The sequence below is a fragment of the Paenibacillus sp. FSL R5-0914 genome, from assembly GCF_038004525.1.
Lineage (GTDB): Bacteria > Bacillota > Bacilli > Paenibacillales > Paenibacillaceae > Paenibacillus_AQ.
On the sequence record NZ_JBBORH010000001.1, the window covers coordinates 1,268,772 to 1,326,442 of the forward strand.

General features: G+C 44.9%; 44 protein-coding genes (2 of these 44 cut by a window edge). 35 read left to right on the plus strand and 9 right to left on the minus strand.

What is annotated here, in order from left to right:
* Both MKX60_RS05500 and MKX60_RS05505 read left to right on the plus strand, forming a co-directional pair.
* On the plus strand, nt 1-696 hold the end of the coding sequence (locus MKX60_RS05500; RefSeq protein ID WP_076297944.1) for a hypothetical protein. 963 nt of this gene lie to the left of the window's left edge; the window shows 696 of its 1,659 coding nt (coding positions 964-1,659); the start codon falls outside the window, past its left edge; the stop codon is at nt 694-696.
* Between the two features lie 228 nt (nt 697-924).
* On the plus strand, nt 925-2,940 hold the full coding sequence (locus MKX60_RS05505; RefSeq protein WP_081382666.1) for a bifunctional diguanylate cyclase/phosphodiesterase: 2,016 nt from the start codon (nt 925-927) through the stop codon (nt 2,938-2,940).
* Nucleotides 2,941-3,035: 95 nt separating this feature from the next.
* On the opposite strand, the gene MKX60_RS05510 is transcribed toward MKX60_RS05505, so the two are convergent.
* Nucleotides 3,036-4,730 (minus strand): methyl-accepting chemotaxis protein, encoded by a 1,695-nt coding sequence (locus MKX60_RS05510; protein ID WP_076285607.1) that lies wholly within the window; start codon nt 4,728-4,730, stop codon nt 3,036-3,038.
* Nucleotides 4,731-4,978: 248 nt separating this feature from the next.
* On the opposite strand from MKX60_RS05510, the gene MKX60_RS05515 reads away from it, so the two are divergent.
* On the plus strand, nt 4,979-5,410 hold the full coding sequence (locus MKX60_RS05515) for a MarR family winged helix-turn-helix transcriptional regulator (RefSeq protein WP_081382665.1): 432 nt from the start codon (nt 4,979-4,981) through the stop codon (nt 5,408-5,410).
* An 88-nt stretch (nt 5,411-5,498) separates the two neighbouring features.
* Here the strand turns inward: MKX60_RS05515 and MKX60_RS05520 are convergent, their stop codons facing one another.
* Nucleotides 5,499-7,358: an LTA synthase family protein gene (locus MKX60_RS05520; protein ID WP_076285608.1), complete on the minus strand. Its 1,860-nt coding sequence runs from the start codon at nt 7,356-7,358 to the stop codon at nt 5,499-5,501.
* A gap of 283 nt (nt 7,359-7,641) precedes the next feature.
* On the opposite strand from MKX60_RS05520, the gene MKX60_RS05525 reads away from it, so the two are divergent.
* Nucleotides 7,642-9,948: a helicase C-terminal domain-containing protein gene (locus MKX60_RS05525; RefSeq protein WP_076297943.1), complete on the plus strand. Its 2,307-nt coding sequence runs from the start codon at nt 7,642-7,644 to the stop codon at nt 9,946-9,948.
* A gap of 53 nt (nt 9,949-10,001) precedes the next feature.
* Nucleotides 10,002-10,970: a Gfo/Idh/MocA family protein gene (locus MKX60_RS05530; protein ID WP_076285610.1), complete on the plus strand. Its 969-nt coding sequence runs from the start codon at nt 10,002-10,004 to the stop codon at nt 10,968-10,970.
* Between the two features lie 76 nt (nt 10,971-11,046).
* On the opposite strand, the gene MKX60_RS05535 is transcribed toward MKX60_RS05530, so the two are convergent.
* The gene (locus MKX60_RS05535) at nt 11,047-11,730 is read right to left on the minus strand and encodes a CidB/LrgB family autolysis modulator (RefSeq protein ID WP_076285611.1); all 684 of its coding nucleotides are present in this window, start codon (nt 11,728-11,730) and stop codon (nt 11,047-11,049) included.
* Nucleotides 11,724-12,098 carry a CidA/LrgA family protein gene (locus tag MKX60_RS05540; RefSeq protein ID WP_076285612.1) on the minus strand — a complete coding sequence of 125 codons (375 nt, stop codon included), beginning with the start codon at nt 12,096-12,098 and terminating at the stop codon, nt 11,724-11,726. The genes MKX60_RS05535 and MKX60_RS05540 overlap by 7 nt, the downstream gene beginning before the upstream one ends.
* A 112-nt stretch (nt 12,099-12,210) precedes the next feature.
* On the opposite strand from MKX60_RS05540, the gene cidR reads away from it, so the two are divergent.
* The 7 genes from cidR (at nt 12,211) to MKX60_RS05575 (ending at nt 21,972) form a co-directional block, all read left to right on the plus strand.
* Nucleotides 12,211-13,143: a cidABC operon transcriptional activator CidR gene (gene cidR / locus MKX60_RS05545; RefSeq protein ID WP_076285613.1), complete on the plus strand. Its 933-nt coding sequence runs from the start codon at nt 12,211-12,213 to the stop codon at nt 13,141-13,143.
* A gap of 112 nt (nt 13,144-13,255) precedes the next feature.
* Entirely contained in the window at nt 13,256-13,495 is a 240-nt protein-coding gene (locus tag MKX60_RS05550) for an aspartyl-phosphate phosphatase Spo0E family protein (protein WP_076285614.1), read from the plus strand.
* A gap of 195 nt (nt 13,496-13,690) precedes the next feature.
* Nucleotides 13,691-15,091, plus strand: coding sequence for a DNA-binding protein (locus MKX60_RS05555; RefSeq protein WP_081393162.1), 1,401 nt, complete (start codon nt 13,691-13,693; stop codon nt 15,089-15,091).
* Between the two features lie 355 nt (nt 15,092-15,446).
* Entirely contained in the window at nt 15,447-15,893 is a 447-nt protein-coding gene (locus MKX60_RS05560) for a MarR family winged helix-turn-helix transcriptional regulator (RefSeq protein ID WP_042192575.1), read from the plus strand.
* Nucleotides 15,886-17,646, plus strand: a complete 1,761-nt coding sequence (locus MKX60_RS05565) for an ABC transporter ATP-binding protein (RefSeq protein WP_042192573.1) — start codon at nt 15,886-15,888, stop codon at nt 17,644-17,646. Before MKX60_RS05560 ends, MKX60_RS05565 begins: the two co-directional genes overlap by 8 nt.
* A complete protein-coding gene (locus tag MKX60_RS05570; RefSeq protein WP_042192571.1) occupies nt 17,643-19,532 on the plus strand; it encodes an ABC transporter ATP-binding protein in 1,890 nt (629 codons plus the stop codon). The genes MKX60_RS05565 and MKX60_RS05570 overlap by 4 nt, the downstream gene beginning before the upstream one ends.
* 211 nt (nt 19,533-19,743) lie before the next feature.
* Nucleotides 19,744-21,972, plus strand: coding sequence for an MMPL family transporter (locus MKX60_RS05575; protein WP_076285618.1), 2,229 nt, complete (start codon nt 19,744-19,746; stop codon nt 21,970-21,972).
* A gap of 169 nt (nt 21,973-22,141) precedes the next feature.
* Here MKX60_RS05575 and MKX60_RS05580 read toward each other — a convergent pair whose 3' ends face one another.
* The 3 genes from MKX60_RS05580 to MKX60_RS05590 form a co-directional block, all read right to left on the minus strand.
* The gene (locus MKX60_RS05580) at nt 22,142-22,459 is read right to left on the minus strand and encodes an antibiotic biosynthesis monooxygenase (RefSeq protein ID WP_341059255.1); all 318 of its coding nucleotides are present in this window, start codon (nt 22,457-22,459) and stop codon (nt 22,142-22,144) included.
* A 640-nt stretch (nt 22,460-23,099) separates the two neighbouring features.
* The gene (locus MKX60_RS05585; protein ID WP_341059256.1) at nt 23,100-23,819 is read right to left on the minus strand and encodes a 3-ketoacyl-ACP reductase; all 720 of its coding nucleotides are present in this window, start codon (nt 23,817-23,819) and stop codon (nt 23,100-23,102) included.
* Between the two features lie 193 nt (nt 23,820-24,012).
* Nucleotides 24,013-25,560, minus strand: a complete 1,548-nt coding sequence (locus MKX60_RS05590) for an FAD-dependent oxidoreductase (RefSeq protein WP_341059257.1) — start codon at nt 25,558-25,560, stop codon at nt 24,013-24,015.
* Nucleotides 25,561-25,717: 157 nt separating this feature from the next.
* Here MKX60_RS05590 and MKX60_RS05595 point away from each other — a divergent pair, with 157 nt between their 5' ends.
* The 18 genes from MKX60_RS05595 to MKX60_RS05680 all read left to right on the plus strand — a co-directional run bounded on the left by MKX60_RS05595 (nt 25,718) and on the right by MKX60_RS05680 (nt 47,334).
* A complete protein-coding gene (locus MKX60_RS05595) occupies nt 25,718-27,076 on the plus strand; it encodes a spore germination protein (protein ID WP_339799238.1) in 1,359 nt (452 codons plus the stop codon).
* Entirely contained in the window at nt 27,076-28,176 is a 1,101-nt protein-coding gene (locus MKX60_RS05600; RefSeq protein ID WP_341059259.1) for a GerAB/ArcD/ProY family transporter, read from the plus strand. Before MKX60_RS05595 ends, MKX60_RS05600 begins: the two co-directional genes overlap by 1 nt.
* Nucleotides 28,173-29,270: a Ger(x)C family spore germination protein gene (locus MKX60_RS05605; RefSeq protein WP_076285622.1), complete on the plus strand. Its 1,098-nt coding sequence runs from the start codon at nt 28,173-28,175 to the stop codon at nt 29,268-29,270. The genes MKX60_RS05600 and MKX60_RS05605 overlap by 4 nt, the downstream gene beginning before the upstream one ends.
* 91 nt (nt 29,271-29,361) lie before the next feature.
* Nucleotides 29,362-29,757, plus strand: a complete 396-nt coding sequence (locus MKX60_RS05610) for a Fur family transcriptional regulator (protein WP_042131422.1) — start codon at nt 29,362-29,364, stop codon at nt 29,755-29,757.
* Between the two features lie 227 nt (nt 29,758-29,984).
* Nucleotides 29,985-31,979 (plus strand): methyl-accepting chemotaxis protein, encoded by a 1,995-nt coding sequence (locus tag MKX60_RS05615; RefSeq protein WP_076285623.1) that lies wholly within the window; start codon nt 29,985-29,987, stop codon nt 31,977-31,979.
* 121 nt (nt 31,980-32,100) lie between these two features.
* On the plus strand, nt 32,101-32,913 hold the full coding sequence (locus MKX60_RS05620; protein ID WP_341059261.1) for a uroporphyrinogen-III synthase: 813 nt from the start codon (nt 32,101-32,103) through the stop codon (nt 32,911-32,913).
* A 206-nt stretch (nt 32,914-33,119) separates the two neighbouring features.
* Nucleotides 33,120-33,758, plus strand: coding sequence for a ThuA domain-containing protein (locus MKX60_RS05625; protein WP_042192549.1), 639 nt, complete (start codon nt 33,120-33,122; stop codon nt 33,756-33,758).
* A 95-nt stretch (nt 33,759-33,853) separates the two neighbouring features.
* The gene (locus tag MKX60_RS05630; RefSeq protein ID WP_042131416.1) at nt 33,854-34,201 is read left to right on the plus strand and encodes a phasin family protein; all 348 of its coding nucleotides are present in this window, start codon (nt 33,854-33,856) and stop codon (nt 34,199-34,201) included.
* Complete coding sequence (locus tag MKX60_RS05635) at nt 34,202-35,869, plus strand: ABC1 kinase family protein (protein WP_341059262.1); 1,668 nt, start codon at nt 34,202-34,204, stop codon at nt 35,867-35,869.
* Nucleotides 35,870-36,262: 393 nt separating this feature from the next.
* Nucleotides 36,263-38,068, plus strand: coding sequence for a DEAD/DEAH box helicase (locus MKX60_RS05640; protein ID WP_339799224.1), 1,806 nt, complete (start codon nt 36,263-36,265; stop codon nt 38,066-38,068).
* Between the two features lie 201 nt (nt 38,069-38,269).
* Nucleotides 38,270-39,133 carry a M15 family metallopeptidase gene (locus MKX60_RS05645; protein WP_341059263.1) on the plus strand — a complete coding sequence of 288 codons (864 nt, stop codon included), beginning with the start codon at nt 38,270-38,272 and terminating at the stop codon, nt 39,131-39,133.
* Between the two features lie 148 nt (nt 39,134-39,281).
* The gene (locus MKX60_RS05650) at nt 39,282-39,758 is read left to right on the plus strand and encodes a glutathione peroxidase (protein ID WP_341059264.1); all 477 of its coding nucleotides are present in this window, start codon (nt 39,282-39,284) and stop codon (nt 39,756-39,758) included.
* A 250-nt stretch (nt 39,759-40,008) separates the two neighbouring features.
* Nucleotides 40,009-41,643, plus strand: a complete 1,635-nt coding sequence (locus MKX60_RS05655; RefSeq protein ID WP_339267650.1) for a formate--tetrahydrofolate ligase — start codon at nt 40,009-40,011, stop codon at nt 41,641-41,643.
* Between the two features lie 336 nt (nt 41,644-41,979).
* Complete coding sequence (locus MKX60_RS05660) at nt 41,980-43,344, plus strand: FAD-dependent oxidoreductase (protein ID WP_341059265.1); 1,365 nt, start codon at nt 41,980-41,982, stop codon at nt 43,342-43,344.
* 275 nt (nt 43,345-43,619) lie between these two features.
* Complete coding sequence (locus MKX60_RS05665) at nt 43,620-44,447, plus strand: formate/nitrite transporter family protein (protein ID WP_042192534.1); 828 nt, start codon at nt 43,620-43,622, stop codon at nt 44,445-44,447.
* 433 nt (nt 44,448-44,880) lie between these two features.
* A complete protein-coding gene (locus MKX60_RS05670; protein WP_076118992.1) occupies nt 44,881-46,101 on the plus strand; it encodes an MFS transporter in 1,221 nt (406 codons plus the stop codon).
* A 77-nt stretch (nt 46,102-46,178) separates the two neighbouring features.
* A complete protein-coding gene (locus tag MKX60_RS05675; RefSeq protein WP_076285631.1) occupies nt 46,179-46,709 on the plus strand; it encodes a GNAT family N-acetyltransferase in 531 nt (176 codons plus the stop codon).
* A complete protein-coding gene (locus MKX60_RS05680) occupies nt 46,690-47,334 on the plus strand; it encodes an MOSC domain-containing protein (RefSeq protein WP_341059266.1) in 645 nt (214 codons plus the stop codon). Before MKX60_RS05675 ends, MKX60_RS05680 begins: the two co-directional genes overlap by 20 nt.
* Nucleotides 47,335-47,421: 87 nt before the next feature.
* On the opposite strand, the gene MKX60_RS05685 is transcribed toward MKX60_RS05680, so the two are convergent.
* Nucleotides 47,422-47,970, minus strand: coding sequence for a GNAT family N-acetyltransferase (locus MKX60_RS05685; RefSeq protein ID WP_076285633.1), 549 nt, complete (start codon nt 47,968-47,970; stop codon nt 47,422-47,424).
* A 230-nt stretch (nt 47,971-48,200) separates the two neighbouring features.
* On the opposite strand from MKX60_RS05685, the gene MKX60_RS05690 reads away from it, so the two are divergent.
* The gene (locus MKX60_RS05690; protein WP_341059267.1) at nt 48,201-49,907 is read left to right on the plus strand and encodes a glutamine--tRNA ligase/YqeY domain fusion protein; all 1,707 of its coding nucleotides are present in this window, start codon (nt 48,201-48,203) and stop codon (nt 49,905-49,907) included.
* Between the two features lie 80 nt (nt 49,908-49,987).
* Here MKX60_RS05690 and MKX60_RS05695 read toward each other — a convergent pair whose 3' ends face one another.
* A complete protein-coding gene (locus MKX60_RS05695; RefSeq protein ID WP_405175197.1) occupies nt 49,988-51,220 on the minus strand; it encodes an MFS transporter in 1,233 nt (410 codons plus the stop codon).
* 369 nt (nt 51,221-51,589) lie between these two features.
* On the opposite strand from MKX60_RS05695, the gene MKX60_RS05700 reads away from it, so the two are divergent.
* The 4 genes from MKX60_RS05700 to MKX60_RS05715 form a co-directional block, all read left to right on the plus strand.
* Entirely contained in the window at nt 51,590-53,446 is a 1,857-nt protein-coding gene (locus tag MKX60_RS05700; RefSeq protein WP_341059268.1) for an ABC transporter ATP-binding protein, read from the plus strand.
* Complete coding sequence (locus MKX60_RS05705) at nt 53,376-54,053, plus strand: response regulator transcription factor (protein ID WP_341059269.1); 678 nt, start codon at nt 53,376-53,378, stop codon at nt 54,051-54,053. Before MKX60_RS05700 ends, MKX60_RS05705 begins: the two co-directional genes overlap by 71 nt.
* Nucleotides 54,050-55,102: a sensor histidine kinase gene (locus MKX60_RS05710; RefSeq protein ID WP_341059270.1), complete on the plus strand. Its 1,053-nt coding sequence runs from the start codon at nt 54,050-54,052 to the stop codon at nt 55,100-55,102. Before MKX60_RS05705 ends, MKX60_RS05710 begins: the two co-directional genes overlap by 4 nt.
* Before the next feature lie 130 nt (nt 55,103-55,232).
* Nucleotides 55,233-57,671, plus strand: partial view of an S-layer homology domain-containing protein gene (locus MKX60_RS05715; protein WP_341059272.1) — the 5' portion only. 984 nt of this gene lie beyond the right edge of the window; only the first 2,439 of its 3,423 coding nucleotides appear in the window; it begins with the start codon at nt 55,233-55,235; its stop codon lies off the right edge, out of view.

Genomic DNA, 57,671 nt, shown 5'->3' on the forward strand with positions numbered 1-57,671 from the left:
CCGGTAGAGGGCATGTTTTTTCGTTTTAGCTGGTCAATGATGAAGAATGAGCGTGACTTCAAGTTAAAGGTATATCCGGCAATCGGTTATTCCATTGTCTTCCCGTTCATTTTTATATTTGGGATATTTTGGGATGGAAATGCATCGTCTATCAAGGATTCGAACACATACCTGATGATTTATTTCGGTGCGACGTTACTTCAGACGGTTGTTCTAATGCTAAGGTACTCTGCGGGTTATAAAGGCTCTTGGATTTATAAGCTGATTCCTCTGCCAAACACCGCACCCATCTATCGTGGAATGCTTAAGGCAGCGATAGTTCGCCTGCTATTACCTTTATTCGCTATAGAAGCGATAATGTATCTTTGGTTGTTTGGGCTGCGGATTGTGCCAGACTTGGTAGTCGTGCTGTTTGCAATGCTGATCTATGCGGTCATTTGCTTCCGTTCTTATCCTCCGGTACTACCTTTCTCAGAACGTTATGAGGCAGCTAAACAGAAGGATTACACCGCAAACTCCTTTGGGTTGCTATTTTTGCTGATGGGGATGGCAGGTATTCATTACGTCTTCACTTTGTTTATGGGTGGAGTTTATATCTACCTGTTGGTTCTGGTAGTTTTGAATCTATGGATATGGCGAATTACCTTTCCAAAAAATGTATCATCAACAGGTCATGGTTCAAGTTTTCCGGGTTGAGTGATTGTGTCAAATATGGACATTTTTCGCGTAATAAAAAAGGGTATAAATTCCAGTATTTACTTAGACAATCTTCTGAATACAGAGTAGAATACATCTAAAGTTTCTTTTTATGGATAACCTATAATCTTTACGCACTCTTCCATATCTGATATTCGTGTACTGATTTTTTACTTGAGAAATACGCTGAGCGATTACGGGATTCAAAACCGGTGAAGAGGTTAACTAATGGATAAAATGGGAATCCACTTTAATGTTTGGATTGTTTTACTATCATTTGTGCTAGCGGCGACAGTTACTTATTCTGCACTAAATCTGATTTCGCAAGTTTCGCGTTCTACTGGCAAAATCCGACGTCTGTGGTTGATCTCGGGAGCTTGTGTGTTAGGCTGCGGTATATGGGCAATACATTATGTTGGGATAATGGCGAATCGCTTTCCGGCGGAGGTCAATTATTATCCAGGCAGATCTATAATATCACTATTAGTTGGTGTGTTATTCTGCTATTTGGCATTCCGGATCACATCTGTTCCTCAGTTAAAGATATGGAATTTAGTAGTAGGTGGTATTCTCTTGGGAAGCGGCTTTTCGGCTATGCATTATATCGGAATGTCTTCTATGAAGATTGCGACGAGGATTCATTATGATATATGGATTCAAGCCGTTGCTGTAATTCTGGTTTTGGTTTCGTCTTATATCGGATTATTGATGTTTCAAAAGTTTAAAGAATGCGCAGGGTTTCAGCGATGGAAGCTATACTCGGCGTTGTTTATCGGATTTTCAGTTACCGGATTGCATTACACAAGTGTAAAGGCTTGTCATTTTGAATATAACAACTTACCTGGAAGCAAACCTTTTTTTGTAGAGACTGATGTTATACTGTTAATGGCATTTTCGCTGGCAGCGCTACTTATGCTCGCAGTTTCTGCTGGCGCCGTATTTCTGGATCGCCATGTGCTTGAACGAATGGCTTATCAAGATCCGCTAACAGAGCTGCCGAATCGACATGGACTAGAACGCTATTTTAAAGATGAATTTTTTGAAAGTAGATCTGGTGCTGTTTTTATTGTAGATCTAGATCGCTTTAAGTCGATTAATGATACGCTTGGACATGATATAGGTGATATGCTACTACAGGAGGTCGCTGTTAGATTAATTCGTTCTGTAGGGGATAAAGGAAAAATATTCCGTTTAGGCGGTGACGAATTCCTGATTGCTCTTCCAGATTGCACGCTGGAGGGTGCGCAGGAAGAAGCAGGGCATATTATGCATGAACTTAAGGAATTCTATCGTATTCAGGGCAATGAGCTATATGTTACTGCAAGTGTTGGAATCAGTATGACTCCTATGCATGGGACTGATCGCTCAGCGCTAATGAAGGCTGCGGATACGGCTCTTTATACCTCTAAGGATTCAGGTAAGAATAAATGCAGTGTGTTCGACCAGGAAGTAAATCGCCATCAGTTACGGCGGATGTCGCTAGAGAAGGATCTTCGAAAAGCTTTGGCTCGTTCTGAGTTTATGGTTGTGTATCAGCCGAAATGGGATTCATATATGAATGTTACGGTGGGTCTTGAAGCGCTGCTGCGCTGGAGACACCCAGAGCATGGGATCATTTCGCCAGCGGAATTCATTCCTATTGCAGAGGAGACCGGACTGATCGTTCCGATTACCTATTGGATGCTACATGATGTGTGTAGCCAGAACAGGTTCTGGCATAAGGAAGAGATAGCTAACGTACCGGTCTCAATTAATATGTCCGCACGGATGTTTGAGGATGGGAGTCTATACGATGTTGTAGCGGAAGCACTCACATGTGCAGAATTAGAGCCACGCTTTCTCGAACTGGAGATTACAGAGTCCATTGCGATGCATAACATGAAAGAGACGGTTGCACAGCTGTCTAGACTTCGATTGCTTGGGGTAAGAGTATCGCTGGATGACTTTGGGACAGGCTTCTCCTCCCTTGGTAATTTGGATGAAATCCCAGTGAACACACTCAAGATTGACCAAGTATTTATTCGTAACAGCAAGATGCACTCCAAGAAAGCTATTATCAGCAATATTATTGCGATTGCGACTCATCTTAATATGGAAGTCGTGGCGGAAGGTGTGGAGACACCAGAGCAAATTGAATTGCTGAAATCACTGGGTTGTAGAGTCATGCAGGGTTATTATTACGGTCGGCCGATGCCTGTACATGAGCTGGGTGAGTGGTTTATAGCGAATACGGCAGCGTCGTGATCTCAATACATAGAAGAGGGGCTAGCGACCAAGCAGAATTTCTCTGCTTGGTCGCTAGCCCCTTTAAGTTTAAGAACTTACATGAATAAGAAGAATTATACTTTGAAACGTTCAATTAGAATCTGTAGCTTCTCAGCTAGCGAGGACAGGAAACCTGCGGCTGACTCCACTTCTTCCATGGCTGCAAGCTGCTCTTGTGAGGAGGCGGATAATGTTTCCGCACCGCTTGCTGTCTGATTAGCGACGTCTACAATATTCTGTAGAGTAGTAACGAGACCATCGGAGATGGAGGCTAGCTCGCGGACTGTTCCGGAAATTTGCTGACTTTGTGAAGCCATCCCAGAGACAGACATCTCAATCTCGGAGAAGGATTGACCTGCTGTTACGATTAATTCCCGGCCTTGATCCATCTCTTCTGTAGAGCGCTTCATGGTTTCTCCTGCTTGGTCCATCTGACTTACGATGATGCTTACGAGTTGTCCGATTTGAGCAGCAGATTGGGCGGATCGCTCGGCAAGCTTGCGTACGGATTGTGCAACTACCGCAAAGCCTCTTCCCTCTTCTCCGGCTCTTGCAGCTTCAATGGCTGCATTCAGCGACAGCAGATTGGTTTCTTCTGCGATGCTCGCAATCGTGCCCACAATATTCTCAATTTCCTTGGAGTAGCCGCCCAAGGTCTCAATAATGACAGCTAAATCAGTGATGCTGTCACTGACGATGCTCATCTGTTGTGTAGTAGAGTCCATTGCTTCTCGACCTGTACGAGCCTTTTCGGCGTTACTGGTAGCATTATTCATTGCGTTATCAGCATTTCCTGCAATCTCTGTAATGAAGTGTGACAAGTCTTGTACAGACTTATATCCACCCTCCAAATTTTGCAATTGTGTATTAGCTCCATCGGCAAGTTCAATCGAAACGTTGACACTGTACTCACCAGCACGGTTAGTTTCCTGTGCACTGGCAGAGAGCTCTTCGGATGAAGACGCCACCTGCATGGAGGTTTCATTAACTTCGGTAATGAGCATGCGCAAGCTCTGCGTCATGCCGTTGAAATTTCGAGCTAGTGTACCAATCTCATCCTTGCTGTTGAATGAAATAGGATCATGAGTAAGATCACCCTGTGCAACAAGATTTACGCCTCTGGATAGCTTCGTTAGTGGACTTACCATTCGGCGGATTAAGAGATATGCTGCCACAATAGCAATAACTAGAATGGAAGTCCCGATAATAAAAGGCTGAACAATGATGTCTCGGGTCCGTTCTTGAATTAATGGGCCATCGAAGTTAATAGCCATTAGAGCGACTATAGGCTTGGACGGATCATGATCCTGATAGATGGGGCCGTAACCCGTCTTAAGTGAGGTACCTTCGTATGTATAAACCTTGGAGTAGGCGGAATGCTTAGATGTAGTGATCAATTGCTTCTCTTCATCTGAGAAATAAAAAGTGTCGCCTGCTTTATAACCTCTTGCTTTGAAGCTTGAATCTGCGGCGAGGATCTTTCCGTCTAGCGATAAAATGAACGCCTCTTTAAAAATAGCCTTATGTGCCACAATCCAACCGATCCGGTCTTCGACAGCCTCCAATTTGCTTTGATCTCCTGCAATTAGCGCGGTAATATCTGATGGGTCAATCAGCCCGGTTGTAATATTGGCGCATCCTACCAATTCGATACCTGCTGCTTCATCTACTTGCTTATACGCAGTACGGTATCCGAAGAACCCGATGGATGATCCAACAAGAAGTAACACGATGAACATCATCCAAGTTAATTTAGTTGCCAATTTCATTCTTTGCACCAACCTTGACAAAATATGTTTTCGGAGACAATCGCTCTCACTGCTACGATTATAGCGTATCGTTAAGCCTATGACCTTACATAGAATATAGTATTTTTGTGTCGGATATTGTAAATTGATGGAAAAATTATGGAAATAAACGTGATTATGAAATCTTTAGTAGACAAAAGCATTGAATCCTGACCAGTTCTAGTGGTACGCTTGTGTTATTAAAAAACGGATTGGGAGTTGAAACAAGGATGCCGCATCAATTAGATCCGTTAATAGAGCGTCTTGGATTATCCATGTGGAGAGTACAGCGTAAGATCATGTCTCAAAGGACTTTGCATAAAGAACTCGGACTTACCGTACCTCAGATGGGTCTGTTAAATATAGTAGCGAAAGAGAAAAAGTCGCGGGTGGTACAACTGGCGGAGTCTATGGAGGTCAAATCAAGTGCGATTACCGTGATGCTCGATCGCCTGGAAGCGCTGGGTTTTATTAAGCGTGAGACGGATGGATCGGACCGGAGAGCGGTTGTGGTGACCATCACCGAGCAAGGTCAGCAAATACTTGAAGAAGGACATTTCCGTTCAAAACAGCTGCTTGCTGAGCATTTATCTATACTGAAGCCGGAAGAGCTGCAAAAGTTTGCGGAGTACTACCGTATGATCGAGGATCAGGAACGGTAAATCTCTAGCTTTAGCTTATAGATACAGAAAGAAGGCCACCTTCTCCGGAGAGAAGGTGGCCTTCTTTGAAATATAATAATGATAAGTTCTAAGGTTCAATTGGTTTGTCTGGCAGCTGCGTAATATAGCTATGGGAAAGCTGTAGAAGTCTCAATGCTCGGTTGTATTCATCCTCAGTAGCAGCCGGTGCTTTTCCATTATAAATAGGGTATTGGGTATTATCTTCAAAGCTGTTACCCGGAATAAGCAGTCCTGAGCTGGAAATGAAAGATCCAGAAGGTAAATAATATCTTTCTGGCAGCAAATTATAAGTCTGACTGAGTAGATCTTGACCGAAAACTAGGTTATTCTCTAATGAAATTCCAAGAAGACCAGCAGCAGTTGGCATAATATCCACTTCGCCACCGACTTGCTCTAAGGTCTGTGATGCTGTGCTGTCTCCTGCATGAATGAGCAGAGGAATGTTTAACATATCCGCATAGGAATATTCATGACCATAAATTTCAGTCATTAATTGCTTATCATCATGATCGAGAGAATAAATAGGCAGTCCCATATGGTCTCCATAAATCATGATCACGCTGTTATCCCATACGCCATTCGCTTTAAGCTCTTCTACGAAATGTCCGAAGGCATCATCCGCATAGTTCTGGGAACGGATATAGTCACCCACAAAAGTACCTTCGTAACGCTCTGGTAGCTTCATGCGGTATTTTTCCTCAGGAATTGTGAATGGATGATGCGCTGACATCGAAATGATCTGAGCGTAGAAGGGTTGACCCTCGTTGCTCATTTCTTTCAGTTTGTCAGCAGTTTTACTATAGAGCGTATCATCAGAAGCACCGAAGAAGAAAACATCATCTTCACCAAAGAATGAGCGATCATAATAATGATCGAAGCCCAGTGAGTCATACAGCTCACCACGGTTCCAGAACTCTACGACATTGGTGTGGAAGGTTGCGGTCTGATACCCATTGTCTTTAAGCAAGCGTGGCAGACTTGGGAGCACCTTATCCACATAGGACATCGTTGCCGCACCACGTGGAGGGATGTAGGCGGATGTGTTCACTACGAATTCTGCATCCGACGTATTCCCTTGACCTACCATTTGATAGAAATTAGGGAAGTAAAGACTATCCTTCATTACCTTGTTCAGGTTCGGTGTAATCTCTTGCCCGTCTAGCTCAAGACCCAGCAAGAAGTTCTGGAAGGATTCCAATTGAATGATAATAAGATTTTTGCCTTTAGCCGTGCCATGAAGTGGAGAACTAACCGCAGTATTAATCCCCTTCACTTTGTTGATGGCATCTTGTGTAATGTCACTTGATTGCACAAGCTCTGGTTCTTCTTTTGCAAAGATCGTATAGGCTTCATAGTTAAGAATACCCATCTCCTGAGCTTTCTTAATTTCGTTCATACTAGCCTTATTAGGCAAAATGTTAAACAAGCATAAACCAAGTGAGACTGCGAATAGAACACTATATTTTATTTTTCCGTTACGACGGTTGATATTCTCTTTTTTATAGACACGGCCTTTCTTATTAAAGAAGAAATAGCCTCCTAGGACAATTATATCTGTAAAGATTAACAGGTAGTAAGGATCCATAAGTGAGAATACGCTGTTGCTGACAGCTGTGACTTGATTCACCTGTTCTGCGGCATGGTAAGTTACAATGACACCATAATATTTAAAATACATAATGGCTGCGAAAAAGATGGCTGTTACTAATAAATTGACTGTCATGTAATATCCAAGCTTTCGTTTGGAGGCGAACCGCTCAATAATACAGAAGAGCGCCCAGGCAAAAGGGATTTCTGTCAGTAATGATTTCCAAGGCAGCACATCATCGAAAATGACGCCCCAAGCCAGAAATGCTTTTAGGATAAAAAGTATTGTGAAAAACACAAAAGGTTTAATGATCCAACGTTTAATATTAAAGGATGACACAGCTTCCCCCTCTTTCTACATGATAAAACGCCATTTCTCAAACAGGACGAAACAGCACCAAGACAAAATGACTCCATAGTAATAAAATTTATTATGCAGGGCTAGCAGAAGAAAGTCAAAAACCGAAAGCGTAAGTATAAGCTTTGTGGAGTGCGTAAAGTTAAACACGCATAGGTGAAAGATGATGTTTATGCTATCCCATGGGGTTATACAGTGATTAAAGGACCGAAATAGACATTAGGAACAAAAAGGATATATGGATAATTAAGGGAGGTGGGAAAAGTTGGATCATACTGTAACCCTATCCGTTAGAACTCTCGTCGAGTATGTTTTTCGCAGCGGTAGTATTGAGCCTGGATTTCATGGTACTTCCTCTATGGTTGAAGGAACACGAATTCATCAGAAAATCCAAAAGCAATATAAGGAAGGTGACCGCAAGGAGGTCTATCTGAAAACAGAGATCCCTTATGGTAGCTTACTCTATATAGTAGATGGGCGCTGTGATGGACTGCTTGTTTCGGAGGATGGGAGCCTAACGGTCGAAGAAATCAAATCAACCTCCGGACTGCTGGATATGCTGGAAGAGGGACATGAGGTTCATTGGGCTCAGGCGCTGATGTACGCATATATGGTATCGCTGGAGCAGGAGCTTTCTTCTATTCAAGTAAAGCTTACCTATGTCCACCGGGCTACTGATGAGCAAAAAAGCTTGTACCGAACGTTGTCTTTAGATGAACTGATCTCATTTGCTAATGATACCGTAGCCAGATATGCTCCGTACGCTGAGATGATGGTTCGTCATGATGCTAAGAAAGAGCAGAGCCTTCGAGAGTTACAATTCCCGTTTCCTTCTTATCGAAAGGGACAACGGCATTTTGCCGGAGCGGTGTACAAATCCATCGTAGAAAAGGTCAGTCTGCTCGCTCAGGCGCCCACAGGCATCGGAAAAACAATGTCGACGCTGTTCCCGGTCCTTAAAGCAATGGGCGAAGGACAAGCTAAAGGATTGTTCTATTTAACGGCTAAGACGGTTACCCGTTTTGCCGCGCAGGAAGCAATCTCGTTACTGCTGACGCAGGGACTTCAGCTGCATGTCATCACACTTACTGCTAAAGAGAAGACCTGTTTTCATGATGAAGGGATTTGCGGTAAGGATTCCTGTCCCTATGCGGAAGGCTATTATGATCGGATTAATGATGCGGTAATGGATCTGTTAGAGCATGAGACACTGATGAGCAGAGACACCCTAGCACTGTATGCTCACAAACATAAAGTGTGCCCGTTTGAGTTCTCGCTGGATGCAGCCTATGCCTGTGATGCGGTGATCTGCGATTACAATTATATATATGATCCTCGGATCAGCCTGAAACGGCTAACAGAGGAGAGAAAGAGAGAAACGGTGCTTCTGGTAGATGAAGCACATAATCTGGTAGACCGGGGACGAGAGATGTTCTCTGCCTCTTTGCTGAAGGCCCCCTTTCTAGAAATCCAGCGTCAGTACAAGGAAGTAAACCGTAATTTGAGTACTGCAGCTAAATCGGTGAATGCTTTTTTCATCTCCCTTCGCAAAATTTGTAATGAAGAGGGGCAAGGGCAGTGGGCTTCGTTCCCGGAGGAGCTGCCAGCCTTGCTTGAGATATTTTCTTTGGAGGCGGAACAGGAACTTATTCACCCGAGCGCCAGCATTGTTCCTCAGAATGGAGAAGGAGAGAATGTTCTTCTGGATACCTATTTTGCAGTTCAAGGGATGCTTCGCACCTTTAAGACCTATGATGAACGCTACATAACCTATGCTGAGGTTCGGCGCGGCGATGTGTACTTGAAGTTATTTAATTTGGATCCATCGCATTTACTCCGACAAATGTCTAAGAGCTTTCGAAGCCAGATTCTGTTCTCTGCTACGCTTTCTCCATTATCGTACTATCGGGATATGATTGGTGCGGTGGAGGAAGATTACAGTTTAACGGTCTCATCTCCTTTTCAGAAGGAGCAATGGGAAGTGACCGTGCTGCCTGTCTCCACACGTTATCATGACCGGGAAGCTTCCCTCATCCCGTTAACTCAGGCATTGAATCAAATGGTTTCAAAGAAGGGCAATTATCTGGTGTTTTTTCCTTCATATCTCTATTTACAAAACGTATATCAGGCCTTTACGGAGAATTACCCCGAAGTACGGACTTTGATACAGGATACAGGCATGAGTGAGCAGGCTAGAGAAAGTTTTTTAGCAGCATTTAGTCCAGATAATGACGAGACGTTGTTAGGATTTGCTGTACTCGGAGGGATCTTTTCGGAAGGTGTAGATCTGCCAGGAGACCGTCTCAACGGGGTAATGGTTGTTGGAGTTGGCCTACCACAGCTTGGTCTTGAGCGTAATCTACTGCGTCAGTATTTTAATGCCAGAGGTAAAAATGGCTTTGATTATGCTTATGTCTACCCAGGAATGTGCAAGGTATTGCAAGCTGGAGGCAGACTGATTCGAAGTGAGACAGATACAGGCATTATTGTACTTGCGGATGATCGCTTTTTGCAGAGTCCTTATATGCATTTGCTTCCCGAAGAATGGAGAGATTATCTTATCCGCTCATAAGAGGGTATAATCTATGAAAAGGTATTCATAATCAATCGGCAGGAGGAAAAAGAATGACATTAAAAGTGGGTATTGTGGGTACGGGTTGGTTCTCTAAGGTACATGCTGATTTACTGGCAGAGATGGATGATGTCCGTTTGCAGGCGGTCTGCGGAAGCAGTAAGGCTAAAGGCGAAGATATGGCACGTCCTTACGATGCTGCTGGATATGGTGATATTACGGAGATGCTGGATGCGGAGAAGCTCGATGCTGTTTATATTTGTGTGCCTCCACAATCTCATGGCGCGATCGAACGATCATTAATCAAGAGGGATATTCCCTTTTTTATAGAAAAACCGCTTAGTATGACTACTGAAATTCCCGCAAGCCTACTTCAGGATATCAAAGAACATAATTTGTTAACATCGGTAGGATATCATTTCCGCTATCAGGAGAACATTAAACGTCTGAAAGAAACTTTGCGTGGTGACAAAGTCGGTATGGTTATGGGGCAATGGATGGGCGGCATGCCAGGCGTAGCTTGGTGGCGTGATCAGAAGCAATCCGGAGGACAATTCACAGAGCAGACTACACATATCGTTGATTTGGTGCGCTATCTAGCCGGAGAAGTAAAGGAAGTTTACGGCATGTTCGGAAACCGGATTATGCATGAGCAGCATGAAGGTGTGAGCGTGGCAGATGTAGGTACCGTATCCCTGAAGCTTGAAAATGGAATTATTGCTAATATTTCAAATACATGCGTTTTACCTGATGAGGTGGGAAGTGTAGGTCTTAGCTTCTATAATGATCGGGGACTTTTGGACTGGAACCCGGATCGTCTCTTGGAAGTGCGAAGTGGCAATAGCACCGAATTTGCGAATACAGGAAACCCATATTTAGTAGAAAGTGAAGCCTTTATACATGCTGTACGGACGGGGGATCGCTCGCGCATTTTATGCGACTATGAGGATGGATACAAAACCCTCAAAGTCACCTGTGCGGCCTATGATTCAGCGCAAAGCGGGTTGCCTGTTAAGTTCTAAGGCTCGATTCATAGAAAAAGGACATGCTACTTTAGATGTACTAAAGAGACATGCCCTTGGCCCAAGCTGGGTTAGCCTAGTGGAGGAATATCGCGAGCAAAGCTGGCGCCACACCTATAGATAACAGCGCGGACAGAATCATCGCAATACTGGAGATGGTTCCGGTCAGTGAACTAAGCTCGAAGGCTTTGGATGTTCCTGTACCATGTGCAGCGGTTCCCAGCGATACACCGCGCGCAATTTCATTCTCAATGCGGAAGATGCGAAGTACAGTAGGGCCCATCATTGTACCAAGTATCCCGGTAATAATGACAAAGACTGCCGTAATACTCGGTACACCGCCGATACTTTGCGAGATGCTCATAGCGATCGGTGTAGTTACCGAACGTGGGACCAGACTAGCTGCCAGATCGCCGCTAACATGCAGCCATTTGGCGAGCAGAATGGAAGAGATCACCGCAACTATCGTCCCTGACAGCACGCCTGCCGCAATTTCGGCGGCGTGCTTTTTGAGTACCTTGAAGTTCTTATGCAAAGGGATGGCAAAGGCCATGGTTGCTGGTTGCAGCAAATTCGTCAGCCATTTTCCTCCCGCATTGTATGAGTCATAAGTAATGCCTGTTATAAGCAGAAAGATGATCATAATCACTGGTGTGATGATTAATGGAGAGGTGTAGACTTTACCAGTAGAAGCATAGATACGTTTCGCGAGTAAATACACCGCGACCGTGAGAGCAAAGAATAACAGAGCGTTTAACATGATCCTTTCCGCTCCTTCGCTTTATAAATTCTACTGGTAAGTAATCCGGAACTAGCCATCACAACAAATGTGCCTAAGACGACAACGGCAAGAATGCGTAATCCATCCGTTTCCAGAATATTAGCGTATTTCATTACACCTATAGCAGATGGAATGAAGAACAGCAGGAGCTCGGCGAGTAGCCAAGAAGCACCAACTTCTACCCAATTCAGACGAATGACACCGAACTCAAGCAGGAGAAACAATATAATCATTCCGAGTATGCTTCCGGGAATAGGGATATGCAATAATGGGGTCACAGCATTGATAAGTAAAGAGAATAACATAAGTCCCGCTACCTGCAGCAAGCCTATAACAATCTTTTTCATAAGGCTTCGCTCCTTTCATGATAATGAAAGTTTACATCAATTGTTTTCATAGGTAAAATGAATAGATCGAATAAATGACATTCCTTTTGTCTATGGATTAGGGGGCGCATAAATGGATATCCGACAATTAGAATATTTCGTTCAAGCGGCACGAATGAAAAGCTTTACCAGAGCTGCTGAATCATTATATATAACACAGCCCACGATCAGTAAAATGATTCGGAATATGGAGGTCGAACTGGAGGCGGACTTGTTCTACCGTGAAGGGAAGAGTGTAAGGCTTACAGACGCAGGGGAAATTTTGTTCACCAAAGCGCAAAATATCGTGGAGTCTTTCGCTAGCTTGTCTTCCGAACTGGATAACTTACGAAATCTGGAGCAGGGCCACATCCGCATCGGCCTGCCTCCAATGGTAGGAGCGAGCTTTTTTCCATCGGTGATTGGTCAATTTCATAAACGTTATCCGCAGGTTACGATTCGTCTTCATGAGGATGGGGCCAAAAAAGTGGAGGAAGATGTAGAAACGGGACTGCTGGACATTGGAATGGTCGTATTGCCTGTAGATACAGCCAAACTTCATTGTTTTACCTTTGTTGAAGAGAAGCTGAATCTTATTTTGCCTATGGGACATCGACTGGCCGAGGCAGAGCTTGTTCCGCTAAGTGAGCTGGCAGAAGAGGAGTTCGTGCTATTTCGAGAGGATTTCACGCTGCACGATCGGATTATTACGGAATGTGTAAAAGCTGGATTTCAGCCGAAGGTTATATATGAGAGTTCACAATGGGACTTGATCAGCAAGATGGTAGCTGCGGGAATGGGGATCGCATTATTGCCGGAAACCATTTGCCGTGACATGGATCGCTCACGATTGGTAGTCATTCCTTTGACAGAACCGGTAATTCCTTGGCAGATCGCTATGGCTTGGCGTAGAGACCGTTATTTATCATTCGCAGCACGTGAATGGATTTCTTTTGCAAAGGGACTATTGAGAGAACAGTATCCAAATGAGCTTCCCTATGAGCCTATAGAACATCCGAATAAATAGCTATTTTATTTTTTGTGGATGTTCTGCAAATTTTTCTTTTTTTTTGAAAATATGTTTTTTGGTATCATGGATTATGATAGGAAGAGATGTTGATAGAGAGAAGGAGAGAGTTGTGACACTATATCAAGGTTCTTCCGAGAAAGCTTATAGAAGAGACTACAGAGAAGATGAGCTGTTTGTGACTATAGAGAGCCTTAGATGCGAATTGCTGGAAGTCGCGGAGCAACGTAGTCTTAGTGACCATGCTGTCCTAGAGCTAAGCGAGCGATTGGACGGTTATATTTTGCTGGCACAACATAAGATGATGGAGAACTTGCGCAGTCGCAAGGCAAGTGCAACAGCTTGCTGCTGAAGCTCAAAAGCCGCTATTACAATAAATTAAACTCGATACATCCATAGAATTACACTATTACAAAGATCCAACCGATAAAGAGGAGAGAAATACGCTCCTCTTTTTGTCGTACAATCTATTGGTTGTACAATCCATAACTTTCACCTATAATGTCAATTAATAGAATCTTTTCAAGTCGAACTTTGGGGGTGCCGAGTGGAGGGAAAGTTAACAACTATACGCTCAGAAATTGAGAAAAATCTGTCCCGCTCCGGCCATAATCTCGCCTCATTTTCAAAAATTTGTGGCCTGAATCGTGGAAGTCTCAGCGCAATTCTGCATGGGAATCCACCGAAGCCTATGTCCCTGGGACAAATAGATGCAATCATTAAAGCCTTTGGTTTTCCGGATGGTTGGTTGTATCCACTGTACGTTGATGAATGCTTCAATGAGGAGAAGGTCTCACGCCGCAGGGTTGAGCCTTTTTTAATACGTTGCGCTGAACTAGGTAAGCAGCAATGCATTGATGAAACATTAAGCAAGTTATTGGAATATCCGAAATCGCTAGATATCGTTTATTCGATAGCCGAAAAATTGTTTAATAAAGGTAAAATAGATGAATCCATGTTTTTCTACAAGGTTGTAGCAGAAAATGAATCTGATAGTTACTCTGAACGCCTTGCAATCAGTCATTTTCGTATTTTTATGTCAGTTAAGGCAATTGTCGATACAGATGAGAAGTTACGCGGAGTAATTACTTTCGGGCCTTTTAGAGGCCGTCTGCCAGAAAACATGCAATTAGATGGACTGTTAAGGCTGACACAATTATGTTTCGATCTACGCAGATGGAAGCAGATGGAAGGATTTGCGGATGAGCTGAGAGCCTTGGCCAATGCTGTTTATCGTGGACAACTTCGAACAAAGGAAGACAGACGTCGCGAAGAACTTAGTACTGAGCGTCCCCTCGTTGTGTATTATGGTCATGGATATCTACTCAAAGCGATTTCACTAACCAAGCAAGGTCAATATGAAGAGGCTAAGAAGTATACAGCAGGTTATGCGGAACTTGGCTGGTTCGAAATGCTGGATGAGAAAGGTCTAGAAGCTGTAGAGCATTTTCGGTTATTTGCAAAAGCGAATAGCTTTACACTGGAGATGCTGGTGGGTAATGTAAATGTTTTGCCTTCATATACTGCTTTTTTAGCAGATAATCCTGGTGAGATACTTGCAGGACTTATTACTATTATGGATTCTGCCAATCGTTACGGCTTCTCTGCTGAAAGTGTGCTCACACGGTTCTCGCGGGAGATGCAGAGGTTTGAGCAATACCAGGAACCGAATAATGTAGATCGCTTGTATCGATTGTACTATCAAGTGGCCATGTATCGTATAAACCTTAAACAATATAATATAGGTGTGGATTATATTATTCAGTGTTTGGAGTTGGCCATAAGACAGAACAACGGAAAAGACTTTATTAATTGTGTTACTTTGTTTGAGACGAACAGAGATTATGCCACTGTTACTCAACAGGATAGATATAGAGAATTAGTAAAGGGGGTGAGAAAAAATGAAAAAATCACTATTGATGATGGTCAGCGTGTTAGCATTGTTTAGCTTCATTATTATTGGACCAGTTGGCTCTGGAAACAGCGGAGGTATCACCACTTACGAGCACGGAGCACTGTACTAGGATTAAATCAATCTATTCAGTATTCTTATAATACAGAGTAATACATATACGGAATTGGACTCCCTTGCCATTGTGCTGGGGAGTTTTCTTTTTCGTAATAATTGATACCGTATTCAAAATTTGACAAAGCGTTGCACCGAAAATATAATTAGGTAGCCTAAATAATACAGTGTTTAATAATTAGCTGACCTAACTAAATTAGAGGTGAAAGAAATTGGGATAAACGGAGGAAATACAGAAAATACTGAAAATTCAGTCGCACACGAGCTTTTTGCGGCGATGAAACGGCTGCATAAAGGCCAATGGCAAAAGGGTGTTGAAGGCCATAAGCCGAGTGAGATGACTTTAATGATATGCATTGAAAAATGGAATCATTCTGATGATGAGGGTCTAAAGATATCTGAAATCAGCCGACTTCTCGGATTCACACCTCCAACTATTACGCAGTTGATTAATAGTCTTGAGGCGAAACAGATGGTGGAAAGACACGCAGATCCTTCGGACCGAAGAGTCGTACGCGTGAAATTGACGGAGAGTGGAAAAAAACTCACACGAAGAGCAGAGCAATATAGAGACGCAATGTTTGATGAGCTCGTTCGTTACTTAGGTGAAAAAGAGACTAAGCAGCTCACAGAACTGTTGCTGAAAGTACATGCATTCGTTGAGGATAATCCACCACCTAATTGGGATAGGCTACAAATGAACGGAGATGAGAAGCTTGATTAAATTATTTAAACAACTGAAGCCATTTCGAGTAGCTATTGGTGCTGTATTAATTCTTGTGTTCTTGCAGTCCATGGGCGACTTATACCTCCCTACGCTGATGTCCGACATCGTCGACAAGGGTATTGTTCAGGGAGATCGTACTTATATTTGGAAAATAGGTAGCTTCATGCTTTTAGTTGCAGGGGGCGGGGCCTTATGTTCAGTCATTGCCAGCTATTTATCAGCAAAAGTGGCAGCAGGGTTCGGTAAACTTACCCGTGCTCGTGTGTTTAACCACGTAGAGAATTTCACGCTGCATGAATTCGATAAGCTCGGTACCGCATCTTTAATTACCCGTACAACGAATGATATTACGCAGGTACAGACTGTACTTACTATGATGCTGCGTATGATGATCGGTGCTCCGATGATGATGATTGGTGGTATCATCATGGCGGTATCTGAAGATGCGAAATTATCATTGATCTTCGTAGTAGTTATTCCGGTACTCGTTGGCGCAATTTTCTTTATCGGGATGAAGGGATTACCACTGTTTAAAGCGATACAGATCAAGCTGGATAAATTAAATCTGGTTCTACGTGAACATTTGACGGGTATCCGTGTTATCCGTTCATTTAACCGGATTGATCATGAGAATAAACGCTTCTCCGAGGCTAACCGTGATCTGACTGACACAGCGATCAAAGTAAATAAAATCATGGCTGGTTTGATGCCGCTTATGATGATTGTTATGAACTTTTCCATGATCGCAATTCTTTACTTTGGTGGGATTCGAATTGGCGATGGCGATTTGCAAGTCGGCTCACTGATGGCATTTATTCAATATGCGATGCAAATCATGTTCTCCCTGATTATGGTGTCGATGATGTTCGTGCTGATTCCTCGTGCTTCAGCTTCAGCCTTGCGTATCAATGAAGTGCTCGATATGCGGCCGGAGTTCACAGATCCATCAGAGAGTGAATTACAAACAACGGCTCAAGCAACTAAAAAAGACGGCCGTGATCATATGCGTGGTTTTGTTGAATTCGATAATGTCTCCTTTTCTTATCCTGGCGCGGAACAACCTGCACTTTCGAAAATTAGCTTCAGTGCTCGCCCAGGTGAAGTTACTGCGATTATCGGGGGTACTGGTTCAGGTAAATCTACGCTGCTTAGCTTGATTCCAAGGTTCTATGATGTTAACGAAGGTGCTGTTCGTGTGAACGGAGTAGATGTGCGTGAGATGACTCAGGAAGAGCTACGGAGCAAAATTGGTTACATCCCTCAAAAAGCGGTATTGTTCTCAGGTACGATTAACGAAAACATTCGCTACGGTAAAGAGGATGCTACCGATGAAGAAATCATTCATGCAGCCAAGGTAGCTCAGGCCTACGATTTCGTGTCAGCAATGAAAGATGGATTTGATTCGGAAATTGCTCAAGGCGGTAGTAATGTCTCTGGTGGTCAGAAACAGCGGCTGTCCATTGCACGTGCGCTTGTGAGAAAACCTCAAGTTTATCTGTTCGACGACAGCTTCTCTGCACTTGATTTCAAAACAGATGCTAAGCTTCGTGCGGCACTCAAAGATGAAACCACGGAATCCACTGTTCTAATCGTAGCTCAACGGGTTAGTACCGTTATGGATGCCGACCGGATTATTGTTATTGATGAGGGTGAAATCGCCGGAATGGGCACTCACCGTGAACTGCTCGCGAGCAGTGATGTGTACCGCGAGATCGTATCCTCGCAGCTGTCAGAGGAGGAAATAGCATGAGCGAACAAAACAATAAACCTGCTGCTCCGCGCGCCCATAAAGGTCCTGGACCTGGTGGCGGCCCTGGCATGCGGATGCCTGCAGAAAAGGCTAAAGACTTCAAGGGTACACTTCGTCGTCTGATTAAGTATTTAAGACCTCGTATGGTTCAATTGATTATCGTTCTTGTAATGGCAATTGCCAGTACTGTATTCAGTATCTTCAGTCCTAAGGTTATGGGTAAAGCAACAACTAAACTATTCGAAGGTGCTTACGGTAAATTAATGGGTGTTGAGGGAGCTTCCATTGATTTTGGATATATTAATGATATCCTGATCATACTTGCGGGTCTGTATTTGCTTAGTGCTCTATTTAGCTATATTCAGCAGTACGTAATGGCTGGCGTAGCTCAGAAGGTCGTCTACGACATGCGTGAGCAGATCAACAGCAAGCTGGAACGTTTGCCTTTGAAATATTTTGATTCCCGTACCCATGGGGAAATTCTAAGCCGTGCTACGAATGATGTGGATAACATCAGTACTACACTGCAGCAGAGCTTAACTCAACTGATTACTTCTATTGTCACCATTATCGGTGTCATCGTAATGATGCTTACCATCAGCCCATGGCTGACGTTGATTACAATTGTTACATTGCCACTCAGCTTCGTTGTGATTATGGCTATCTCCAAGCGTTCGCAGACTTATTTTGTCGGACAGCAGAAGTCACTCGGTCAGTTGAATGGTCATGTAGAAGAAATGTATACAGGTCACCGGATTATTAAAGCTTTTGGTCGTGAACCGCAGTCCCTTAAGGATTTCGATGAAATTAACGATAAGCTTTACGACTCTGGCTGGCGTGCCCAATTCATGTCCGGTATGATTATGCCGCTCATGATGTTTATCGGTAACTTGGGTTATGTAATGATTTGTGTAGTCGGCGGTATCTTTGTTACTAAAAAAATGATCGATGTTGGGGATATTCAAGCTTTTATTCAGTATTCACGTCAGTTCACCCAGCCGATTGCACAAACGGCTAATATTGCGAATATTATTCAATCCACTATTGCTTCCGCAGAACGTGTATTTGAACTTCTGGATGAAGAAGAGGAAGTTAAGGAAGTTAATACTACACTTGCGAAGCTTGATGAAGGTACTCCGGAAGGTTCCGTTGAGTTCCGTCATGTGAAATTCGGATATAAAGAAGATGCGATTCTGATTGAGGACATGAATATTGAGGTTAGTCCAGGTCAGACTATAGCCATTGTCGGTCCTACTGGTGCTGGTAAAACCACTCTGATTAACCTGTTGATGCGCTTCTACGAGCTTAATGATGGGGAAATTATCATTGATGGCGTCAATATTACCAACATGAGACGGAGTGACCTGCGCAGCAAATTTGGTATGGTGCTTCAGGATACTTGGCTGTTCAATGGTACAATCCGCGATAACATTGCTTATGGACGTGAAGGTGCCTCAGAAGCTGATGTGGTACGTGCTGCCAAGGCTGCTCATGCCGATCACTTTATCCGCACACTTCCGCTTGGCTATGATACGGTGTTAAATGAAGAGGCTTCTAATATTTCTCAAGGACAGAAGCAGCTGATTACGATTGCGCGTGCGATTCTGGCTGATCCATCGATCCTCATTCTTGATGAAGCAACGAGCAGTGTCGATACACGGACAGAATTGTTGATTCAAAAAGCAATGAAAGCATTGATGCAAAACAGAACCAGCTTCGTAATTGCTCACCGTCTTTCGACGATTCGAGATGCCGACCTTATCCTTGTTATGAATCAAGGTAGTGTAATCGAGAAGGGAAATCACGAGGAACTGCTTGCACAAGGCGGATTCTATGCTGATCTTTACAACAGTCAGTTCTCCGAAGGAGATTTGGACGCAGGCTAAGTTGAAGTGAAAGAAAAAGTATAGCAAACCATAAACCCCTCTTTTCACATGTTGCTGATTTTATATGTGAAGAGAGGGGTATTTTATATGTGATGAGGTGTTTTGATTTTTCAGAAAAATAAAAAAAGTTTGATTAAAAATTAAAGCATATATATGATAGAATTAAAAATGACCCGCGGCTCATTTTTAAGGCGGGAAAGTAAAGGAGAGGATGAAGGGAATGTCAGGCTACGGTAAATGGGTGGCAGGAAAAAAGACGAAATGGATTACTCTTCTCGTATGGATAGTGCTAGTAGGTGCACTTACCCTATTATGGCCTGCAGTGAATTCTCAAGTTGCTAATAATGCGCCCAATCTCCCAGATGATGCACAATCAATACAGGCAACAGCAATTGCAGAACAAGAGTTTCCAAGTGGAAGCGGAGTACCTGCATTGCTCGTATGGCATAGAGAAGGTGGGCTTTCGCAAGACGATTTAGTACATATCACTGCTGTATACAACAAGTTGGAGCAGCAACCGTTACCCCATCAGAACTTTGTTCCCCCACTAGGGAAGCTGCCGCCGCAGGCACTGCAAGCCTCATTATCTGAGGATCTTAGTACACTGGTAACCCCGGTGCTTTTTGATAAAACGGCAGATAGTGATCAGCTCGGTGAAGCTGTGACAGAAATGAAGAAGATCATAAACACAGAGACGGGTGGAGACCCCTCCGCGGCTAAGGTAGATGGAAAAGACCTGAGTTTACGTGTTACGGGTCCAGTGGGCATCTCTATAGATGCTTCAGGCCTGTTTCAGAACGCTGACGTCTCCTTGTTAATTGCTACGGTTATGCTTGTGCTGGTGTTCTTATTAGTGATTTATCGTTCGCCGATCTTGGCGTTTATTCCACTTATTGCAGTTGGATTCGCTTATGGTGTAACTAGTCCGATTCTTGGAAAAATGGCGCAGGAAGGCTGGATCACCGTGGATTCGCAGGCAGTATCCATCATGACGGTTCTGTTGTTCGGTGCGGGTACGGACTATTGTTTGTTCCTGATCTCACGGTTCCGGCAGTTGTTGAAGGTAGAAGAGAGTAAGAGTCGTGCGCTTCTTCGCTCAATTACCGAATCTTCAGGCGCCATCGCTATGAGTGGCTTCACCGTCGTGCTCGCGCTGTTTGCGTTATTGCTGGCTAAGTATGGAGCTTATCATCGTTTTGCAATACCGTTCAGCGTGTCGATTTTCATTATGGGAATTGCTAGCTTAACGCTTGTACCTGCACTTTTGGCAATCTTCGGACGGACCTCGTTCTTCCCATTCATTCCGCGCACGCCGCAAATGGAGGTTGAACGGGCTAAGGCTAAAGGAAAACCAGCTCCAGAACCCAAAGTCTCCCATAAAAAAGGGATTGGCGGATTTGTAGTTTCCAGGCCTTGGGCTATCGTAGGAGTGACCGTCATCGGACTGGGGATTCTGGCTTCATTCTCTAGTGGAATCAAGTTTACGTATGATATCCTCTCTTCTTTTCCTAAAAATATGGAGTCCCGCGAAGGGTTCGACCTCATCGGTAAGCAGTTTTCTCCGGGAGAACTAGCACCCGCTAAACTGATTATTGATACTAAGGGGCAAGCGAGTGGAGAGGATCTTAAAGTCATTCTCGGAGGGCTCACGTATGTGGACACGGTTTCCGATCCGCAGCAGGGCGCTGTGAACAAGGATATTCTGGGTTATGATATCGAATTTAAGAACAATCCTTATTCACTTGAAGCGATGGGGCATATTCCAGCCCTTCTAGCAACAGCAGAGCAAGCGCTGATTGATGTAGGGGTAGAGAATCCTTCAGATCATGTGTGGGTAAGTGGTCAGACAGCGACGCAGTATGATACCAAAAAAATCGGAGATCGTGACACCGATCTGATTATCCCTGTTGTTATCGGGTTGATCACTTTGCTGTTGTTGATATATCTGCGCTCGATAGTGGCGACTATTTATCTGGTCGGAACGGTCATTCTCTCCTTCTTCTCTGCACTTGGCTTAGGCTGGATTATCATTCATTATGTGATGGGCGCAGATGCCATTCAGGGAGCGATCCCGCTCTATTCATTTGTATTCCTGGTGGCACTTGGAGAAGATTACAACATCTTTATGATCTCGAATATTTGGAAAAAGCGTAAGACGATGCCGCTTAAGCAGGCCATCGCGGAAGGCGTGAATGAGACCAGCTCGGTAATTACCTCTGCGGGCCTCATTCTGGCAGGTACTTTTGCTGTATTAGCTAGCTTACCGATTCAGGTGCTTGTGCAATTTGGTATCATCACCGCTCTAGGTATTCTACTTGATACCTTCGTAGTACGTCCGTTCCTTGTGCCCGCTATTACGACACTTTTTGGTCGATGGGCATTCTGGCCGGGGAAACATCAAGAGGTGGAGCAAGCTCTGCCTCGTAGTAGTGAGCAATAAGCGACACACTGTAAAAACAAACAGGGATGTCTCAAAGCCATATTGGCTTAGGGCATCCCTGTTGTTATTGTCGTGGCAGTCGTACTTCTGTTAATTGTACGATCGGTCTATATCACATAGACGCAAGTTATGCGAATAGCTTGCGGGACTAGTTGTCCAATCTCTACACTTAATTGCTGGTGCCGGGTGTTCGGCTGATCATCAGCTTATATTTGTCGATCGAAGCACCAAGAATGGCTTCATCTCCACCAGCACCGCGGTGTGATTGACGGAAGGATTCACTGGATGTCCAGCCTTTAAATGCCTCCTCATTCTCCCACATGGTACAGATTTTTAATTCCTCAACACCTTCTTTGGCACTTCCTTGCCAAACCTCCATGCGGACGAATCCTGGCATATCCTGTACACCATTATTTCCTCCGAAACGTTGAGCAATGGCTTCACCATGACCTTCTTTAACTTTAATGGTATTTGTTACTACTAGCATATTAGGTAGACCTCCGTTCAGTAGTGTGATATCCATACATAAACATTAGGCTGAATATATAATTGCACTTTATACACTTAAAAGTTCTGGTTCGTTAGAAACGAAGACGATAAGTGTATTCTCTGCAACTAAATTAGATGAATCTGGCGTATGGTCGAGAATTGCCTGCTTTTAGTTGCAAAGAGTGCAATTAAAGTGTGGCGGATCCTCTAATTACGCTGAATAGATGTACAAAGTGCAACTATCGTCTATTCGAACGCCAAGTAGTATTCAGAGCCGAAGCGCCCAGCGTAACTACAATACTCAACTACAACAATCAACACCCAACACAACGTAACTATAAGTATCTATAATTAAATAAATACTTAATCTCTATTTACCTACTCTGGCGTTAAAGTAACCTACTCTAGCTTAAAGTGGAGTTTGATTGCAGAATACGCAACAGAATAGCCGAAAATAGTCTACATAAGGTATTCTGTTGCACTTTGTACAATTAAATCAGGGTTAAATGGCACGAAAGTACGGTTTTCCTCCAGTTTGATTGCACAAAATGCAATCGAACCAAGTTTCTCTCACGACCAGAGACATTCTATTGCACAAAGCGCAATCAGAGCTTGAATTAGAACCAACCAGCTCGCTTTTATTGCGGATTAGTGGTCCAGAGTCCAGCTGTTTTTAGGAAGACACGATCCGGCAGCTTCAAGGCTGTTAAAGCCAATTCAGCTACATCCTCAGGCTGCATCATGCGGTCTTCGTCACCGATTTTAAGTCCAGCGTTGGAAGCTAATCCGGTGTTAACAGTGCTTGGAGTCAAGGCTACGACGCGGATGTTGTGCTTACGCACCTCTTGTGCGAGAGCTTCGGTCATGCCCATCAGTGCGAACTTGGATGCGCAGTAAGCCGAGCCTGTCGCGAAACCGCGTTCTCCAGCGGTAGAAGAGATATTGATGATATTTCCACCATTTTTCTCAATCATAGCTGGCAGTGCAGCGCGAGTTACATAATACGTACCGTAAAGATTGACTTGGATATGACTTTCCCAATCGGCAGGGTCCATTTCTACCAAAGTGCCGAATTTTGCAATTCCGGCATTGTTGATTAATGCGTCAAATGTTCCAAGCTCATTTTGCAAGAAAGCAACCGCACGTTCAGCTTCTTCGCGTACAGCGATATCCGCAACGGCAATGCTGACTTTAACGTCGTATACTTCCGTTAAGGCTGATTTTAACGCTTCGAGATCGCCTGATGTTCTGGAGATCAGGCCCAAATTAGCACCTTCCTTAGCTAGTGCCATGGCCAAGGCTTTGCCGATCCCTTTGCCTGCACCAGTAATTACAACACTCTTTCCTCTCAAATCCATCTCTAACGTCACGCTCCTTTAAACATTATTGAAGCTAATGCTTCATTACATGTCCTATTATACCTGAATGCTATAGGGCATTTACAATCGCCCGAAGAAAGCAGTTTGAAGATTCCCGTGAATATCGATGTTATTTTTCTTGGACATATAGATTTCCATGAATCCATCATTTTGTTTCCACGAATGAAATGATTTATTCGTAAAGCTTCGTCAGCGGCACGGATGCGGGTCCCTCTAAGACTTCTCCATCATAGGAGAAACGGGAGCCGTGGCAAGGGCAATCCCAAGAACGGTCGCCATCGTTCCATTCGCATTCACAGCCCATATGTGTACAGGTTCTGTCTACCAGATGAAGCTTCCCTTCCGGATCTTTATAGGCGCCGACTCGTTTGCCGTCATGGAAGACAACAGCCCCTTCGTCTGCCTTCAAATCACTTGTCTTTTTATGGACGATTTCTACTTTGCCCGCTACAAGCTCTTTTGCCACATTGGCATTTTGAACGAAGAAGCTTTTTAGGCTGGCGCCAGCTTTGAAGCGGGATGGATCGTATAGCTCTGTGTATGGATTATCCTTACGCTGAATCTGATCGGAGATAATTTGAGCGGATAAGGTACCGCTTGTCATGCCCCATTTTCCGAATCCGGTAGCGATATAAATCTCTTCGTTCTCCGAAATCTTACCGATGTAGGGGACCTTGTCCAGCGTAATTAAATCCTGTGCTGACCAGCGGTAAGGGATCGATTTGATGCCCAACAAGTGGCCTGCGAACAGTTCCAGATTCTCATAATGACCTATCGTGCAAATGCCTTGGCCCGTCTTATGATTCTCACCCCCGACGATAACCAGATTCTGGCCTTCCCACTCCACTGCACGCAGAGAACGGGTTGGTTCGCTGGCACTTAAATACATTCCACCCTCAAAATCCGTTTCGGGCTGGATCGCCAGACAGTAGGAACGTTCAGCATGCAGTCGTGAGAAATATAACGCACCTCCGTCGTAGAAAGGGAAATGAGAAGCCGACACTGCGTAACGGCAGGTGACGCGGAAGTCATTCTTTTCCGTGAAAAGCGTAAGCGTATCGTTCTTCTCCACCTTGTCCGCCATCATCGTATGCTCATAGATCACGCCACCTTTTTCCACGATAACCTTCAATAAGGCCTTCAGATATTGCAGGGGGTGAAAGCGAGCTTGTCCTGGTAATTTAATCGCACCGCTCGCCATCAGAGGGATAGAGACGTTATCCAGCCATTCACCGGGCAGGCCTAATTGTTCATAGGCTTTATACTCTTCTTCCAACTGTTTAAGCGTTTTATGATCTTCAGCATCAGCGTACAAATAGGCCGCTTCACGTTTCATGTCACAAGACACTTCAAGTTCTTCAGCCGTTTTTAAGATCCAATTCATAGCCTCATTGTTCGATTGATAATAGCGCCGGGCATTCTCTGCCCCGAAATGTTTCAGCAAATGATGATAGATTAATCCGTGCTGAGTGGAGATCTTGGCGCTTGTAAAACCCGTAGTACCGCTGAGGATTTCCCCTGCCTCCAAGAGTGCGACTTTGTATCCGGCTTTGCTTAAGAGATAGGCTGTTGTAATCCCTGTAATACCGCCGCCCACCACAGCGACATCTGTAGAAATATCTTCAGTCAGCTTTGGAAAGGTCGGTAAATCTGTAGTGTCACGCCATATTGATTCTGGAAATTGCGGAAGACCTTGCGTTATTTTACGGTGTGGATCCATCTTATTATCCCTCCATCTGTACAATGCTCATTTCATTTATTACCACAGTCCCGTTAAAAGAAACTCTGTATTCATATGTGCAGTGCATGAATTCAGAGAAATAGTGCCAAAATAAGGTGGCATCCGGGAAGCGCAGGATAAATAGGAGGGATGATCCATGTCAGTTCAACAGGATAAGCACAATGTTTCTCTGGAATGGATCAAGGGTGAGTTGGACGGATTCGCCGATTTAATCGATCGAACGCTTGTTGCACCTTTTGGGCAGATCAACTTAATTTATATTAAAAGCGTTACAGATTCGCAGACGCTCAGTCGCCATGTGATTACGCCGTTCTATGAGATGGGGGATACTAACGCTTACCTTGATTACATTACGACGTATCCGGGCACGGAAGAGGAGACTACGAAGGAAATAGCGATCGATCTTTTGCTTAGTGGCTACGTTCTTCTTAGCATAAATGATGTGATTTGTTTTTTTGACGCGATGAGTACAGAGAGCAGCGGTGTTAGTGAAACGTCTGCAGAAAGCATTTCACAGGGACCTTCAGATGCACTAACGGAGGATATTGCGGTTAATCTGAACATGATTCGCCGTCGCTATCAATCCACTAATCTCAAAATGGAAACCATGATCATCGGCGATGTCTCCAAAACAAAAGTGGCCATCCTATACGACATCAGTCGTGTTGATCATAATGTATTAGCGGAATTAAGGGAGAAGATGAATACCCTAAAGGTTGATATTTTACAGGCTACGGGAGAACTTGAGAAGTTTATAAGCAGTGATAAATTGAGAATACTCCCTAAGTCTATTATTACTGAAAGACCTGATAGAGTTGTGTTTAATTTGTCTGAAGGAAAAGTAGCGATACTCCTGGATACAACGGGATATGCGATAGTGTTGCCCTCCATATTTAATGATTTTTTTACATCCATGGATGATAAGATCCAATTTCCTATTGTGGGCCGTTTCTTAAAGCTACTCCGAATTATCGGTGTGTGCATGACGTTGTGGCTGCCTGCGATCTATGTAACACTTACCTCTTATAACCCAGAGATTATTCGTGTGCAGGTTGCACTACTCATTTCGGGTAGTCGCGCGACCGTGCCTTATCCATCTTTTGTGGAAGTGCTCTTAATGCTTATGATGATGGAATTTCTGACCGAGGCGAGTTTACGGCTGCCCAAAGCGATTGGTCCTACGGCCACGACGGTCGGAGGTCTAATCTTAGGTCAGGCAGCTACGGCGGCAGGGCTTGTAGGTAATATTATGATTATATTGGTCTCTGCCGTTGCGATATCCAATTTTCTGATTCCTCTGAATATGATGAGCTTGTCGATACGCGTGCTGAAGTACATTTTTCTTATAGCTGCCGCTGTTCTAGGAATGGTTGGTGTAGTGGTCTGTGTTGTGGGATTCGCGATGTATTTATGCAATCAGCGTAGCTTTGGACAACCTTATTTCAGATTGTTTTTTCTTGATAACCTTGGTAAGAAGAAGGGCGGGGAACATTGATGGCCAAAAGCCGTTATTTCTACTGTCTTTTTCTGATGAACAGCTTGATCAACATCATTAATTTTGTTCCTAGGGAACTAATAGATAGACGCTTTGACGGTGCTTTGTTCTCTATACTAATTGCAACGATCCTTGGTACTTTGTTTGTCTATATATTTACTGTATTGATTGCTAAATTTCCTGGAAAGGGGTTTCCGGAAATATTTACCCCTCTTCTTCCTAAGCTGCTAGTCAAACCCTTACTTGTCTTTTTTGCGGGTTTATGGTGTGTGGCTGGGGGGGTTACCTTGCTTTCCTTTGTAGATATTACGCTGAGATATGTCAGTCCGAATTCAAGCCCATATACTGTCGTGATCGGCTTTCTGATATTGGTCTGCATCTGCTGTCGCTTTGATTCACTATCACTTTTGTATGGTCTTGAAATCATTCTTTTCGTTACATTACCGTTAATTGTCTATGGCATTGTAAAGGCGCTGACCAATCCGGACTTCAATTGGGATTCTGTTCTGCAGATTACTACATACATCTGGCATAAGCCGGATTTGATGAGTCTTTCGGCAGCTACCTTTTCTTTTAGTGGTTATATTAATCTAGCCATCTTTAATCGGGTATTTCATGGGTTAAAGCTAAAGCATGTCTGGATTTTAGGGGTGGAAGGACTTCTCGTACTTCTCATAACCTTTTTGGTCCCTATCGGTTATTTCGGTACTGTTGCGATTGAGAGACATGTATATACGTGGTTCTCGACGGCAGACAGTATCCGGATAGAATCCTTTATTATTGAACGGATGTTGTTTATTTTTTATTTTGCCTATATGACTTTATCTCTGGTGAGTGTAATTGTTCATTGGCATGTAGGGTTAGGATTATTCAAAGGTGCTATTTCATCTACGAAAAAAAAATCCCAGAAGGCAGAGCAGTGGAAAGAGTGGCTCATCCTGTGCTTGTTTAGCGGAGTGGTCCTCTCCTTAATATGGATGGATCAATATCAGCTCAACGTGTTGGGCATTTGGTTTCTACAGATCCGCTGGTTTGGTGAGATGTTCTTAATCGCTCTGCTGTTTTATTGTTATCGCAAAGTAAGGAGGCAGAGGTTGTGAGAAAAGCACTTAGTGCAATAGGAATTGTGTTACTGCTACTCCTTGCCGGCTGTGACTTCAAAGAAATTGATTTAAGGATATTCGTACTGGCGATCGGTGTTGACCCTGGTGAAGAAGAAGGGACTTTCAAGATCAGCTTGAAACTGGCCATCCCACAGGGGGAAGTTACTAAGATTGATGAGAAGATGCAGATATTAACCGAAGAGTCCCCTAGTATTTCGGAAGCGCTCCGCAGAATGAAGTCAAAAGTGGAGAAGGAGCTTGATTATTCCCATTGTAAATCGATTATTTTGGGAGAAGGGATCGCACGCAAAGATATTCAGCATGTTATGGATTGGGCCGTGCGGCGCAGAGATGTCCAGCTTATTGTAAATTTTGCAGTCGGGCGTCCGGAGGCACTTCAAGTGCTGCAGGTACGACCCGAATCGGAGCGAATTCCATCGAATTCTCTTATTCTGGCGATGAGTGGTCAGGGAACGGAGTCTCCTTTTATTGCTAGTGTGTATTCCTTTCAGTTGATGAGAAATATTTATGAGAAGGGTATTGATCCGATTTTGCCGATTATCGAGGCCAAAGGGAAGAGTGAGTTCTTAATTGATAAAATTGCTCTACTGGATAGCGAGAAAATCAAGATGGTGCTTACACCGAACGAAACCCGGCTATACAATCTGCTGTCGCGCTCCAACTTACGGACCAATTTGCCAGCCTATATCGAGGGGGTCATGTATCAGTATTACACAGAGAGATCATCCTCGGACTACAAGATACTAAATACGGAGAGCGGAAAAGCAACTATTCGATACCATATTAAGATTAAAGGGATCCTCGAAGAGAGTAGCAGCCAGGATTTGGTGACACATAGCTTGTTGAAAAAAATTCAGACGGCCGGCGAGAAAGAATTGGAAGATGATATCTTAGCATTACTGAAAAAAATTCATACGAGCGGTTTGGATCCTTTTGGGTGGGGGCTGCACTATGGAGCTAGACATTTTAATAATGATACCGAAATGGAAGTGTGGAAGGAGCTCTATGCTGGGCTCGATTTTCAGGTCAAAGCTGATGTTAACATCAAATATTCAGGATTGATTAAGTAACTGAGAAAGTAATGAGTGGATAAAAGTGGGATTGACGTTCTTACATTCACGATTTATACTTGATCTAAAAATAAGTTAGAGGATGATAGCAATGAAAAGTCTAAATTTGACTTCCCAACGTCAAGCCGTTTACGATATCGTCCTTAATTCACATGACCATCCCACTGCTGCGGAAGTAATGAACCGGCTAGTAGAACAAGGTCATAGCTTAGCATACGGTACTGTATATAACTCTCTTCGTTATCTTTCAGATAAACAAATGATTCGTGAGCTTAAGCTTGGTGAGGCTGCCAGCAGATATGATGCCCGCATGGATGATCACCAGCATATCATTTGCGAGGTTTGCGGTGCGGTTGATGAGGTAATGAACCAAGTTCCACGAGACTGGATGAACACAGTGGCCAAGGATACAGGTTATACCATTGGTCATGCTCATGTGGTATTCGGAGGCGTCTGCCCGAACTGCAAGAACAAGAACGTGAACTAGGATGAAAGAACCGGAGCCTTTTGCTACGGTAATAATAAGAAATAGGCTTATTTGAGTAGATCGCTCTCTTTGAGGCGGTCTTTTTGTTGCGTTTATATGACAATTTTTAAGAATGATGAGAAAAATGAAGAAAGATAGGAGGAAAATCGGTTCCAAAGGAGGATATATAATTATATAGTAAGTCTGGTAAATAAGTCCTTCTTTAAGATTAGAAGAGAGAGAGTGTGATGACATCTATGAACAAAAAAGCGGGTATGAGTATCCGAACCAAATTAATTCTTACATACCTATTAGTTCTACTGTTGCCCAGTATCATTATCGGTTGGCGAACCTATCAATCTGCTAGCCATGAAGTGGAAGATCAACTGGTGAACAATGCTACCGAAAGTGTTGAGGCAGTAGATGCAATCATCAACTCGAATATTCAATCAAAAATAGATACTATTTCTTATTTTGCTGCTGAGTTCACCGCTGAGGGGACCAACAGTGAGGCAAATGGAGAGACGGTAGCTTCTATGAAGGACAGATTAAAGGAATATGCTGTGCTACATCCTGATGTGCTAGATATATATGTTAGTACAAGCAGAGGGCAATCGATCCATGCTTCGGAAGCCAAGCTGCCCGAAGGCTATGATCCCAGACAGGAAAGTGCCTATATTAATTCTCTGAAGCACGGGAAAGGTGTTGTGATTTCTCCGGCCTTTCAAACTGTGAATCAGGAAACGGCGATCGCGATATCAACGGTCCTGAAGAGCGGTGACGGGGTGATAACCCTGAATCTCAATCTATCTGCATTAGGAGAATTGACCGCGACCAAGGTGGGCAAGGAAGGATATATTATTATCCTGGATAACAGCAAGAAATATCTTGTTCATCCAACAGAGGCTATTGGGCTGGAGTCATCCGATGACTTTATAAAGACAATGTTCGAGGAAGATCAAGGTACTTTTGATTATGTCTACAAGGGTACGCACAAAAAGATGACGTTTATGGTAAATGAGCTTACGGGCTGGAGAATCGGAGGCACGATAAGCATAGATGAAGTGACTTCAGTAACGAGTGGAATCCGCAATACAGCGCTGCTTGTAATTGTAGCTTCCGTTCTGCTTGCACTAATCGTAATCTATTTTAATATTCAATCTATCTTGAAGCCTCTGATCCGTTTGCGGAAAGCAACTGCCGTGATAGCCAAAGGGGATCTGTCCGAAGACATGGGGGCTTTCCGCAAAGATGAAATTGGCATGCTAGCCGAGAACTTTCAATTAATGGTGCTCAGCCTGCGCCAGATGATCATAGGTGTGCAGGAGATGACGAGTAATGTCTCCTCTTCAGCCGAAGAGCTGACTGCCAGTGCGGAGCAGAATGCCCAAACGATCGAACAAATGACGATAGCGATTCAGGAGGTAGCGGCAGGGACGGAACGGCAGGTGATCGGTGTACGCAAAGGAATGGAAAGTACAGCGGCGACGACAAGCGAAGTGGATCATATTTCCGTATATATGGAGCAGGTGTCTGCGATGATGGACAAGACTTCACTCTCTGCTTCGGAAGGAAATGATTCCGTCATCAGCGTGGTGGATAAGATCAATGGTATCGATAGAACGGTGGGAGAGCTTGGCAGTGTAATCGACAAGCTGAACGAAAGAACCGGTCAAATTGAGGGCATTGTCGGCGTAATCACAGGGATTGCCCGTCAGACCAATCTGTTAGCTCTCAATGCTTCTATTGAGGCGGCCAGAGCTGGAGAGCATGGCCGTGGATTTGCCGTTGTCGCTGCTGAAGTGCGTAAGCTGGCAGAGGAATCAGAGAGATCAGCGCATTTGATTGCAGAGCAGATTACCGCCATTAATAGTGAGATGACGCTGGTGACTCATACGATGGAAGACACAAAGCAGCGCGTAACCGAAGGGATAGAGGCCGTGGATACTTCCGGACGTTCCTTCTCCCGTATCCGTAGAGCGGTCAAGAGTGCCGCAGAGAAGATTGAGGCAATGGGTGGGGCTGTACAGACCTTATTGGTGGAATCAGATCACATGGAGAAGGCTATAGGAGAGATTCGCGGCATCTCTGAAGAAGCGGCTGTGAATACAGAGACCATCGCGACGGCAGCGCAAGAGCAGCTCGCTTCTGTTGAAGAGATGGCGTCTTCGTCTACCGACCTTAGCCGTCTTGCGGAGGAACTGCAAAAGCTTGTGAGTAGCTTTAAAATACACTCTTCCTAGTAATAATATATATTTCATATAGGAAAACGATGCTTTTATCTTCCCTTTTGCAGCCCTTTGCAAGTATACTGATAAACAATAATGTTGGGTTAGGCAACGGAGAGAGGAGAGACAATAGTACATGGCAGAGCAACTGAAAGGGTTCACGGTCGCCTTGGCGGGCCCGCGCAAATCGGAAGAGATGGCCAAGTTGGTGCAAAATATGGGGGGGACGGCGTTATGTCGACCTGCTCAAGGTACTGTCTTTCTTGATGATGAGGCATTAGAGGAAGGATTGAATTCATGGATCAGCCATCCGCCTTATTTGGTGATCCTTACCACAGGCATGGGACTGGATGCTCTCTTCCAAACGGCTGAACGCCTTAATATCGCTGAGCGTTACTTAGAGGTCCTTTCTGGTTCTATTATTGCTGCACGGGGTTATAAGACAGTGAATGCTTTGAAAAAAAGAGGACTTACGCCGGAGGTTCGTGACGACGACGGAAGTACGATCGGATTGATTCGTGGGCTTCAATCTCTGGATTTGCAGGGCAAGGAGGTCGTACTACAGCTGCACGGCGATCCAGCTCCTCGTATGCTCGCATGGCTGCAGGAGGCTGGGGCGAATACCCGCCAAGTGCTGCCGTATCGTCATACTCTACCAGAACCGGGTGAGCTTGAAAGATTGCTTACAGAAATCATAGAAGGTAAGATTGATGCCGTAGCTTTTACAAGTGCGCCACAATTTCGTTTCCTCTCTCAATTTGCTCGGGAACAGGGCAAGCTGGAGGAGATGCTAAGGTCTTTCGAGGATAAAGTGCTTGCTGTTTCTGTAGGGCGTATTACCTCTGAGGCTCTAAAAGAAGAGGGCCTACAACGTATCATCATGCCTGAGCATGAACGGATGGGAAGCATGATTGTAGAGTTGGGCAAATATGTGGCGGCGAATCGCTAGATCACAGTGTGCGGAAGCTTTACAAGATTTACGTTACTATTCAGAAGCATTCCCGCCGGATTCAATGGGTGGGGATGCTTTTTTACCCGGAAGAGGATGCCTTAAGAGTAGTAAACCTGCCATCTGCATGGACATTCGCAGCAGTTTTCCTTAGAATATAGGCAACATGTGATGAATAATAACAATGAATAAGGAGGAGGATCCCCATGGACAAAAGAAAATGTCTGTTACTTGGTGATTATACCCATCCCCGTTTCCATCCACTTCAAGGAGTGGACCAACAAATTAGCGAGATCTTAAATGATTTATTAACCGTTCAGTGTTCAGAAAACAAAAAAATGATGCGCATTGAGCATTTAGGAAGTTATGACTTATGCATTGCCTACAACGAATTATGGAATGAAACTGTATCTCCTCAGCAAACCGCTGGCCTACTCAGCTATGTGAGCGGTGGTGGAGGACTGATTGTTCTTCATACAGGTGCTTCTTTGACGAAGCGTAACGAACTAGCTCAGCTGATCGGTGGACGCTTTAATGGTCACACCGCTTACGAGCCAATGAATTTTAAGGTGCTAGAGCATGACATTACTGAGGGCGTTGAAGACTTCCAGCTGGATGAGGAGCCTTATCATTTCGAATTTGATCCGTTCACAGATCGGACTATTCTTCTTCAGTATGAATCGGAGGGTCAATGGCTTCCAGCTGCATGGTGCCACAGCTATGGTTTAGGACGAGTAGTGTTCCTGATGCCTGGGCATCATGAGCCATCCTTCCGCCATCCAGCACTACGTAAACTGATCTTGCAGGCAGCTACTTGGGCTGCACGTATTCCGGTAAGTAACTAAGGGATATTGCGTTTTTTTGAAATACGCACACAGTGAGGTATACTTTAATCATCAACTCCGTTTGTAACGAAACGGAATCTTTGGGAGGAAGTACTATGAGTGATTTGTTTAAAAAAGCGATCTCTTTAGGAGTGGGCCTCACCATTGTTAGTAAGGAAAAAGTAGAAAAGGTTGTTGAGGAACTAGTGAAGCGTGGGGAGCTTGCTCCTTCGGAGTCTAAGGCCCTTGTTGACCGTCTGATTGAACGCGGTGAGGAAGAGCGAGGTATGCTCAAGTCTGTTGTACAAGAACAAGTACAACGCGTGTTGAAGGAAATGAAGGTTCCTGTACAAAGTGATATTGACGAGCTGGAAGGCCGAATTGCTGTGTTGGAGCGTCGATTGGCCGAGCTGGAGGGCATTTCCCATCTAGAAGGAACATCGGCGGAAACGCGTACGGACTAAATGGCAGTACGTATCAGACATGCCGGACGATACCGGTCCATTGCCATGGCGCTTATGCACCATGGTTTTGGCTATATGGTGGAGGAGCTGGGGCTCTATCATTTATTATCCCTTCCACGCCGTCTTGTAACGCAAGAAGCTCATACAAGCCTTACGCTCGGGGAGCGGATTCGGCTCGTATTGGAGGATTTGGGCCCAACCTTTATAAAGCTTGGACAACTCGCCAGTACACGTTCGGATCTGCTGCCTGATTCTATTATTCAAGAATTGGTAAAACTACAGGATAATGTGCCCCCGTTCCCTGTGGAGCGCGTGCGCACGATTGTGGAGCATGAACTCGATCAACGGATGGAGGAAATCTTTAATTCCTTTGAGGATACTCCTCTTGCGGCTGCGTCGATCGGTCAAGTGCATAGAGCTGTTCTTCACAGTGGGCAGGTCGTGGCTGTTAAAGTTCAGCGCCCTGGCATACTGCGAACGATGAGTAGGGATTTGGAAATTCTCAAAGATCTGAGCGCCCTTGCTGAGAAGCAGCTAGGCTGGGCGAGGCAATATCAGTTGTCCCGTATGGTAGAGGAATTCTCGAAATCTCTGCTTGGTGAGCTGGATTACGGCCAAGAAGGACGCAATGCAGAGAAAATTGCTCAACAGATGGATTATGACGGAGTATACATCCCGGATATTTATTGGGACTATACGTCAGCACGAGTGCTGACGATGGAATATGTGGTAGGGATAACGCTAAGTCGTCGCGATGAACTACTGAGTAGCGGCGTTAAGCTTAAGGTTATTGCTCAGCAGCTCGTGGAAATGATGCTAAGACAAATTTTCATTCATGGCTTTTTTCATGCAGATCCGCATCCAGGGAATGTTATGAGAATGGCTGATGGGAAGCTGGCTTTGATTGATTTTGGTATGATGGGGCGGCTGAACGAAGAGATGAAAGAGCAGTTGTCTGCGCTTGTCATCGCACTAATGCGCAAGAATACGGATGCGATGGTCCGGGCAATTTTGCGTCTCGGCGTCATCCCTGAGGATGCTGATCGAGCGGCGTTGCATAATGATATGGATCGACTTCGCGAAGAGTATTATGATGTTCCGTTCAGTAAGATGAGCATAGGTAAAGCGCTAAATGATCTGTTTGGCATTGCTCGCAAGCATCGATTAGTCCTTCCCCCGGATCTAACGATGCTTGGTAAGACGATGCTGACGCTTGAGGGCGTCATTAGCAACTTGGATCCAACGATTAGCATTTTAGAGATGGCAGAGCCTTTTGGACGGGAACTTGTGAAGCAGCGATTTAGTGGCCCCCGATTGCAGCGCAAGTTCCTTGGAGGCGTAGCCGATTTAACGGAGAGTCTTCTAGAGCTTCCTGGGCAGGCAAGGCAGTTATCCGCGCTAATTAGTAAGGGAAAGCTAAAGGTAGAGATTGTGGCACCTGAGCTGGAGCATTTGGAGCGAAAGCTGGACCGGGTTGGGAACCGCTTAGCGTTTAGTATTGTGATGCTTGCGTTCAGCATTATCATGGTTGGACTCATTATTGGAACTGCGATGCGCGGTCAGCCTTCAGTGTTATGGAATTTCCCTACAGTGGAGATTGGCGGCGTAGTAGCGCTTCTGATGTTCTTATGGTTGATCTTTGCGATTTTTAAATCGGGAAGGTTCTAACCTACAACTACAGGATAGAATAATTATTATTCTGCAGTTTCACACAAATGCCGTTCTATCAAGTACAATATAAAAGATAACTTTCTAAGCTTAACTTTACTTCTATTGTATAAAGTGGAATGGAACGCAAATGGAGTGCCGTCTAAACGTCCGGTGGATCGCTGCTGCCCAGAAACCGAACTTTGACCGCACTCTTTTAACGGGTCAAGGGATACATGGGACGGAAGAATGCCGGTGACGGGTTCTTCCGCTTTTGTTTGAATATAGCTGAATCGGAAGCATACGCCCCCAAAAGGACAGTCGGGTAGGGGCTGCCTGAATAGGGCTTTGGAAGACGGAAGTTAAGTAAGAGATGTAATCAAATTTAACTGAGAAAATAGTGAGGTGGAGAATTTGCCGGGATTTAAAGAATTAGGTGTTTCAGAATTACTGTGTACATTGCTTCAAGGTCAAGGCATCGTTAAGCCTACACCAGTGCAACAGGAAGCAATACCGCCATTGGTGCAGGGTCTGGATGTAATTGCAAGAGCGAAGACAGGTACAGGGAAGACATTAGCTTTCTTGCTGCCAATTATGGACAAGATCCACACGGAGCGAGCTTATCCGCAGGCGCTAATTATGGCCCCAACACGTGAGTTGGCTTTGCAGATTACAGAAGAGGCACGTAAGCTGGCGCGTCATACGGATATTAAAATCTTGGCTGTTTATGGTGGTCAGGATGTTGAGAAGCAGCTGCGTAAGCTCGAAGGTGGCAGACATCTTATTATCGGTACACCGGGCAGACTGCTAGATCATATGCGCCGGGAGACGCTCGATCTTAGTGGCGTTAAGATGCTCGTTCTGGACGAAGCGGATCAAATGCTGCATATGGGATTCTTGGAGGATGTAGAGACCATTATTACGGCTGTTCCTTATCGCCGTCAAACGATGTTGTTCTCTGCGACGATGCCAGATCCGATTAAACGTCTCGCAGCTAATTACATGAAAGAGCCTCTGGATATCATTATTAAGAGTGGTTCTCCGATTCCGCTGGATAATATCAAACAGCAAGTCGTGGAAGTCTCGGATCGTAATAAAGAAGAGGCACTCAAAACATTGATTGAACGGGATCGTCCTTACTTGGCTATTATTTTCTGCCGGACCAAACGTCGGGTGTCTAAGCTGAACGAAGCACTTCAAGCAGCAGGTTATGATTGTGATGAGCTGCACGGTGATTTGTCTCAAGGTAAACGCGAAGGTGTAATGAAGAGATTCCGTGATGCGAAGCTGCAGCTTCTTGTAGCCACAGATGTAGCGGCTCGGGGGCTGGATGTCGAAGGTATCACTCATATCTTTAACTACGATATGCCACTTGATGTGGATAGCTATATTCACCGGATCGGCCGGACAGGCCGTGCTGGAGGCAAAGGGCTTGCAATTACGTTCACTTCTCCACGTGAGCAAGATGGACTAGACTTGATCGAGCACGGCATTTCGCAGCGCCTGGATCGCCGCCGTTACGACAAGGATGAATTCGGCGTTGGCGAATTCGTTGCAGTACAAGGCGGCGGACGCCACGGCGGTCGTCAAAGCGGCGGCGCTGAGGCAGCGCGCACGGGCCGCGGACCGAAGACCGGCGGTTCTGGCCGCGGCGGTGCTCCGCGCGGCGAAGGCGGAGCGCGGCAAGGTGGCCGCGGCCGCGGTAAGGAAGCAGGCGGCTGGGGCGCGCCTGCAGAAGGTCGCCGCGGCGGTCGTTCTGATGCGGCGGCTGGCAAGCGCGGTGGCAGCGGCTTTGACGCTGCTGCACCTAAGGGCGGCGGCAAGGCTGCCGGCGTAGTACGAGTAGGCGGCGGCTATGGCGCCTTCGCCTCCAGAGGCGATGCGCCAGCTAGCGGCAACGCAGCAGCGCCTAGCAGCACCGGTTCGCGCGGTGCGAACCGGAAGGGCGGCCCAAGCACTGGCTACAGCGAGAACGTAGCCAGAGGTGCAGACGGCGGCGCTTACGTTGGCGGCACACCACGAGGCGGCTTAGGCAGCGGCTACGGTACGGGCCCGTCTAGAGGCGGCGGCAAAGGTGGTAAAGGTAGCAAAGGCGGCTATAGCGGTGCCAAGGGTGGCGCTGGTAAAGGCGGCCGCAACAGCGGAAATACGGGTTCCTCACGGGGTGGACGCGGAAGCTCCGGCGGCTTTAAAAGCGGCGGCAGAGGCACATCCAGATAATGTGAGTGGAATTTCATAACTAGAACTTGTTACCATAGGGAAGTTAGCGGACAAGCTAACTCCCTATGGTAACTTTATTTTGTAGGCACAATTATCCGAGCGATATTTGTCTAAAAAAGGATCTTAGTGTAACATTTTTGAAGGAAAGCTTGTCTAATAGATAAATAGAGTGTTTCGACTTCGAGGAGGAAGATCTTGCAGATGTCTAAAAAATTAAAAATAATAATCTTGTTAATTGTCGTTATTGCTGTTGGGTGGGGGATTGGGAAGTATACGACGCCTTCTCCTTCTGCTTCAGATAGTAGCGGTTCCAATATAAATGTGCAGGATGATCTTCAAGCTGAGCCTGGTGAAGATGGAAATAGCACCGAAGAGGGCATAACAGACCCAGTGGTAGCTAACCCATCTAATACAACGGATCCCTCTGATCCGTCCGAACCGGATAGTAACGGCAAGGGAAATAGAACTGATGATTCTTTTAAAGAGCCTGACAGCATAGCTGTGATGGTGAATAAGGAGTATGGACTGCCGGAGAACTATAAGCCAACGGATCTAGTCTACCCGGAAGTGCGTTTTACATTTAAAGAGAAAATCGAGAAGCGTATGATGCGTAAGGAAGCTGCCGAAGCATTAGAGAAACTGTTCGCAGGCGCAGAGGAAGACGGGATTTACTTGGCTGGCGTTTCGGCCTACCGTTCTAAGGAAACCCAAACAAGGCTGTTCAATCGTTATGTTGAGAAAGACGGAGAAGAACTGGCTCGTACTTACAGTGCCGTGCCTGGCTATAGCGAGCATCAGACAGGGCTTGCTATCGATGTCTCAGGAAGTGACGGGAAATGTGCTGCGGAGAGCTGTTTTGGTGGAACGAAGGAAGCGGAGTGGCTAGCGCAGCATGCAACCGAATATGGTTATATCATCCGCTTTCCAGAAGGAAAGCAGGACATTACAGGATATAAGTACGAGCCGTGGCATATCCGTTATGTGGGCAAGGATATAGCTACTTATATTGCGGATAAAGGGATTACGCTGGAAGAATATTATGATGTCGTACCCGTATCCAAATAACAGAGTGATAGAGAGCAGTCCTAAGAAATACATAGGGCTGCTTTTTTTTATCTTAGTGTTTACAGAAAGTGTCGATAAGTTGCAATCTGTTATAATTCGGGTAAGATACGTAGTGTAGTCTAAGTACATGGAAGGAAGGGGAATTAGGATGTCGATCTACAATTTTTCCGGCGTTACGCCTTCGGGTAAAGAAGTGTCATTTACAGAGTATGAAGGTAAGGTAGTGCTGATTGCCAATACGGCTAGTAAATGCGGACTTACACCGCAGTATGGGGATCTCCAGAAGCTATACGAGCAGTATAGCGATCAGGGACTTGTAGTATTAGGATTCCCCTGCAACCAATTTGCGGGTCAGGAGCCGGGTACAAGTGAAGAGGCAGAAGAATTCTGTCAGATTAATTATGGCGTTACCTTTCCTGTGTTTGCCAAAGTGGATGTGAATGGACCGGATGCCAGCCCTCTTTTCAATTATTTAAAAGAGCAACAGCCGGGTACTGGCGACAGCAGTGATATCAGCTGGAATTTCACGAAGTTTCTTATTGATCGTGGCGGTAATGTAGTAGTTCGTGTGGAGCCAAAGGAATCGCCAGAAACGATGTCAGAACAGATTGAGTCCTTACTGTAGATCATTTAGGGACTGATGAATTGTTATTTTACAAGTATCCTTTCGACCTCGGTCTTTGGCCGAGCCTCGACGGGATTTTCTTTTTTTACATAGGAATATAGAATAGGCGCTTTAAATTTTGTTGTGATAAATTATACTTGACGCTTTACAGAGACCATGTATTCTTTGAAGAGAATGTAATGCCCATGCAAAATATGCATAAAGCGTGGAATACAGCAGGATAATAACGGCAGGAGGGTTCAATACAAGCATGAAGTTAATTACAGAGGTAGCAGCACAAGCGGGAATTGGCGAAGAGCATCTGGAACTATACGGCAAATATAAAAGTAAACTTTCACCGTCCTTATGGGAAGACATGAAGAACAAACCAGATGGCAAGCTGGTATTGGTCACTGCGGTGAATCCAACCCCTGCTGGCGAAGGGAAGACCTTAACAACCATTGGGCTGGCACAGGCACTGAACGCAGCAGGAGTAAAGACCGTGGCTGCCTTGCGCGAACCGTCCCTCGGACCATGCTTAGGCATGAAAGGCGGTGCCACGGGCGGCGGCAAGTCACAGATCATTCCGGCAGATGAGATTAATTTGCACTTTACGGGTGATATTCATGCGGTGACTTCTGCACATAATTTATTGTCTGCGATGATTGATAATCATATCTTCCAAGGTAATGAGCTGGGTCTTGATCCGCAGCGTATCGTTTGGAAACGCGTGATGGATATGAATGATCGCAGTCTGCGGAATATTGTGACAGGGCTCGGAGATGGAAATGGAGCCGTGCGGGAAAGTGGATTTCAGATTACAACAGCTTCTGAGATTATGGCTGTATTATGCCTATGCGATAATCTGAGTGATCTTAAAAAGCGTCTGAACCGTATTTTGATTGGGTATGACCAAGAGGGACAGCCTGTAACGGCCGAGCAAATAGGGGCAGTTGAAGCGATGACAGCGCTGCTGAAGGAAGCAGTTAAGCCTAATCTGGTGCAGACCTTGGAGGGCACTCCTGTTATTGTACACGGTGGTCCATTTGCGAATATCGCCCATGGCTGCAGTAGTGTTATCGGTACTCGTTATGCACTCAAGCTGGGAGACGTTGTGGTTACAGAAGCAGGCTTCGGAGCGGATCTTGGTGCAGAGAAATTCATGGATATCAAATGCCGGCAAGCGGGTCTAACCCCTTCAGCGGCAGTGCTTGTCGTGACGGTGAAATCCTTGAAATATAACGGTGGTGTACCTAAGAATGAGCTCCAAACTGAGAACCGGACGGCGCTGCGCTCTGGATTGTCTAATTTGGAGCGTCATGTAGAGAATCTCGGCAAATTTGGGGTGCCTGTTCTTGTTGCCATTAATCATTTTGAAGGCGATAGCCCAGAAGAGATTAATGACGTTGTGGAGGCTTGTCGCCGATTGAACGTTCCTGCGGCAATATCCAAGGTATGGGCAGAAGGTAGTGCGGGCGGACAAGAGTTGGCTTCGGAATTAAAGAAACTTCTGGATCATAGCGACACTGAACGTTTTGCTCCTTTGTATGAAAATGAACTCGACATCTCTTCCAAAATCACCAAGATTGTTCGCGAAATTTACCGTGGTGCGGAGGTTAACTTTTCCCCTGCGGCCAAACGCAGCCTAGCGGTGATTGAGCGTCTTGGGTTAAATAATCTTCAAGTATGTATGGCGAAGACTCCTTATTCCTTCTCAGATCAGCCTAGATTGCTTGGCGCTCCAGAAGGTTTCACGGTAGGTATCCGTGATATTACCCTTTCGCTCGGTGCAGGGTTTGCTGTAGTGATTACGGGCAATATCGTTACGATGCCAGGTCTACCGGCTAAGCCAGCTGCTGAGGCACTATGGATGGATGAGGATGGCGTGATTCACGGTTTGGTGTAGATACAGTTTATGATCAGGCTTTTCCCTGTTGGTTTAGGGGGAAGCCTTTTTTGCGCGTTATAAGAAAGTATATCCTGAGTGGGCAGAACATAATGTCCTACGCCCATGGCAAAGCTAACGAGGTCGCAATCGGCAGCAGTGACGGAAAATGCTTAAAATTGTGAACAATCTGAGAATATAGGCGAAAAGACTTGTAATGTGATAAATATCACAATATAATCAGTTTATAAAGTGAAATAAATCACAATTAACTCATCGGTGATCAGAGATCTAATTTGGTCAGTCAAGCAATTCGAATATATAACCAGGTTGTCCATTTGAAGGAGGAAGAAAATAATGAAAGTAGCTGTCATTGGATGTACCCATGCCGGAACTGCCGCAATTGTAAATACTGCCAAGCTTCACCCGGAAGCCGAGATTACGGTTTATGAGCGTAATGATAATATTTCTTTCTTATCTTGTGGAATTGCTTTATACGTAGGTGGAGTGGTCAAGGACCCACACGGGCTGTTCTATTCTTCCCCTGAGAAGCTTGCTGAGCTTGGTGTAAAGACCAACATGCGTCATGAAGTGACCGTTGTGGATACGAAGTCCAAAACATTGCGTGTTCGCAATTTGATAACCGGACAGGAGTTTGACGATACCTACGATAAGCTGATTATGACTACGGGATCATGGCCGATTGTACCGAAGCTCGAAGGGATTGAGCTGGAAGGCGTCTTGCTTTGTAAGAACTATGATCATTCCAATACCATTATAGAAAAAGCTAAACAAGCGAATAAAATCACAGTCGTAGGCGCTGGATATATCGGCGTTGAGTTGGTGGAAGCCTTCCAAATGAACGGAAAGCAAGTTACGCTGATTGATGGCGAAGATCGTATTTTGAATAAATATTTGGACCCAGAGTTTACTGCGCCGATCGAACAATCCTTTAAGGATCATGGTATTAAATTAGCGCTGAATGAGAAGGTAAGTTCTTTTGCTGGTGAAGGTGGTAAAGTTACCAAGGTTATCACAAGCGAAGGGGAGCATGAGGCGGATCTTGTAATTCTCTGCATCGGCTTCCGTCCGAATACTGAGCTGTTAAAAGGTCAAGTGGATATGCTGCCTAATGGCGCAATTCTGGTTAATGATTATATGCAGACTAGTTGCCCGGATGTGTATGCCGCTGGTGACAGCTGCGCGATTCATTACAACCCTACAGGTAAGCACGCTTATATTCCACTGGCAACCAATGCCGTACGGATGGGCACTTTGGTCGCACGTAACTTAGTGAAAGAGACGATTCCTTATATGGGTACTCAAGGGACTTCGGGCATTAAGATTTATGAAGATAATATCGCTGCTACCGGTCTTACTGAAGAAGGGGCTAAGGCTGAAGGAATGGACGTAGAAACTACCATGATTATTGACAACTACCGTCCAGAATTTATGCCAACCTTCGAGCAGGTGCAATTAAAAGTGGTATTTGATCGCGCCACACGCCGCATTCTCGGAGCGCAAATCTTGTCCAAGACGGATTTGACGCAATCGATCAACACAGTATCTGTATGTATTCAAAATAAAATGACAATCGATCAGCTTGCCTTTATCGATTTCTTCTTCCAACCTCATTACAACAAGCCTTGGAACTTCCTGAATACAGTAGGCCTCGAATCGCTACCGGCATCAGTACCAAGCAAAGAGGCAGTAACCGTATAATTTAATTGCATGTGAACAATAAAGTTGGGTAAACCGGAGCCATATATGGCTCCGGTTTTTTGTGATTGATGCTGGTACTATTTACCTTTAAAATAATAGGGAGCCTATTCTTACAATTGTAATTATGGATGCGCTTCGTTAAATTTGACATGTCAGTGAAAAGTTTCACTTAGTTTTTCATTAAGTGATAATTATCACGTTAATGTGTTTTATGACACGCTACAATGGTCGTAAAGGAACAAATTTTAAGTAAATAGATGAAGGGGATAGGAATCATGGCTTATAATAAACCGCAGCAGATTGCCGCAGTCACGGTCGAGAACGGCATAAAAAAGGCGCACAATCCTTTAAGCACCGTACTAATTCTGGGCTTTTTGGGAGGAGCGTTTATCGCGCTCGGATTTTTACTGGATATTCGCGTCATTGCTGGCGCACCACATGAATGGGGATCCATCGCTAACTTTATTGGGGCAGCTGTCTTCCCTGTTGGATTGATTCTAGTACTGCTTGCAGGGGGAGAACTGCTGACAGGCAATATGATGGCTGTGCCACTTGCTTTTATGGCGAAGAAGATATCCTTCTGGGAAGTGGTTAAGAATCTCGTATTGATTACCCTGAGCAATCTAGCGGGAGCTTTGTTTGTAGCTTACTTTTTCGGTCACGTGGTTGGTTTAACCTCTGACGGTGTGTATTTGGAAAAATTAGTGGAGATGGCAGGACATAAGCTTGAGGCAGACTTCTTGCCGGCATTTGTTTCCGGTATCGGTTGTAACTGGCTTGTAGCTTTGGCGGTATGGCTCTCCTATGGAGCAGATAACTTCAGTGGCAAAATCCTCGGTATCTGGTTCCCAACGATGGCTTTTGTAGCTATCGGCTTCCAGCACGTTGTAGCCAACATGTTCTTAATTCCGGCAGCTATTTTTGAAGGTTATTTTTCATGGGGAGAGTACTTCAACAATTTTGTTCCGGTATGGCTAGGAAACTTGACGGGCGGTGCGATCTTTGTTGCGGCAGCTTATTGGATGGCTTACCTGCGCAAAGAGCCTGCATCTATTCAGTCCGTGGACAGCATGTCCGGCAGCGGTGTAAAAAAACACGCCTAAACCTATCTTATAGAGCACTCCTTAGAATAGTTGAGGGGTGCTTTTTGCTGTATAGACAAATAAAATCCGCCGTGATGTATCCGAGCTCGGGGGAACGAATTCGGATGCACAGCGAATTTTAAAAGGGGGAGTGTTTCTAGGCTCTATTACCCCGACTTTGTAATAACGAAACACTTCATTATTGTTTAGTCTACTTTACGGACGACAGCGGCAACTATAAAATATAAATAGATAATAGAAATAGGGAGGAATGCGGACGTGAAAGGTGCTACTTTTTTCTCAGCTACGGCAGAAGTTAGTCCTAAATAAGAGGTAAAGTATACTGAGACTTTATCACGATAGCACGTCAATGCGTCCGCTTGCCCTGAACCCTGTTTTGGGATAATACTGGATGGAATAATGACACATATATTACAGGGGATGTACACTACTTATGAAGTTTTTACAGAATTATCCTAAAGAAGTTAAGATATTTTTAATTGCTAGTCTTATTAATGCAACGGGTAGTGCACTGATGTGGCCATTGGTTACAATGTATGTTTTTGATGAGCTTGGACGCAGCATGTCGGATGCTGGATTAGTGATTCTTATTCAATCAGTTGGAGGAATTGTGGGTCAACTACTCGGGGGCTCACTCTATCATAAGGTAGGCGTTAACCGGCTGATTGTTGGAGCGCTGGGCATGAATGCACTTGCTCTGTTCACTTTGCCGGCAGCAAGTAACAACTGGACGTTATTTATGGTCGCGATGGGACTGGTAGGGCTCTTTAATTCACTGTCCTTACCTGCGATTCAGGCATTTATCGGCTTTCGTTTTACGAAGCAGCGCGGAGAGCTGTTTAATGTTATTTATGTCGCTAATAATATTGGTGTAGCACTGGGTACGGCGTTAAGTGGTTTTTTGGCCGATATTTCTTATATGCTCAGCTTTGTGATGAACGGCGTAACTTCAGCGGTATTTGCGGTATTCTTTTTTGTATATCTCAAGAAAGTCGGAGGAGATTCTTCACAGGAGGTCGCAGAACACCAGAAGGCTGGTCCTGACAAACAATCTACCTGGAAGCTAATGGGGCATACACGAATTTATCTTTATATGGGTATTGCCTCGATGTTCCTACTATTAGGGAACTCTATCTGGAATACAGGGGTATCTCCGTTCATTATTTCTGAGGGCTGGCCTAAGAAGACTTATGGTTTTCTCTGGACGCTTAACGGAATTCTCATTTTTGCAGCTCAGCCGCTCGTAACAGTAATTAAACGCTGGTTCGCATCTACCTCAACGGCGCAAATGACAGTAAGTGCTCTATTTTATTTGGGTGGGTATGCCGTTCTTTTATGGATGCCGACTTATTCAGGTCTAGTGCTTGGGATGGTACTCGCTACGCTTGGGGAAATGCTGATATCTCCGGCCATGCCTTCCTTTATTTCGGATCATGCAGGTCGCAGTGCTCCTTTCTATTTAGGGCTAAGTGGAGGCATGGGGGCAGTCGGTAGGGTGATTGGACCATACTTAATGGGTAGGTTATACGATAGTGGAGGCTTAGCGCCTACCGCATGGTTGGCATGTGCGATGGCACTGCTGTCCGTAGGATTCTTTATCGTTCATGCGTATATCAACCGCCGAGGAAATTCATTGGAGCGGTCAATAGGATAGATGAGAGTTGAGCATAGTGGATTCAAATGATCTACTGTGAATTCTATAGAGGTGCAAGGCAAGGGGTGTACATCTTTATGAAACTTAGCAACAGGGATAGGTTTATAATAAGGTTCTCAGAGATTAAAGACGTGCGGGAACTGATTCATCTGGATCATATGATCTGGACGGAGAACACTAGCCCGGGGCCATTAATGTGGCGTTCCCAAGAGGATTATCTACTGAATGCTCCCCCGGGTTCGCAGCTAGTAGCACTAAAGGATGACAAGCTATGCGGATATGTTGGGTTTGGCTGCCCTAGTCGAATGGAGAGTAACAGGCATGTGTGCGAGGTCAATATTGCTGTTCATCCGGATTATCAACGTTTAGGTATTGGCCGGCAGCTCATAGAGGCTATTAAGGAACATGCCGCAGATAACGCCATTCGTAAGCTGCGTCTACGCGTATTATCCTGTAATGAATCAGCGCTTTCTTTTTATCGTAAATGCGGGTTTGTGGAAGAGGGACGTCTGCGGGAGGAGTTTTATCTTGGCGGTCGATATGTGGATGAAATATTTATGTGCTGCATGCTGACAGGAGGAGAAGGATATGGAGATCATCTCACTTAATGTGGGGCGGCCAGTAACAGTGGATTATCGGGGAAAACCTTTGGAGACTGGGATTTATAAAATGCCTGTCGAAGGATCAGTTCAGCTAAATACCAATGGTTTTATCGGAGATGGTCAGGCGGATCTGAAACATCACGGGGGCCCTGATAAGGCAGTTTGTGCCTACCCCATCGAGCATTATCCCTACTGGGAGCAGCAGCTTGGGAAGAAACTGGAATACTCTGCCTTCGGAGAAAATATAACAACTGCCGGCTTATTAGAGACAGATGTGTGTATTGGCGATGTGTACGAAATAGGTACCACTGTGCTGCAGGTCAGCCAGCCACGTTATCCTTGCTTCAAAATCTCACAAAAGCATGGCCCGGCAGATCTCCCGGCTCAAGTGCTGGACACTAGATATAGTGGATTTTACTTGCGTGTGCTTCGTGAAGGAAAGATCTCAACCGGAGATGCGATTGTCAAAAAAGAAAGTGGAGCTGGCGGTGCGTCCGTGGCGCATGTACTACATTTAATGCAAGTAGGGCTGCAAGAGGAAGCTGCACTGGCAGCTCTTGCGGAGCTAGGAACTCTCTCCGCCGTAGTCCGGAACAAGTTTCGAAAACAGCTGGGTCTGCTGGAGAGTTAAACACTATCTACAAACCAAAATAAGCCTGGAGGCGTGTGCCTTCCAGGTTTATTTCTATTTATGAGCGTGTTGTTTGCTTAGCCTAACTTAGCCGAGCAGCTGCCATTCACTACGCAATAAACCGTATACGGCATGGTTGACGTAGCCGTCAGGCAGTTTCTCTGACTGTCTAATCACACCCTCAAGGACAAAACCAAGCCGTTCCGGGATCGCCCGGCTGGAAACATTTCCGGTCGCGCAGCGAATTTCTACACGCTGCAGCTCCATTTCCAGTAGTGCATAGTCTACTAGAACCCGACAGGCACTGGTCATATACCCTTTACCTTCATATCCTTCACCCAGCCAGTAGCCGATCCCAACAGATCGGTTATGCCAGTCAATCTGGTGATACCCAATAACACCGGCGAGCTCACCGCGAACCCATAGTCCAGCGGTAAAAGCACCATTGTCAGTGCTTTGTTTAACCGCATTTTTGATGAAATTTAGAGTGTGGGCCTGTTCCGTAACGGCATCCACCCAAGGGAGCCATTGTCGTAGTCGTTCCCGTGAGTGCTCTACTAACGCGAACATGTGCCGAGCGTGCTCTGGCATTAGCGGCTTTAACATCAGCTCTTCATCGATGACATAATTAAACAAGCGGTTGCCTCCTTTTTGGCACAAGGCCTTATGTATGATTATGGATTATTTCTTATGATTATCATGCTACTCTATCGCCCTGACAGAAGTCAAAAGGTCTAAAGACACTAAAAAATGATCCGTGCCTTGTGCCCCCTTTTATTGAACAATCTACGGTTAACGGGTATATTAGTAGGAAACATGTTTATACAAGAAGTAGTGTAACACTACAGAATGAAAGGTTGATAGCTGTGGAGAACCGTAGCACCCCCTCCAATTTTATTAAGAATGTTATTACCGAAGACCTCCGTACCGGTAAAGTAAAAGAAGTTATCACACGCTTTCCGCCGGAGCCGAACGGTTATTTACATATCGGACATGCCAAGGCGATCTGGATTAACTTTACACTGGCGGACGAGTTCGGTGGCAAAACTAACCTAAGATTTGACGACACGAATCCGGCTAAAGAGGATACGGAATATGTAAACTCGATTCAGGAAGATGTAAAGTGGCTCGGTTATGAATGGGAAGAGCTGCGTTTTGCATCTGATTATTTTGAGGAAATGTACAAACGTGCCGAATTATTAATTACAAAGGGCAAAGCCTATGTCGATGACCTCAATGCGGATGAAATTCGTCAATTGCGTGGAACGCTGACGGAACCAGGAAAGAACAGTCCGCATCGTGATCGTAGTATCGAAGAAAATTTGGATCTGTTCCGGCGTATGCGTGCAGGCGAATTCAAGGACGGTGAGAAGGTTCTTCGCGCCAAAATTGACATGGCGTCACCGAACATTAACCTGCGTGATCCTGTAATTTATCGGATTACACATGCACATCACCATAACACAGGCGATAAATGGTGTATCTACCCAATGTATACCTTCGCTCATCCGTTAGAAGATGCTATTGAGGGGATTACTCACTCCCTTTGCTCGCTCGAATTTGAAGATCAACGTCCATTCTACGATTGGGTTGTAGCTGAATGTGAGATGCCAGCTGTCCCTCATCAATATGAATTTGGTCGTCTGAATCTGGCTCAAACGATGACTAGTAAGCGTAAGCTGAAGCTGCTTGTAGACGAAGGACATGTGGATGGTTGGGATGATCCACGGATGCCTACGATTTCTGGTCTACGCCGTAGAGGATATACGCCGGAAGCAATTCGTAAATTCGTGTATGAAGCAGGGATCTCCAAGAGTCAGGGTCTGGTGGACCTGCAAATGCTGGAGCACTTTATCCGTGAGGATCTTAAGCTAACTGTACCGCGTACTATGGCTGTGTTACGACCGCTTAAGGTTGTTATCACCAATTATCCAGAAGGTCAAACAGAATGGCTTGAAGCGGAGAATAATACAGAGAATGAGGAAATGGGCGTACGTCAAATTCCGTTCTCGCGTGAAATTTATGTTGAGCGTGATGACTTTATGGAGAATCCGCCGAACAAATATTTCCGGTTGTTCCCTGGTAATGAAGTACGTCTGAAGCATGCTTATTTCATCAAATGTAATGAGGTTATTAAGGATGAGAATGGCGAGGTAGTGGAGCTGCATTGTACGTATGATCCAGAAACGAAGAGCGGAAGTGGATTTACAGGCCGCAAGGTAAAAGGTACGTTGCACTGGGTTGAAGCTAGCCAAGCGGTTCCTGCGGAATTCCGTCTATACGAGCCTCTGATTTCTGCTGAAGAAGCGGATGAGGCTGTGGAGGTTGAAGGTTTGGATTCCTCGGTAGAGAAATCGGAGCCTAGCTTCTTAGATCAGCTTAATCCTAAGTCCATAGAAATCCTGCAAGGGTTTGTTGAACCTGCGCTTAAGGATAGCGTGGCTCAGGATAAATTCCAGTTCTTCCGTCATGGCTATTTTAATGTGGATAGCAAATATTCGGCGCCTGGACATCTCGTATTCAATCTTATCGTTTCACTGAAGAGTTCATTTCAGCCTCCTAAACAAGGCTAAACAGATAAATTAATCAAGGTAACAACAAAAAGCAGGCTCAAACGTCCCGAATAGGTACGTTTGAGCCTGCTTTTTGTTGATTATAATGCTTCGATGTCGAAGATCTCTTCATCTTCCTCTGAAGGGGGGCGATACCCTCCACGGCTAACAAAGAGCCACATGAAACCAAAGCCAAGCGTTCCAATAAGCGTCAAAAATACACCCGTCTGATACATGCTTTGTGCACCCAGATACTGATACATCCAACCTCCGAGAATACCTCCAATGAAACCGGATATCCCACTCCAGCTTAGGGTGTAGAGCGCTTGTCCGGAAGAGCGATAAGGCCGTGGAATCAGGAGCATCGTCAATTGGGTACCTACATAGAAAAAGCCGCCGAACGTTATGCAGTGTAAAATTTGAATGAACACCACTTGAAGGGCAGTAGTCGCATCAGCCATAAACCACCAACGCAAAACGAACAAACCACTGACCAATGCAAGCCAGCCGAGCAGAACAGAAATTTTACGTTTCAGGAACCGGTCACAGAGAACGAATACGCCTACCTCCAAAATGGAGGAGAGGAATACGGCAAGACCAATCATTTTTTTAGAGCCGCCCAGATCCGTAATATACAAGGATATAAATGTGGTGTTCATAGTGTTTGGAATGGATACCAGAATACCAAACAATAAAAAGCACAAGAAAAAAGGATTGAAAATCAACTTACTTAAGCCCTTATACGGCATCGGAGCTCTCATAATGGTATGGTTAATTTTAGGCAATACAAGAACGGATAGGATTGATGCACCTAGTAACGCTGTAAGCAGATAGGTCAAGATGGATACATCAGCCCAATCCAGGATAAAGCCGGCGACAATCGCAATCACTGCCCACCCTATTGAACCCCAAAGCCGGAAAGAACGGAAGCGCTGATTAGTTCCGTCAATATAGCTGAGAATCATCGTGTTGCTTTGAGCAAATAGTGGTCCTTGGAAGAAATAGAACAAAATAATGGCGTTGTAGATCGTTTCATATGTATTTGCTCGAAACATAAACTGTGAGAACACTAGCGTTCCGAATAACATTAGCAAAACGATACGCCGTATATTCTGAGAACGGTCTGTTAAGAACGCCCAAAATGGATTTGCAAATATGGATACTAGCGCTCCCATAGAGAATAAGACACCAATCTCTAATTTGTTCATCCCTACATCCAGCAGGTATAGTTGAAAGAAGCTGGTGAAGAGGACCATGGTTCCATATACAAAAAAATTGAACCATTTTAAAGACGTGATAGAAGATGGAATAACGCCTTTTCGCAAATGGTTCACTCCTTTCTCACTAAATATCTTGCATGGAGTAGAGTGGCCAATAGTAGGCCCTTCTATCACTGTAACACGTGTTGAAAAGGGATACAAACACCCTTTTTTACTTTTTTACATTATTTTGGGTTTTATTTATGTTTGAGACGATAAGCGACAAAAAATGCGTGAACGCGTGCGTAGAAGGTACAAACGCTAAGTGTAACGGGCGTTATTTTGGCCTATGACTATTCCCGCAGGATGGGAAATGACAAGGCAGTATTGTCTGATCGGCGCGTTTAACTTCAGTTTACAATCTGCAGATAGGATGGGTGTAAGGCGAGAAAGATATTACTATGCTTTTCTCGTAGAGCTATTTAGAAAAGGGGAGTCATTGTCATGAAGAAATCCGAATCCAAGCGAAAGATGGCGCTGAAGCCGTTTTTAACGCTACTAAGAGAAACCAAGCCTTCATACGGCTTATTGGCTATAGCCATTGCGTTAAGCATGATATCGACATTGGTCAGTCTGGTCATCCCGATGTTCACTAAGAACTTGGTGGATGGCTTCTCTCTGGCCTCCGTGAGCAAGCTGCAGATTGCGGGTATAGCAGCTGCGTTTATTGCGCAGACCATTGCGGGAGGGATCTCTATCTATCTGCTCAATTATGCAGGTCAGAAGATGGTTGCAGGTCTGCGGGACCGACTGTGGCGTAAATTTCTAGTTCTGCCTGTGGCTTATTATAATGACAACCGAACGGGAGAAAGTGTCAGCCGCATGACGAATGATACAGGGATCATCAAAACGCTGATTTCTGAACATCTAGCCAGCTTATTTACCGGAGTGATCTCCATTGTAGGTTCGATCTCAGTTCTGCTATTTTTAAATTGGAAAATGACACTTGTTCTATTCACTGTTCTTCCACTTTCGGCGCTGATACTAGTACCACTCGGGCGGCAGATGTACAAAATTTCCAAGGGAATGCAAGATGAGACAGCTTCTTTTACTGCTACACTTAGTGGTGTTTTATCTGAGATCCGTCTGGTCAAATCCTCAGGCGCAGAGAAAAAAGAGTACGAGGCAGGCAAGACTGGAATTATGAACCTGCTTTCCTTTGGTATTCGTGAAGGCAAGATTAGCGCGATGATCAGTCCACTCGTCTCCTTTGTTTTTATGATGCTGCTTGTGGTCATTATCGGTTATGGTGGGATGCAGGTATCTTCCGGCGTCTTGACGGCTGGAGAACTGGTCGCCTTTATTCTTTATCTTATTCAGATTATTATGCCACTTACTCAACTGACTACGTTCTTCACACAGATTCAGAAAGCTAAGGGTGCCTCAGAGCGTATTATTGAGACCTTGGCAGCAGAAGAGGAAGTATATGAGGGACAGGAAGAGGCAAATGGCACAGAAGGTCCGATCTCAGTAGAGGGATTAAGCTTTGGATATAAAAATGGTGAGAAGGTATTGAATGATGTAAGCTTCCAGATGCTTCCTGGTCAGGTGACGGCTATTGTCGGACCGAGCGGGGGCGGCAAGACCACTTTGTTCTCGTTGCTAGAACGTTTTTACGAGCCTCAGTCAGGTCTGATAAAGCTGGGTGACAAGCCAGTGTCTACATTCTCATTGCGTTCGTGGCGGAAGCTTATAGGGTATGTCTCGCAGGAAAGTCCACTGTTGGCTGGTACGATTGCTGAGAATTTAACCTATGGATTGGATCGTGACGTTAGCAGGGAGGAGATGCACGCAGCTGCAGCAATGGCTTATGCAGATGGTTTTATTGATGCACTTCCTGAAGGATATAATACGGATGTCGGCGAAAGAGGCGTGAAGCTGTCTGGTGGACAGAGGCAACGGATTGCTATTGCTAGAGCACTGCTGCGGAACCCGAAGATTCTTATGCTTGATGAAGCCACTTCCAGTCTGGATAGCCAATCAGAAGCCGTGGTGCAGAAGGCACTGTCCAATCTGATGAAGGGTCGGACTACGATTGTAATTGCGCACCGTTTGGCTACTGTTGTAAATGCAGAGCAGATTATTTTTATGGAAAAAGGTCAAATTACCGGAAAGGGAAGTCATGAGGAACTACTGGAAAACCATGAGCTGTATCGTGAATTTGCCACCCAGCAGCTACAGATGAATAACCCCGAGGTTCAGAACATTGAAGAGGAGGCTCCAGTGCTACATGACAAAAATACTAGTAGTGGACGACGATCCGCACATCCGCGAATTGGTAGAAGTATTTCTGAGAGCTGAAGGAATGGATGAGATCTATAGAGCTTCCGATGGACTGGAGGCTCTTCAGATTCTGGAAGGTAATAACATAGATTTAGCTATTATTGATGTGATGATGCCCAACATGGACGGCTGGGAGCTATGCCGGCGGATGCGCCAGAACTATGATTTCCCGATTTTAATGCTGACAGCCAAAGGGGAAACCTCACAAATTGTAAAAGGCTTTGAGCTGGGTAGTGATGATTATTTGGTCAAGCCATTTGAGCCGGTTGTACTTATTGCGAGAGTAAAGGCGCTGCTTAAACGATATCAGATTTCTGCCGCGCAAAGTGTGACCGTAGGCCGATTGCGTATGAATCGCAAAACCTACGAGGTGTCCTCAGAGTATGGGGAAATTACCTTGCCGCTTAAGGAATTTGAGCTGTTGTTTAAGCTGGGCAGCTATCCGGGGCAAACATTGACAAGAGACAGGCTGATCGAAGAAATTTGGGGTTATGATTTTGAAGGGAATGAGCGGACACTCGATGTGCATATCAACCGTTTGCGTGAACGGTTCAATCAGGATAACTATGGATTCGTTATTCGTACGATCCGTGGTCTAGGGTATCGGTTGGAGGGGCATGCATGAACTTGTTTAAAGATATTGTGAAGCATGTTTTGATGTTTATTCTCTTTCTTGCTGCAGCTGCGCTTTGCTGGACTGCGGCTTATTTTCTAATGAACCAAGTGAATGCTGCATATGGCTGGCCTTCCTCGAAGTATGTTTTGCAATTGGTCACCTTTCTAGTTGGCTTTGTGATTTTACTGCTGGTCTTTTTCTTATTTTCTATTTTCTTTCGTGGCTGGGAACGTGTCTTTTATAAATCGGTTATTGAAGGAATTCGCCGTATTTCCAAGGGAGACTTTGATGTTGTACTTGAACAAAATAGGGAATACCGTGAATTCGGCGAAATTGTAGAGAGTATTAACGAAATGGCTAGTGAGCTGAGTCAGATGGAGACCATGCGCCAGGATTTTATCTCCAATGTATCACATGAAATTCAATCCCCGCTAACCTCCATTCGAGGGTTTGCGCTTGCGCTGCAGGACGAAACCTTAAGTATGGAGAGTAAGAGGCACTATATTGATATTATTGTGGCTGAGAGTACCCGCGTATCTGGGCTCAGTGATAATTTATTGAAGCTATCAGCGCTCGAATCGGGTAATTTTCCGTTTGAAAATCAGGTTTATCGTCTGGACAAACAGCTTAGAGATACAATTCTGGCTTCTGAGCCACAGTGGCTGGAGAAAAATATTGAGGTAGAGGCCGAGCTGGAAGAAGTGAATGTAATTGCGGTAAAAGATTTAATGACCCAGGTCTGGACCAATCTTCTTCATAACAGCATTAAATTCACTCCCGGGAATGGATGTATTCATATCAAGCTTCGAACGATAGATGAGCGGGTAGAGGTGGAGATTCAAGATAGTGGGATTGGTATCTCTGAAGAAGACTTACCTCGCATCTTTGATCGCTTCTATAAGGCAGACAAAGCTAGAACAGCGAGCGGGGGCGGTAGTGGCCTGGGCCTATCACTGGTTAAGAAGATCGTTGAGCTGCATAACGGTAAAGTAACCGTGGCCAGCCGACCGGGTGAAGGAACGGCTTTTGTAGTGAGCTTGCCAATGCCAAAGAAATAAATCGGCATTGTTTATGTAAATATGAATATTTACATAAACATGCAACAAAATCCGACATGTCTTTACAATTTTCTACTATTCTAAATATAGAATCTACGAAAATCCAAAAGACATCGGAGGATTAATCATTTTGAAGAAGAGCAAAATTCGCGTTTTTCTAACTAGTTCGCTTGCCGTATTATTGTTAGCACCCAACTTTTCATTACAGACAGTTTATGGTGCTTCAGGAGAATCAGCGCCTGATATCACGTCTACTGCTTCTGAACATTCAGGGAAATGGATGACAGGTGAATATCATGCTCATACGTTTGAATCGAACGATGCTCAGGAGTCATTAAAAAGTGTGCTCGATGCTGCATTTGAACAAAATGGTTTTGACTGGATGGCATTGGCTGATCACCTCCGGGTATCTGACCGGGATGACGAAGGGGTGAATCTACCTGGCGGCTCCATTCCGATGTCTCAAGGTATTGTGGATTATCAGAATGAGAAAATTAAGAAGTTACAGGCAGAAGGTAAATATGCTGGGAAAATTATTTTTTCAGGCTTTGAGTGGGATATGCCCCAATACGATCATGCTGCAGTTGGGATTGTTACAGATCATCCAGGGTCCGCAGAAGCTTTGAAGGCTATTAATCAATTTGAATATTTATTTACTAATCGTGATGTAAGTATGTTCGATCCGGCAGATGTGGCTGAGTGGAGTGCGGCGGATACGAGAGCTTTTTCTACAAAAGAAGATACTCGTACAGCTATGAAATGGCTCAGTAGTCATTATCCAGATAGCTATGTACTGATCAATCACCCCTCCAGAAAAAATGGTACAAGCTCGGAGCTTAAAATAGAGGATATCCGTGACTTTAACAATATCGATCCGAATCTTGTCTTCGGCTTTGAAGGTATGCTGGGTAATCAGATGGCGAGTGATCGGGGAGAGACGCCTGAGACTTACGGAGGTACAGACGTCAAGGTTGCACAGCTTGGAGGAATGTGGGACGCACTGCTGGGTGAGGGCCGCAGATTTTGGAATTTTGCTAACTCAGATTTTCATTTCAAAACAAAAAATGATCAATTTTCCAGCGGTTACTGGCCTGGTGAATATTCCAAGAACTATACCTGGGTGGATGGCTCCGATATTAACGCTGTCGTAGATGGCATGCGGTCAGGGAAATCCTTCTCTGTTTTTGGGGATCTCATCAACGCATTAGAGTTTAACGTGTCTGGAGATGGACAAGAGGAAGAAATGGGTGGCGAACTGGACGTAAAACAAGGGGACGACCTAGAGCTTACGATCCGTTTCAAAAGTCCACAGCAAAATAATAATGGCGACGCCGTTAAGGTAGACCACGTAGATTTGATCTCCGGTGAAGTCCATGGCAAGGTTAATCCAGGTACACCTGATTACACCAAAGCGACTAACGATACAACAAAAGTGTTGAAACGCTTCACAAGCGAGGACTGGACTACAGATTCCGAAGGCTACAATGTCATTAAGTATAAGGTAGAGGCAGCGGACAAGGATCGTTATTTCCGGTTAAGAGGGACTAACCTTGGAACTGATGTTGCGGGAGAAACGGTTAACGGTGAACCGCAGATTGATCCAAAAAATAATACCGTCGATAACCTGACTCGTTTCGAAGAAATCAACGCCCGTAATTATAGTGATATGTGGTTTTATTCCAATCCGATTTTTGTGGATGTGGAGTCGTACAGCGATCAGCAGGCAGTTAACGATACTATGACTGCATTAGATCTAGGAGACACAAGCGCAGTAACTTCTGATCTAACGTTGCCTACCGAAGGCAAACACGGGACAAGTATTGTGTGGAAAAGCTCCAATCCGGTTCTAATGACGAATGAAGGTAAAATCATCTACCAACCTAAGAAGGATACGAAGCTGACCTTAACAGCTACAATTCAGCGGGGATTGGCTACGGAAACGAAGACTTTTGAAGTAACGCTAAGCGGAGATGATAGTATCACCCCATTGGCGCTTCATAGCACATTAAAGACTGAGAACGGACAAGCTTATTTAAGTGGTGACTGGACGAATCAGAGTGTTTCGGTAAGTGTGTATGCTAGCGTATATATTCCTGGTGCGGATGTATCCATTCAATTAGCGACTGATGTAAACGGAAATTTCCTGCCCTATGAAAGTGGGAAAGTGGTTGAGATTTCGGAAGAAGGCCAACATCAACTGCAATTCAAGGCAACGGATTCTTTAGAAAATAAGACAACATTGCCGCTTGCTGTGAATATCGATCGTACAGCACCTGTGATTACCCTGAAGGGGGATAGCCGTCTTAGTCTGACCCAAGGGGATGACTTCAAGGACCCGGGCGCAGACGTTACTGACAAGGTTGGGATTGCTAGCTCTATCCTGGTGACAGGAACAGTGGATGTTCAGACTCCAGGAACCTATACACTGAAGTACAATGCGACAGATTTGGCTGGCAATGCAGCTACTGAGATTGTACGCACAGTAGTTGTAACTGCGGGCACTAGCAGTGGAGGGGGGAATAATAACGGAGGAGGCAACGGACCAGTTGTAACTCCAGCTCCTACCGCG

Coding starts and splice junctions, on each gene's coding strand:
- MKX60_RS05505 (WP_081382666.1), top strand. CDS start 925: ATGGATAAAATGGGAATCCACTTTAATGTTTGGATTGTTTTACTATCA.
- MKX60_RS05510 (WP_076285607.1), bottom strand. CDS start 4,730: ATGAAATTGGCAACTAAATTAACTTGGATGATGTTCATCGTGTTACTT.
- MKX60_RS05515 (WP_081382665.1), top strand. CDS start 4,979: ATGCCGCATCAATTAGATCCGTTAATAGAGCGTCTTGGATTATCCATG.
- MKX60_RS05530 (WP_076285610.1), top strand. CDS start 10,002: ATGACATTAAAAGTGGGTATTGTGGGTACGGGTTGGTTCTCTAAGGTA.
- MKX60_RS05535 (WP_076285611.1), bottom strand. CDS start 11,730: ATGTTAAACGCTCTGTTATTCTTTGCTCTCACGGTCGCGGTGTATTTA.
- MKX60_RS05540 (WP_076285612.1), bottom strand. CDS start 12,098: ATGAAAAAGATTGTTATAGGCTTGCTGCAGGTAGCGGGACTTATGTTA.
- cidR (WP_076285613.1), top strand. CDS start 12,211: ATGGATATCCGACAATTAGAATATTTCGTTCAAGCGGCACGAATGAAA.
- MKX60_RS05560 (WP_042192575.1), top strand. CDS start 15,447: ATGAAACGGCTGCATAAAGGCCAATGGCAAAAGGGTGTTGAAGGCCAT.
- MKX60_RS05570 (WP_042192571.1), top strand. CDS start 17,643: ATGAGCGAACAAAACAATAAACCTGCTGCTCCGCGCGCCCATAAAGGT.
- MKX60_RS05575 (WP_076285618.1), top strand. CDS start 19,744: ATGAAGGGAATGTCAGGCTACGGTAAATGGGTGGCAGGAAAAAAGACG.
- MKX60_RS05580 (WP_341059255.1), bottom strand. CDS start 22,459: ATGCTAGTAGTAACAAATACCATTAAAGTTAAAGAAGGTCATGGTGAA.
- MKX60_RS05585 (WP_341059256.1), bottom strand. CDS start 23,819: ATGGATTTGAGAGGAAAGAGTGTTGTAATTACTGGTGCAGGCAAAGGG.
- MKX60_RS05590 (WP_341059257.1), bottom strand. CDS start 25,560: ATGGATCCACACCGTAAAATAACGCAAGGTCTTCCGCAATTTCCAGAA.
- MKX60_RS05595 (WP_339799238.1), top strand. CDS start 25,718: ATGTCAGTTCAACAGGATAAGCACAATGTTTCTCTGGAATGGATCAAG.
- MKX60_RS05600 (WP_341059259.1), top strand. CDS start 27,076: ATGGCCAAAAGCCGTTATTTCTACTGTCTTTTTCTGATGAACAGCTTG.
- MKX60_RS05610 (WP_042131422.1), top strand. CDS start 29,362: ATGAAAAGTCTAAATTTGACTTCCCAACGTCAAGCCGTTTACGATATC.
- MKX60_RS05615 (WP_076285623.1), top strand. CDS start 29,985: ATGACATCTATGAACAAAAAAGCGGGTATGAGTATCCGAACCAAATTA.
- MKX60_RS05620 (WP_341059261.1), top strand. CDS start 32,101: ATGGCAGAGCAACTGAAAGGGTTCACGGTCGCCTTGGCGGGCCCGCGC.
- MKX60_RS05625 (WP_042192549.1), top strand. CDS start 33,120: ATGGACAAAAGAAAATGTCTGTTACTTGGTGATTATACCCATCCCCGT.
- MKX60_RS05630 (WP_042131416.1), top strand. CDS start 33,854: ATGAGTGATTTGTTTAAAAAAGCGATCTCTTTAGGAGTGGGCCTCACC.
- MKX60_RS05635 (WP_341059262.1), top strand. CDS start 34,202: ATGGCAGTACGTATCAGACATGCCGGACGATACCGGTCCATTGCCATG.
- MKX60_RS05645 (WP_341059263.1), top strand. CDS start 38,270: ATGTCTAAAAAATTAAAAATAATAATCTTGTTAATTGTCGTTATTGCT.
- MKX60_RS05650 (WP_341059264.1), top strand. CDS start 39,282: ATGTCGATCTACAATTTTTCCGGCGTTACGCCTTCGGGTAAAGAAGTG.
- MKX60_RS05655 (WP_339267650.1), top strand. CDS start 40,009: ATGAAGTTAATTACAGAGGTAGCAGCACAAGCGGGAATTGGCGAAGAG.
- MKX60_RS05660 (WP_341059265.1), top strand. CDS start 41,980: ATGAAAGTAGCTGTCATTGGATGTACCCATGCCGGAACTGCCGCAATT.
- MKX60_RS05665 (WP_042192534.1), top strand. CDS start 43,620: ATGGCTTATAATAAACCGCAGCAGATTGCCGCAGTCACGGTCGAGAAC.
- MKX60_RS05670 (WP_076118992.1), top strand. CDS start 44,881: ATGAAGTTTTTACAGAATTATCCTAAAGAAGTTAAGATATTTTTAATT.
- MKX60_RS05675 (WP_076285631.1), top strand. CDS start 46,179: ATGAAACTTAGCAACAGGGATAGGTTTATAATAAGGTTCTCAGAGATT.
- MKX60_RS05680 (WP_341059266.1), top strand. CDS start 46,690: ATGGAGATCATCTCACTTAATGTGGGGCGGCCAGTAACAGTGGATTAT.
- MKX60_RS05700 (WP_341059268.1), top strand. CDS start 51,590: ATGAAGAAATCCGAATCCAAGCGAAAGATGGCGCTGAAGCCGTTTTTA.
- MKX60_RS05705 (WP_341059269.1), top strand. CDS start 53,376: ATGACAAAAATACTAGTAGTGGACGACGATCCGCACATCCGCGAATTG.
- MKX60_RS05710 (WP_341059270.1), top strand. CDS start 54,050: ATGAACTTGTTTAAAGATATTGTGAAGCATGTTTTGATGTTTATTCTC.